Below are 55,601 nucleotides of genomic sequence, written 5' to 3'. Positions count from 1 at the left end.
CCCCACATCCCCACAGATTTGCAGAGGAAGTGGGGCATAAAACCCCCGCCGAATGCAGCCGCAGGGCTGGGCAAGCGCACAGTACTAACAAACTCCCCCACCTACCATTTCCCTACATCCCCACAGATTTACAGAAGAAGTGGAGCATAAAAACCCCGCCGAATGCAGCCGCAAGGCCGGGCAAGCGCACAGCATCTATAGAGATCCCCACCTGCACCTTCCTTACGTACCCGCAGGTTTGCAGAGGAAGTGGGGCATAAAAACCCCGCCGAATGCCGCCACAGGGCCGGGCAAGCGCACAGTACTAACAAACTCCCCCACCTACTATTTCCTTACATACCCGCAGGTTTGCAGAGGGGGTGGGGGCGTAAAAATCATTGCCGAGTGGAGACGCAGGGCCGGGTGAGCGGGCAGGACGCCCGCGAGAGGTACAGCCACGCTGGGAGCGTGTCTGTACCGGCCCGATCAGCCCGGAGGCGCAACGAGGGAAGCCGCGGGAGCGGCCAATGATTCAGCCAGATCACCCAAGGCGCGGGGATGCAAGGGGCGCGCGCCTACGCGCCCCTTGCGCGGTGGCGGCAGCGGGGCCGCGGAAAGATGCCGGGCGTATGCCAACGCAACCCCCGATCCCCATTAAAAAGCCCGCCTATACCAACGCCACACCCCCTCAATCTAAAAAAGCGGGGAAGCCCCGACGGGGCTGAAACCTCACCCCTCCATCACACTCACATGTGCCGCCACAATCCGCCACCCGCACGGCAACCTGACCCAGGTCTGCGTCTGGCGGCCGATCTTTGTGCTGCCCTCGCGGCGGAACTCGGTGCAGGCGATGCCCATATCCTCGCCGAAGGTGGTGAGGGTGGTGTTCTCCAGCGTCCGCATCAGCCCCTGTGACGGGCGGTGCAGGCGGAAATCCCGGATCGCCTCAATGCCATACAAATTTTCCCCGGCACCGTAGCGCACCGTGCGCGCGTCATGCCAGAACAGCTCATCCAGCACCGCGATGTCGTTGCCGATCAGCGCCTGCTCATAGCGATAGAAGGCGGCATTCAGCTCCGCCAGAATCGCCGGACGATCAATATGTTCACTCTTCATCACATCTCCCCGGTCAAAAAAATCACTCACCCAGCCGCTCCCCGGCGATGCCCGCCGTGGCCTGCACCACCCCTTGTTGCTCCAGCGCCCAGGCGGCACGCAGGCAGAGATCCTCACGCCACGGCGGGGCAATCAATTGCACGCCGATCGGCAACCCGTTTGCGGTGGTCAGCGGCACCGTCACCACCGGCAGGCCGAGGAAGGAGATCGGCTGCGTCAGCATCCCCATGCTGGCGCGGGTCGGCAGATCCCGCCCATTGATGCGGATGCTCTCCTGCCCGACCGGCGTGGCGCAGCAGGGCGTCGCCGGGGCGATCAGGATGTCCCACTGCGCAAACAGCGGCCGCACCTGCTGCTGGAGGTGTCGGCGGAAACGCTGCGCCTGCACATACCACGCCGCCGGGACCATCGCCCCGGCCAGCAACCGCTCGCGTGACAGCGGCTCAAACTGCTCCGGCATGGTGCGCAGCAGCGGCAAATACTGGTTGCCGCCCTCTGAGGCGGTGATGATAAAGGCGGCAGACCGCGCCAGTTCCGCGTGCGGCAGCGCAATCTCCGCCTGGGCTTCCAGCGCGTGCGCCACCCGGGCCACGGCGGCGCGGGCGTCGTCATCGCACTCGTCGGCGAAAAAGCCACCGAGCACCGCGGTGCGCAGGCCGTGCTGGCCGCGATCCAGCGTCGGTGCGGTCAGGCTCACCGGTTCATCCGCCTGAAACGCGTCCTGTGCATCCGGCCCCTGTAAGGCGTCATAGACCGCCGCCAGATCGGCGCTGCGGCGCGCCATCGGCCCGATGTGGTCGAGGCTGGCGACAAACGGCTGGCTGCCGTGGCGCGATAACCGGCCGAAGGTCGGTTTCAGGCCGAGGATGCCGCACAGCGAGGCGGGCACGCGGATCGAGCCGTTGGTGTCGCTGCCCAGGGCGAAATTCACCAGCCCGGCCGCCACCGCCGCACCGGAGCCGCCGGAGGAGCCGCCCGCAATGCGGCTCAGGTCGCGCGGATTACGGGTCGCGCCGTAGTGGCTGTTCTCGGTGGTAAAGCCGTAGGCGTAGGCGTCCATGTTCAGCATCCCGGCCAGCATGCCCCCGGCCTGCGCCAGCCGCTGCACGGCGGTGGCGTCCTGTTGCGCGGGCGGGCGCCGGCTGAAGAGCCGCCCGCCTGCCAGCGTCACCGCCCCGGCGACGTCAAACAGGTTTTTCACCGCATAAGGGATGGCAGCCAGCGGCGGCAGTTCAGCCCCCGTGGCGCGCCGGGCGTCGAGGGCGTCGGCCTCGCGCAGCAGCCGTTCCTCCGTGACCTGGGTAAAGGCGTTGATCGCCGGGTTCGCCCCGTCAATCTGCGCCAGCGTGGCGGCGGCAATCTCCCGCGCAGAGACCTCGCCCTGTTGCAGCGCGGTGCGTAACCCGGCGATCGGGCCAGTCAGCAGGGCATTCATGCGCGGTACACCCCCGCCATCTCCAGCCGCTGGTCGAGCGGCAGCGCCATCAGCGGTTCCGCCATCGCGGCGATGCGGGTGAACTGCACCCGCAATTCCTCACGGCGTGCGTCGTCCAGCGCCAGGCCCAGAATCGCTTCCATCTGTTGCAAATAAGCCGCCCAGTCGGGGGCGGCGGGGGGATCAGTACGCATTTTTTTCTCCTTGGTCAGAAACCGGCGGCGCTGCCGTTGCTGCGTGGGTCAAACGCCCCCTCAAACATGCCGTTGGTGTGGCGCACAATCGCGCCCGCGTGGCCCACGGCTTCGCTGTAGTCCGGCAACAGTTCCACCTCATGCCCGCGTTGGCGCAGGCTCTCCACGGTGGCGGCGTCAAACCGCCCTTCGAGTTTCAGCGAGTCGGAGCTGTCGCCCCAGGTGCGGCCGAGCAGCCAGCGCGGGGCGCTGATCGCCTGTTGCAGCGGCTTGCCCTGCACCACATGGCGCACAAACAGCGCCGCCTGCGTCTGCGGCTGGCCATCGCCGCCCATCGACCCATAGACCAGCGTGCGGCCATCAAAGAGCCGCGCCGCCGCCGGGTTAAGGGTGTGGAACGGCTGCTTGCCCGGCACCAGCGCCAGCAGGTGGCCGTGCTCCAGGCTGAACGACGCCCCGCGGTTCTGCCACAGGATGCCGCTGCCGGGCAGCAAAACGCCGCTGCCGAATTCATGGTAGATGCTCTGGATAAACGAGACCGCCAGCCCGCTGCTGTCCATCACGCCGAGCCACACGGTGTCGCCCGGCCCTTTGCCTTTGCCCCAGGCGGCCGCCTGCTGCGGGTCGATGCGGGCGGCCAGCGCATCCAGGCAGGCTGGGTCGAGCAGCGCCTGGGCGTCCTGCGTCATCTGGCGCGGGTCGGTAATAAACTGGTCACGCAGGCCAAACGCCAGCTTGGTGGCCTCGACGATGCCGTGGATCGTCTCCGCTTCCTCGCTGTGGGTGAGGTCCAGCCGGTCAGTCAGCCCAAGAATCGCCTGGGAAACCAGCCCCTGCGTCGGCGGCGTCAGGTTAAACACCTCGCCCTTGCTGTGTTGCAGCCGCAGCGGCACCCGGCGCACCGGGCGGTACGCCGCCAGATCCTCGCGCGTCACCGGCATCCCGCAGCTCGCCATCTCATCGGCCATTTGGTCAGCCAGCGTGCCGCGGTAGAAGCTCTCCAGCCCCTCTTCACACAGCATCGACAGGCTGCGCGCCAGCGCCGGTTGGGTGAAACGGCTGCCGCACAGCGGGATTTCACCGCCGGGCAGGAATACCTCCGCGAAGGGGGCGAAGTGCGCCAGCTCCGCGTATTTGCTGCGGGTGGCCGCCTCTTGTGAGGCCGTCACCGGGATGCCGTCCGCCGCGTAGCGGATCGCGTCCCGCAGCAGCCGGTCGAGCGGCTGCTGCTCGCCGCCGAGTTCGCGGCTCACCTGCAACGCCTCCTGCCAGCCGCCCACCGTCCCGGCCACCGTCAGCGCCGCGCCCGGCCCGCGGTGCGGGATGCGCGCCTGCCCGGCGTAGCGGTCCGGCGTGGCCAGGCTGCCGGCGGCACCGCTGGCGTCGATGGCGATCGGGTCGCCCTGCGGCGGCACAATCAGCCAGAAGCCGTCGCCGCCCAGCCCGTTCATATGCGGGTAGACCACCGCGATGCTGGCGGCGGCCGCGACCATCGCCTCAATGGCATTGCCGCCGTCGCGCAGCACCGCCAGCGCACTCTGGCTGGCGAGATGATGCGGGGTGACGGCCATACCGAGCGGGGCGCAGTTACTGTTTATCATGCCGGTTCCTCTGTTTGCCCCGGCAAGGGGCGGATTCATAACCCGAAATCAAGCAAGAGGCGTTCCACTTTGCCGGGTTGCCTGTTACCTTGCCTGCAACAGCGTGAAACAGAGGTTGCAGAGGTGCGATGAAACAGATTGATGAGCGGTTACGCAGCCACTATGCGGCACTGACCCCGCAGGAGCAGCGGGTGGCGGAGGTGATTTTCGCCCACCCTGACCACCTGATGAGCTACAACAGCGCCGAACTGGCGCGGCTCAGCGGCGTCTCCAAGGCCACCGTCAGCCGGTTGTTCAAACGGCTCGGCTACCCGAGTTACCGCGCAATGCGTGACGAAGTGCGGGCGCTGCGCCAGAGCGGCCTGCCGCTCACCGACACCCGCGACGCGGTGCAGGGCAACACGCTGCTGGCGCGCCACTATAAGCAGGAGATGGCCAACCTGACGCAGTGGGTTAACCAGATTGACGAGCGCCAATTCGGCGCGGTGATTGCGGCGCTGGGCGCGGCGCGGCGCGTCTGTTTGATCGGGTTCCGCAACAGCTACCCGGTGGCGCTGCACCTGCGCCAGCAGTTGTTGCAGATCCGCCCCGGCGTGCAGCTGGTGCCGCAGCCGGGGCAGACGCTCTCGGAGGAGCTGGTAGACCTCACGCCGGACGATGTGGTGATTTTTGTGGCGTTCCGCCGCCGCCCGCGGGCGGTGCGCACCCTGTTGGCGCAGCTCCAGGCGCAACAGGTGCCGGTGGTGCTGGTGTGCGAGCCGCAGGCGGCGTCGCTGTTGCCGCTGGCGCGCTGGCACCTGGCCGCGCCGCTGGACAGCGTCTCCGCCTTTGATGCCTACTCCGCCGCCATGAGCCTCGCCAACCTGCTGAGCAACGCGCTGCTGCACCACCTGCTGGCAGACGGCCGTCAGCGCATCCACCAGATCGCCGGCCTCTACGGCGACCTCGACGAACTGGAACAGCGCTGAGTTTTTGCACCCGCATGGTGCGGCTGCACCGCCACGCTGCACCTGATTAACGCGCCGCTGCCGTAGGGCAGCGCGCTGGCCCTCCCGCTTCTTTCCTGCTTTTTCCCTCCGCGGTTTGCTGCCAATCAGGGCGCTGCCGTGGGATCACGCCACCGCGTTACGCCGGGTGATTTCTGGCACATTCGTTGCAGGATAGGTTTCATAAGAATCTATTGTTTCATCTTTCGCACCCCGGAGATATGCTCATGACATTCAGAAAATCGTTTCTTGCCCTGGCAGGGGCCGCCCTGTTGGTGATGCAGGCGTCGGCCGCGCTGGCTGACCAGTTGCAGCAGATCCAGCAGCGCGGCGTATTGCGGGTTGCGGTGCCGCAGGACTTCCCGCCGTTCGGCTCAGTCGGCACCGACCTCCAGCCGCAGGGGTATGACATCGACATGGCGCACTATCTGGCCGACAAGATGAAACTGAAGTTGCAACTGGTGCCGGTGACCAGCGCCAACCGCGTGCCTTACCTGCAAACAGACAAAGTGGATCTGGTGATCTCCAGCCTGGGTAAAAATGCGGAGCGTGAAAAGGCGATCGATTTCAGCCGCGCTTACGCGCCGTTCTTCCTCGGCGTGTTCGGCCCGAAAGACGAAACCCTGAGTGATGCCAGGCAGCTCGCCGGGCAGAGCATCGGCGTGACGCGCGGTGCCGTAGAGGACATGGTGCTGAGCGGGGTGGCACCAAAAGAGGCGCAGCTCAAGCGGTATGAGGATAACAACACCACGCTCTCCGCCTACCTCTCCGGCCAGGTGAAATATGTGGCGACCGGCAACCTGGTGGTGGCAGCCATTGCCCGCCAGAACCCGGCGAAAGCGCCGGTGGCGAAATTCATGCTGAAAGACTCCCCGTGCTACATCGGGCTGCGCAAGGATGAACCGGCGCTGAAGGCGAAAGTGGATGCCTTGATCGGCGAGGCGCTGAAAGACCAGACGCTGAACACGCTGTCGGAAAAATGGCTGAAGGCACCGTTGCCGGCCGATCTGGGCGCGTAAGGAGCAGACATGACCTATCAGCTCCATTTCCCGGCCCTGCTGCCCTATCTGCCGGATCTGCTGGCGGGGCTGCTGACCACCCTTGAGCTGACAGTGCTGGCGACGGCTGGCGGGATCGCCCTCGGCATCTGCGGCGCGGCGATCCGCTGCGGCAACCGGCCGCTGCTGCGCGCCCTCTGGGGCGGGTATGTGGAGGTCATCCGCAATACGCCGTTCGTGGTGCAGCTGTTTTTTATTGTGTTCGGCCTGCCGGGCCTTGGCCTGAAACTCACCGCCGGGGAAGCGGCGCTGCTGGCGATGCTGATTAACCTGGGGGCCTACAGCACCGAGATTATCCGCGCCGGCATTCAGGCCACGCCGAAAGGGCAGTGGGAGGCCGGGCGGGTGCTGGGGCTGACGCGTGCGCAGACCTTCCTGCGGGTGGTGCTGCCGCCGTCGCTGAAGCGGATTTACCCGGCGCTGGTGAGCCAGTGCATTATCGTGATGCTCGGCAGTTCGGTGGTGTCGCAGGTCTCGTATGAAGAGCTGACCTTTGCCGCCAACCTGATTCAGTCGCGCACCTTCTTAAGTTTCGAGGTCTATCTGGTGACCACGCTCTGCTACCTGCTGCTGTCATTACTGATGCGGTATCTGCTGCTGGCGCTGGGCCGCCGCGTATTTGGGGGGCTGCCGGCATGATGACATTTACCGACTGGGACATCCTGCGCAACCTGCTGCTGGCCGCCCGCTGGACGCTGCTGCTGTCGCTGGTGGCGTTCCTCGGCGGCACGCTGGTGACGCTGCCGTTACTGCTGCTGCGCCTGAGCCGCCGGCGCTGGGCGGTGCGGCTGGTGCGCGGTTATACGGCGCTGTTTCAGGGCACACCGCTGCTGATGCAGCTCTTCCTGGCCTTCTTCGGCCTCGGCCTGTTCGGCATTGATGTCAGCCCGTGGACGGCGGCAACCCTGGCGCTGACGCTGTTCACCAGCGCCTTCCTGGTGGATATCTGGTTCGGCAGCATTGATGCGTTGCCGAAAGGGCAGTGGGAGGCGTCGCGCTGCCTCGGCCTGACCTTCGGCCAGACGCTGTGGCGGGTGGTTGCGCCGCAGGCCGTGCGCATTGCCATTGCGCCGACGGTGGGGTTTTCGGTGCAGGTGGTCAAGGGGACGGCGCTGGCATCCATTATCGGTTTCATCGAGCTGACCAAGGCGGGCACCATGCTGAACAACGTGACCTATCAGCCGTTTAAAGTCTTTGCGCTGGTGGCCCTGGGCTACTTCCTGATCTGTTACCCGCTTTCGCGTTACAGCCACTATCTGGAGAGAAAATTCCATGCCGCTGATCACCATTAATCAGGTTCAAAAATATTACGGCAAAAACCATGTGCTGAAGGGCGTGGATCTGGATATCGGCGCGGGCGAGGTGATTTCCATCATCGGCCGCAGCGGCTCCGGCAAAAGTACCCTGTTGCGCTGCATCAATGGGCTGGAGGGGTATCAGGAGGGCAGCATCAAGCTGGGCGGCATGACCATCACTGACAAGGCGTCGCAGGCGCGGGAAATCAGCCGCGCCATCGGCATGGTGTTCCAGAATTTCAACCTCTTCCCGCACATGACCGCGCTGGAGAATGTGATGCTGGCCCCGCGCCGGGTGCTGGGCAAAAGCGCCGCAGAGTGCCGGGCGCTGGGCGAGGAGATGCTGAACAAAGTCGGGCTGGGCGACCGGCTGCACTATGCGCCGGCCAGCCTCTCCGGCGGCCAGCAGCAGCGCGTGGCGATTGCGCGGGCGCTGGCGATGAACCCGAAAGTGCTGCTGTGTGATGAGATCACCTCCGCCCTTGACCCGGAACTGGTGGGCGAGGTGCTGAAGGTGCTGGAGCAGCTGGCAAAAGAGGGCATGACGCTGGTGCTGGTCACCCATGAGATGAACTTTGCCCGCGAGGTCGGTGACCGCGTGATCTTCATGCATCAGGGGAAAGTGTGGGAGCAGGGCGAAAGCCGGGCGCTGTTTGCCCACCCGCAAACGCCTGAACTGCAACAATTTATCGCATCGGTGCGCGGGCTGAAAGAGGCCTGAGGCGCGGCGGTGTGCCTGTTTGGTGATAACGCTTGTTTGGTGATAACGCTTGTTTGGTGATAACGACAGAAGGGAGCGAACCATGACCCACTACGGACAACTCAACCCGCCCGCCCGCCTGCTGATGGGGCCGGGGCCGATCAATGCCGACCCGCGCGTCCTGCGGGCGATGGCAAGCCAGCTGGTCGGGCAGTATGACCCGGCGATGACCGGCATGATGAACGAGGTGATGGCGCTCTACCGCGGCATCTACCGTACTGAAAACCGCTGGACGCTGCTGGTGGACGGCACCTCCCGCGCCGGGATCGAGGCGGTGCTGCTCTCCGGCATCCGCCCCGGTGACAAGGTGCTGGTGCCGGTGTTCGGCCGCTTCGGCCACCTGCTGTGTGAAATCGCCCGCCGCTGCCGCGCCGAAGTGCACACCATTGAGGTGCCGTGGGGCGAGGTGTTTGACCCGCAGCAGATCGAGGATGCGATCACGCGCGTGAAGCCGCGCTGGCTGCTGACGGTGCAGGGCGACACCTCCACCACCATGCTCCAGCCGCTGGATCAGCTGGGTGAGATCTGCCGCCGCCACGGCGTGCTGTTCTACACCGATGCCACCGCCTCGGTGGCCGGTAACGCCCTGGAGAGTGACGCCTGGGGGCTGGACGCCGTCTCCGCCGGGTTGCAGAAGTGCCTGGGCGGCCCCTCCGGCAGCTCGCCGGTGACCATCAGCCCGCGCTTTGAGGAGGCGATCCGCCGCCGTAAATGCGTGGAGGAGGGCATCCGCACCGCCGAGCACAGCGACGGCAGCGAAGAGATGATCTACTCCAACTATTTCGACCTCGGCATGATCATGGATTACTGGGGGCCGGAGCGGCTCAACCACCACACCGAAGCCACCAGCATGCTGTTCGCCGCGCGCGAATGCGCCCGGGTGATTCTGGAAGAGGGGCTGGACCAGACCATCGAACGCCACCGGCTGCACGGCGGCGCGCTGCTGGCCGGGATCCAGGGCATGGGGCTGGAGGTGTTCGGCGACCAGGCGCACCGCATGAACAACGTGCTCGGCGTGATGATCCCGGACGGCCTCCCCGGCGAGCAGGTGCGCCAGCTGCTGCTGAACGATTTCTCCATTGAGATCGGCACTTCGTTCGGCCCGCTGGCAGGCAAAATCTGGCGCATCGGCACCATGGGCTACAACGCCCGCAAAGACTGCGTGATGCAGACCCTGACGGCGCTGGAGGCGGTGCTGCACCGCCTCGGCTTCCGCGCCCCGCAGGGCGAGGCGCTCCAGTGTGCCTGGAACCATTACGATCGCCACGCTTCACACGCCGCCCCGGCAGGAGGCCGCTGATGCCTGACTATTCCGCTGCCGCCTTGCCGCTGGCCGCAGAACAGCGCCGCGCCGCCGCCCAGCGCATTATGGCGCGCTGTGCGGCGCTGGCGGAGATCAGTGAAACCCCCGGCGCGCTGACCCGCGTCTACCTCTCGCCGGAGCACCTGCGCGCCAACCAGTGCGTCGCAGCCTGGATGGCGGCGGCGGGGATGCGCGTCCGGCAGGACAGCGTCGGCAATGTCTGCGGGCGCTATGAGGCGCAGACGCCGGACGCCCCGGCGCTGCTGCTGGGGTCGCACCTCGACACGGTGCGCAACGCCGGGCACTACGACGGGATGCTGGGCGTGCTGGCGGCGATTGAGGTGGTGGCCGAGCTGCACCGTACCGGCCGCCGGTTGCCGGTGGCGCTGGAGGTGATCGGCTTTGCGGATGAGGAGGGGACGCGCTTCGGCATCACGCTGCTCGGCAGCCGCGGCCTCACCGGCACCTGGCCGCCGGAGTGGCTGGCGCGTACCGATGCCGACGGCATCAGCGTGGCGCGGGCGCTGGAAACCGCGGGGCTGGACCCGGCACGCATCGGCGAGGCGGCGCGGCCACCAGGCGCCTTCTGCGGCTATCTCGAACTCCATATCGAACAGGGGCCGTGCCTGGAGGCTGCTGACCTGCCGCTGGGCGTGGTCACGGCGATCAACGGCGCGCGGCGGCTTAACTGCGTATTCACCGGCGAGGCGAACCACGCCGGCACGGTGCCGATGGGGCAGCGCAAAGATGCGCTGGCGGCCGCCGCGGAATGGACGCTGGCCGTGGAGCAGATCACCACCGCCCGCGGGCAGCACCGGGTCGCCACCGTCGGCAGCCTCCACTGCCTGCCCGGCGCGGTCAACGTCATTCCCGGCGAAGTGCAATTGACGCTGGACATCCGCGGCCCGGAAGAGGCCCCGCTGGCGGCGCTGCTCGCGGAGCTGCTTTCGGAGGCGGAGCAGATTGCCGCCCGGCGCGGGCTGCGCTTCTCCGCTGAACAGTTCTACGCCATCCACGCCACCGCCTGTGACGCCGCCCTGCAAACCCACCTGCGGGAGAGCGTGGCGGCTGTGCAGGGGCGCAGCCTCAGCCTGCCGAGCGGCGCGGGGCATGACGCCATCGCCATCGCGGAGCGCTGGCCGGTGGGGATGCTGTTTGTGCGCTGCGACCGCGGCATCAGCCACCACCCGGATGAGTCCGTGGACGAGGCGGATGTGGCGCTGGCGGTGTCCGCCTATTTCGCTGCCGTGCTGGCAGTGGCTGACGCGCCGCCGGGCTGACCTTTCTACATTCCGGCACGCCTCTTGCAGCTTTTCACTGCGGAGGCATCAGGAGTCACCATGACCTTAAACGATTTTAATGCGCTTTCCCCGGAACGCGCCGAAGCCCTGCTGCGCCCCTGTGTGGCGATCCCGGCCTGGGCAGAACAGCTGGCCGCGGGGCGGCCTTACGCCTCCCCAGCCATGCTGCTGGCGGCCGCCCGGCAGGCTGCCGAAGGCTGGAACGGGGCGGATCTGGCGGCGGCGCTCAGCGCCCACCCGCGCATCGGCGAGCGGGCCGCCGGGCAGAATGCGGAAGCCGCGTTCTCCCGCCGCGAACAGGCGGGCGTCGCCCCGGACGATCAGACCGCCGACGCACTGCGGGCGGGCAACCTGGCCTATGAGCAGCGGTTTGGCCGGGTCTTTCTGGTGCGCGCCAAAGGGCGCAGCGCCGACGAGATGTTAGCTATCCTGCACCGCCGCCTGGCGAACAGCCCAGCGCAGGAGCAGCAGGAGAGCCTGGAACAGTTGCGGCAGATCACCCTGCTGCGCCTTGAGGAGCTGATTACGCCATGAGCACCATCACCACCCACATTCTGGATACTGCGCTCGGCCAACCGGCGGCGGGCGTCGCCGTCTGGCTGTCACAGGTGACCGGCGGGCAGGAGCAGGTTATCGCCCGCAGTGAGACAAACAGCGACGGCCGCGTCACCGGCCTGACGCCGGAGCCTCTGCCCGGCGGCCATTATCGCCTCTGTGCGGACATCGGCGGTTACTTTGCCCGGAGCGGGCGGGCCTCGCTCTACCTCACCGCCATCCTCGACGTGCAGATCGACGCGGCGCAGGCGCACTACCACCTGCCGCTGCTGATCGCCCCTTACGCCTATTCCACCTACCGCGGGAGCTGACCATGAACGACAACATCATTTTAGGGGTAAACCAGTACGGCAAAGCCGAGGTGCGGGTGGTGAAAGTGACCCGCGACAGCGCGCGCCATGAGATTGATGACCTGAACGTCACCTCCCAGCTGCGCGGCGATTTCCGCGCGGTGCATGAGGAGGGCGACAATGCCCACTGCCTGCCCACCGACACCCAGAAAAACACCGTCTACGCCTTTGCGCGGGACGGCATCCGCTCGCCGGAAGAGTTCCTGCTGCGCCTGGGCCGCCACTTCACCGGCAACTATGAGGTGGTGAGCGGCGGCCACTGGTCGGCCGAGCAGTATCAGTGGCAGCGCATCGCGGTCAACGGCACCGGGCATGACCACGCCTTTGTGCGCAGCGGCCAGGAGACGCGCACCGCCTGCGTCACCCTCGACGGCGACCAGACCTGGGTCGTGGCGGGGCTGACGGATCTGGTGGTGATGAAATCCACCGGCTCGGAGTTCCACGGCTTTATGGAGGATCGCTACACCACGCTGAAAGGCGCGACCGACCGCATCCTCGCCACGGCGGTCACCGCCCGCTGGCGCTATAACCGCCTCGACATCGACTTCAACGAGGTCTACGGCGAGGTAAAACGGCTGCTGCTGGAGACCTTCGCCAATACCCATTCGCTGGCGCTGCAACAGACGCTCTACGCGATGGGCAAGCGTGTGCTGGAAGCGCACCCGGAGATCGACGAGCTGAAGTTCTCGATGCCGAACAAGCACCACTTCACGGTGGATCTCTCGCCGTTCGGCCTCGACAACCCGAATGAAGTGTTCTTCGCGGCCGACCGCCCCTATGGGCTGATTGAGGCCAGCGTGCTGCGTGAGCAGAGCGCCCCGGCCGGAAAAGCCTGGGAGAACGTCACCGGCTTCTGTTAATCCGCTTTCTGAGGGTACGACCATGACACCAACCGCGCCACAGGCCTCACCATGCCCGGAAGACCAGCGGCTGCCGCTGGGCAGAACCTTTGCCTACGGTTTGCAGCATATTCTGACCATGTACGGCGGGATTATCGCCCCGCCGCTGATTATCGGCACCGCCGCCGGGCTGGGCACCGCAGAGATCGGGATGCTGATCTCCGCGGCGCTGTTCGTCAGCGGGCTGGCGACCCTGTTGCAGACGCTGGGGCTGCCGTTCTTCGGTTCGCGCCTGCCGCTGGTGCAGGGGGTGTCGTTTGCCGGGGTGGCGACCATGGTCACCATCGTCAACGGCGGCGGCGGGTTGCCGGCGGTGTTTGGCGCGGTGATGGTCTCGGCGGCGCTGGGGCTGCTGATTACGCCGTTTTTTGCGCAGATCATCCGCTTCTTCCCGCCGGTGGTGACCGGCACGGTGATCACGGTGATCGGCCTGTCGCTGATGCCGGTGGCGGTGCGCTGGGCGATGGGCGGCCGCGCCAACGCACCGGACTGGGGCTCGACCGGCAATATCGGGCTGGCGGCCTTTACGCTGGCGGTGGTGCTGCTGCTTAACAAAGTGGGCAGCCGGGCAGTGGCGCGGATGTCAGTGCTGCTGGCGATGGCAATCGGCACGCTGGCGGCGGTGCTGGCCGGGAAAGCCCATTTCAGCGCCCTGCCTGCGGGCGCACTGCTGGCGCTGCCGCAGCCCTTCGCCTTTGGCTGGCCGGTGTTCGAGCTGCCGGCGATCTTATCGATGCTGCTGATTGTGCTGGTGCTGCTGACGGAGACCACCGCCGGGCTGATGGCGGTAGGGGAGATAGTCGGCTCGCCGGTGGACAGCCGCCGCATCGCCAACGGCCTGCGCGCCGACATGCTGGCGAGCGCGCTGTCGCCGGTGTTCAACTCCTTCCCGCAGAGCAGCTTTGCCCAGAACATCGGGCTGGTGGCGCTGACCGGCATCAAGAGCCGCTTTGTGGTGAGCGCGGGCGGGCTGTTGCTGGTGCTGCTGGGGGTGATCCCGGCGCTGGGGGTGATTGTCGCCGCCATCCCGCTGCCGGTGCTGGGCGGGGCGGGCGTGGTACTGTTTGGGTCGGTGGCGGCCAGCGGCATCCGCACGCTGTCGAAAGTGGACTACAAAGACAACATGAATCTGGTGGTGGTCGCCACGGCCATCGCCTTCGGCATGATCCCGATTGTGATGCCGACCTTCTACGACCGCTTCCCCGGCTGGGTGAATACGTTGCTGCACTCCGGCATCAGCGCGTCCTGCCTGGCCGCGCTGTTGCTGAACCTGCTGTTCAACCCGGTAAGAAGTGCGGATGTGCCGGTTGCGCGGCCCTCTTCACTGCCGCGTGGCTGACCGCCTGCTGTTGCGCGTTCCGGCGCACCTGTTGCAGGAACGCCATCAGCAGCGGTTGCGGGCGCTCGCGGCGGGAAGCCAGCTCCGGCCGCCCGGCCAGGCCGGTAAAGAACGGATGATCGGCCAGCGTCACTGCCGCGCAGTCATGGTCGTCGAACGCGGCGGCCACCTGTAACCCGGCCGCCGACAGATCCTCAAGCAGTGCCGGGTTAAGCCGGTGGTGCTGGTGGTAACGCAGGGTGAGGGTACTGCCTGCCGCTGCCGCCAGTGCACTGCGGTGCAGCACCGTCATGCGGTGGTTGCCGAGGCGCGGTGCGGCCAGCGGCAGCGTGCAGGGCAGTGGGGCGGCGAGGCACTGCTGCGCCAGCGCCGCCACCATCCTGTTCATCCCGCTGCCGAGGCCGAGGATCGGCAGGTTTTGCTCCAGCGCCCAGTCGGCCGCCTCGCTGCCCGGCATCTCCCACACACCGGCGGGATCGTCCGGCAGCAGGATGCCGTCCGCACTGCGTAACAGCCGCACGCGCTGGCTGTGGCTGACGCCGGGCGGCAGGAACAGCAGTTCGATGGGCATCGCCAGGGCATCGGCGGCGTCACCGAGCGCCGCCATCACCGCCGGGTTGGCGTCATGGTGGTGCTGCGCGGAGCCTGCCAGCGCCACCCGCAGGGTCTGGCCGCTGCGCATCACCGGCTGCGCCACGCTGCCCACCGTCCAGCGGCCGACGCTGTCCTGCATCCAGCCGTTGCTGCGCACTTTGCCGCTCTCCCACTCCTCCAGCTGATAGCGCTGGTTCTGTTTCACCACCCGCAAACAGACCACCGCCACGCCGTGGGCCTGCGCATCGGCGATAAACCCCGGGAGGTGCGGCATCAGCGCCGGGTTCACCGGCACCACCAGATCCTCCCGCTGCGCCCGTTCCCGCACGCTTTCCCAGGGTGTTTCTGCCCCGGCATCGCGGCCGGTCAGCCGCTCGACCCACAGCAGCCCGCTGCTGACCCGCTGCCCCTGGGCGGTAATATGCTGCCGCCCGCCAGGGAACCGCGCCTCATCATGGCTCACCGGCAGGTGCAGCAACGGCAGCGCCCGCAGCTCCGCCAGCATTGCCGCCAGCGCGCCATACAGCGCCGGTTCCGGCGTCAGGTGTGCAACAAAGGTAATGGTCATCCGGCTCTCCCCCGTGAAAGTAAAAAAGAGAAGGGATGCAAGTTTTGTACCGGGATGGGGGGCGTGATGACGCTCCCCGGAACCCGCCCGCTTCTGCGGGTAGGGAATCCTCAGTCGTGGCGCAGGAAGCTGTCCTGATCCATCCAGGCGGGGAAGGCCTGGCGGTAGGCCTGGAGGGACTCCAGGGAGAGGGTGGCGTTAATGATTGCCGGAACCTCCGGTTCGGCGGCGGCGAGCACCGCGCCTTGCGGGTCGTGGATCACGCTGTCACCGCGGTAGTGCAGGCCGTTGCCGTCACTGCCGACACGGTTGCAGCCCGCGACGTAGCACTGGTTCTCAATCGCCCGGGCGGCCAGCAGGGTTTGCCAGTGGGCGGCGCGGGCGGCGGGCCAGTTGGCGACGTAGAGCGCCAGATCGTAATCCTGGTGGCAGCGTGACCAGACCGGGAAACGCAGGTCGTAACAGATCTGCGGCAGGATGCGCCAGCCGCGCCACTCGATGATCTCGCGCAGTTTGCCCGCCTGATAATGCATATGCTCGTTGGCCATGCGGAACAGGTGACGCTTGTCGTAGCGGTGCACCCGGCCGCCCGGCTCCACCAGCAGGAAGCGGTTCACTGCGCCTTCCGCTGTTTTCAGTGCCACGCTGCCGCCCACCAGCGCGTGGGTCTGCTGCGCCCAGTGGTGCAGCCAGGCGATCACCTCCGCCTCCGGCAGTGCGCTGGCGGGGGCCTGCATCGCAAAACCGGTGGTGAACATCTCCGGCAGGATGATCAGATCGCGCCCGTGCAGCGTGCCGAGCAGGGTGTCGAAATGGCGCAGGTTGGCCGCGCCGTCCAGCCACGTCAGCGGCTGTTGCAGTAAGGTCAGGTTCAGAGTTGACACAGGCGCTCCGCGGCGGCGTCCAGCGTGGCGTCCTGCTTGGCAAAGCAGAGCCGCACCAGTTTGTGGGGGAAGGCGTCGGCGCAGAATACCGACAGCGGGATCGTCGCCACGCCGACATGCTCAGTCAGCCAGCGGCTGAAGGCGACGTCATCCAGTTCCGAGACCGCGCTGTAGTCCACCAGCAGGAAGTAGGTGCCCTCGCACGGCAGCACCTCAAACCGGCTGGCCGCCAGCGCCTGCACCAGCCGGTCGCGCTTCGCCTGGTAAAACGCCGGCAGCGTCTGCCAGTGGGCCGGTTCGTGGCGCAGCATGTCCGCCAGCGCCAGCTGCACCGGCGTGGTGATGGAGAAGGTGAGGTACTGGTGGACTTTGCGCAATTCGGCGGTGATCGCCGCCGGGGCGATGCAGTACCCGACGCGCCAGCCGGTCATATGGTAGGTTTTGCCGAAGGAGAAGACCGCCACCGCCCGCTGGCGCAGTTGCGGGTGCGCCAGCACGCTGGCGTGGCCCTGTGCGGTGAAGCAGATATGCTCATAGACCTCATCGCTCAGCACGTAGATTTCACGCCCGCCGATCGCCTGCCACAGCGCCTCGAAATCCGCGGCCTGCCAGCTGGTGGCAGAGGGGTTGTGCGGCGTGTTGACGATCACCAGCCGGGTGTTGTCGGTAATCAGGTCAGCAAACTGTGACCAGTCCACGCGGAAGGCGGGCGGTTGCAGCGTAATGCGCTTCATCACGCCGCCCGCCAGCTCCACCGCCGGGCCGTAGCTGTCGTAGCTTGGGTCGAAGCAAATCACCTCATCGCCCCGGCGCACCAGCGCGGTAATGGCGGCGTAGAGCGCTTCTGTCGCCCCGGCGGTGATGGTCACTTCCGCATCAGCCTGCGGCTGCCAGCCGTAGCGCAGGGCGGTTTTCTCAGCAATCGCCTCGCGCAGCGCCGCGCAGCCGGTCATCGGCGCGTACTGGTTCGCCCCTTGCGCCACATGGAAGGCCAGCCGCTCCTTCAGGTAAGCGGGGCCGTCGTAATCCGGGAAGCCCTGCGACAGGTTAATGGCGTTGTGCTGCTGCGCCAGGGCGCTCATCTGGGTGAAAATGGTGGTGCCGAGGGCCGGTAATTTACTTTGCGGAATCAGGGCTGCGCTCATGATGTTTGCCGATACTCAGAAAGGGATGTAACGACAATATAACATCTGCCCGGTGTCTGGCAATCAAGACGCTTAGACGGCCAAACAAAGGCGGGCGGGCAAATAAAGAGGTGTTTCACGGCGCGATCCTTTTATAATGCGCACCGGCGCCTTAAACGCCGCCCTCTCTTAAAAACAGGAATGACCGATATGATGAACAACGATGTTTTGCGCAGCATCCGCTACATGCTTGACCTGAGCGATGCCCACCTCATCGAGATCCTGGCTTCGGCCGGTGAAAGCGCGAGCGTGGAGCAGGTGCAAAGCTATCTGAAGAAAGAGGAGGAGGCGGGCCACCAGCCTTGCCCGGACACCGTGATGGCGCACTTCCTGAATGGCCTGATCTTCTTCCGCCGCGGCCGTGATGAGTCGCACCCGGTGCCGGAGATCGAGCTGCCGGTAACCAACAACATTATCCTGAAGAAGCTGCGTGTGGCGTTCGAGCTGAAAACCACCGACATTCAGGAGATCCTGGCGTCAGTGGATTTCCGGATCTCGCAGCCGGAGATCGGCGCGATCTTCCGCAAGCCGGGCCACAAAAACTACCGCCCGTGCGGCGACCAGGTGATGCGCTACTTCCTGAAAGGGCTGACGCAGCGCGTGCGCCCGGCCAAAGCGTAACCGCAGCCCCGGCGAAAAAAAAACGGCACTCTAAGGAGTGCCGTTTTGCTTACTGCGGGTAAAGTTGCTGTGTAATGTCTTTGCCCTAAGCCGCCTCAGGGTGGCGCGGCGTTGTTGTCAATGAGGCCGGCTTTTTGGCTGCCAGTTCCTCAGGGTCGAAATCGTCCACGTTGATGGAACGCAGACGGCTCTCTTCCGCCTGGATTAATATACGCGCCTCGTCGTCATTAATCTTCCCTTCTTTACGTGCCTGCTGCGCCAGCTGATCCAGCCGGGTGAACGGCAGGGTTTTGCCGGTTTCACGGCAGAGCCGTTTATGGATAACCTCCGCCGCAATGATGTGCTGTAACGCCTCTTCCAGCTGGCCGAACGGGTTGTTTTCGCCCGGCGTCAGGTACTGGCCGCGCCCCAGGCGCGAACGGGTGGCAGAGGGCTGTTGCAGCAGCTGCGCCAGCTGGTGGTCAAGGCGATCTGACGGCCCGCGCTGCGCCCGGCCGAGCGGGAACACCACCAGCCGTACCAGCCCGGCCACTAGCCGGTTCGGGAAGTTGTGCAGCAGCTCATCCAGTGCCTGCTCCGCCTGGCGCAGGCAGTCCTGCACGCCCCAGTGCACCAGCGGCAGGTCAGCCTGCTGGCGGCCCTCATCCTGATAACGTTTCAGGGTGGCGGTGGCGAGGAACAGCTGGCTGAGGATGTCACCGAGCCGCGCCGAGATGCGCTCACGGCGCTTCAGGCTGCCGCCCAGCACGCCCATTGAGATATCCGCCAGCAGCGCGAGGTTGGCGCTCAGCCGGTTGATCTGCTGGTAGTAGCGGGCGGTGGCGTCACGCACCGGTGCACGGCTGGTGCGGCCGTTGGTCAGGCCGAGCCACAGGCTGCGCATCTCATTGCTGCCGATGTGGCCGAGGTGGCCGAACAGCGCATGGTCGAAGCGCTCCACGTTGCGGTCAGCGGCGGCGGCCATCTCCGCCAGCACATAAGGGTGGCAGCGGATCGCCCCCTGGCCGAAGATGATCATGCTGCGGGTCAGGATGTTCGCCCCTTCCACGGTGATGGCGATCGGCGCGCCCTGATAAGTACGGGCAAGGAAGTTGCTGCGGCCGAGCATAATGCCCTTGCCGCCGGTGATGTCCATCGCGTCCATCACGGCGCGCTGGCCGCGGTGGGTGCAGTGGTATTTGATGATGGCGGAGAGCACCGCCGGTTTCTCCCCGGCCATGATGCCGGTGGTGATCAGCGTGGCGGCGGCGTCCATCACGTAGGCGTTCCCGGCGATGCGCGCCAGCGGCTCCTCGATCCCCTCCATTTTGCCGATCGCCACTTTGAACTGGCGGCGGATGTGGGCATACGCGCCGGTGGCCAGCGCCACCGATTTCAGGCTGCCGGTGGAGTTGGAGGGCAGGGTGATGCCGCGCCCGACCGACAGGCATTCCACCAGCATGCGCCAGCCCTGGCCGGCCATCGCCGGGCCGCCGATGATGGTGTCAATCGGCACAAAGATGTTGTTGCCGCGTGTCGGGCCGTTCTGGAACGGCACGTTCAGCGGGAAGTGGCGGCGGCCAATCTCCACGCCCGGCGTGCTGGTCGGGATCAGCGCGCAGGTGATGCCCAGCTCTTCGGTTTCGCCCAGCAGGTGTTCCGGGTCGGAGAGTTTGAACGCCAGCCCCAGCACCGTGGCCACCGGGGCCAGCGTGATGTAACGTTTGTTCCAGGTCAGGCGCATCCCCAGCACCTGCCGCCCCTGCCACTCGCCCATGCAGACCACGCCGGTGTCCGGGATCGCCCCGGCGTCAGAGCCCGCTTCCGGGCTGGTCAGGGCGAAGCAGGGGATCTCCTGCCCGCGTGCCAGCCGCGGCAGATAGTAATCTTTCTGCGCATCGGTGCCGTAGTGTTGCAGCAGTTCGCCGGGGCCGAGGGAGTTCGGCACGCCGACGGTGATCGCCAGAATGCCGGAGACGCCTGCCAGTTTCTGTAACACCCGCGCCTGCGCATAGGCGGAGAATTCCAGCCCGCCATACTCTTTTTTGATGATCATCGCGAAGAAGCGGTGCTCTTTCAGGTAGGCCCACAGCTCCGGCGGCAGGTCGGCCAGCTCGTGGGTGATGGCGAAGTCGTTCGCCATGCGGCACGCCTCTTCAACCGGGCCGTCAATAAACGCCTGCTCTTCCGGCGTCAGTTGCGGTTGCGGATAGTTGTGCAGTTTTTTCCAGTCCGGCGCGCCCTGGAAAATGTCGCCTTCCCACCAGGTGGTGCCGGCGTCAATGGCCTCTTTCTCCGTGCGGGACATCGCCGGCATCACCTTGCTGAAGGTGCGCATCGCCGGGGCGGAGAAGAGGGCGCGGCGCAGCGGCAGCACATTGAGCGGCAGCAGCAGCAGCGCCAGCGGCAGCAGCACCCACCACGACCAGACCCCGGCCGCGCTGAGTACGGCGGCATAGGCCAGCAGCAGAAGGCTGCTGAGCGTCAGGTTCACCTTGTGGTAGAACAGCACGCCCAGCAACACCAGAAAACCGATAATCGTAAGCACCAGCATTTGAATGCTCCCTAAGTTGTAGGAGGTCTGACCTGTTGATGATGTATAGGTTGTAGATGATGGCTATTTTTTTAGCAATACGTTTACATGCTAATTACAATCTGGCTCACATTCCCACCGCACCGGTTGCCAAAAGGGCAGGCCGGGCGTGACAACGCTTCTCGCTCATGGGGCAATCCGCTACACTGCACAGCGGAAGAATTTTCATGCCATCGGGCTATCAAGAGGCTGTCATGTACCAGGATTTAATCCGTAACGAACTGAACGAAGCTGCTGAAACTCTGAACAATTTCCTCAGCGATGAAGCTAACCTGGCGGCGATCCAGCAGGCGGCCGTGCTGCTGGCGGACGCTTTCAAGTCCGGCGGCAAGGTGCTCTCCTGCGGCAACGGCGGCTCACACTGTGACGCCATGCATTTCGCCGAGGAACTCACCGGCCGCTACCGCGAGAACCGCCCGGGCTACCCGGCGATCGCCATCTCCGACGTCAGCCACCTCTCTTGCGTCAGCAACGATTTCGGCTACGAGTTCGTCTTCTCCCGCTTTATTGAGGCGGTGGGCCAGCGCGGCGATGTGCTGCTCGGCATCTCCACCTCCGGCAACTCCGGCAATGTGATCAAAGCAATTGCGGCGGCACGCGCCAAAGGCATGAAAGTGATCACCCTGACCGGCAAAGATGGCGGCCAGATGGACGGCAGCGCGGACGTTGAGATCCGTGTGCCGCACTTCGGCTACGCTGACCGCATCCAGGAGATTCACATCAAAGTGATTCACATCCTGATCATGCTGATTGAGAAAGAGATGAGCAGCCGCTGAGGGGTGTTGCCGCGGTTGTCACAGAAGGAGAGAGGCGATGTGTGAACTGCTCGGGATGAGCGCCAACGTGCCCACCGATATCTGCTTCAGCTTTACCGGGCTGGTGCAGCGCGGCGGCGGCACCGGGCCGCATAAAGATGGCTGGGGCATTACCTTTTATGAGGGGCTGGGCTGCCGCACCTTTAAAGATCCGCAGCCCAGTTTCAACTCGCCGATCGCCCGGCTGGTGCAGGAGTACCCGATCAAATCCTGCGCCGTGGTCTCCCACATCCGGCAGGCGAACCGCGGCGAAGTGGCGCTGGAGAATACCCACCCCTTCACCCGCGAACTGTGGGGCCGTAACTGGACGTACGCCCACAACGGCCAGCTCACCGGCTACCGCCAGCTGGAGACCGGCGCGCTGCGCCCGATCGGGCAGACGGACAGTGAATATGCCTTCTGCTGGCTACTGAACCAGCTGACGCAGCGCTACCCACGCACGCCCGGCAACTGGCCGTCAGTGTTCCGCTTTATTGCGTCACTGGCCGATCAGCTGCGGGAGAAGGGGGTATTCAATATGCTGTTGTCAGATGGGCGGTTCGTGATGGCCTACTGCTCCACCAACCTGCACTTTATCACCCGCCGCGCTCCGTTCGGCAAAGCGACCTTGCTCGACAGGGATGTGGAGATCGATTTTCAGCAGCAGACCACACCCAATGATGTGGTCTCGGTGATTGCCACCCAGCCGCTGACCGGCAACGAAACCTGGCACAAGATTGCACCAGGCGAGTTCGCGCTATTTCGTTTCGGTGAACGCATACTCTGAGATGTTCTGCGTGCCGATAATCGCCGGGTTAAACACATACTGGCCGTTGGCGACGGTCACCGTCGGCGGCAGGTGTTTCTCACTGAAGTAGCGGTAGCCCGGTTGCAGGCCGCGCCAGAACGTATAGTAAGAGGACATGCGGTGGCGCTGGAGGTTGGTGTCCGTCATGCGGAACGGGTAGATGGCGATATCCACTTTCACCTGCCCGTTACGCAGCGCCGCGTCAACATAGGTGAAGATCTCATCCATGTAGGCATTGGTCATCGCGTAGCAGCCGATGGATTTGCACTCCCCGTGAATCATCAGGTAGTTACCGGAATAGCCCTGCGCCCGGTCATAGGCGTTCGGGTAGCCGATGTTGATGGCGCGGTAGAAGCGGCTGTTAGGTTTCAGGTGGCGGATGTCCACGCTGTAGAACCCTTCCGGGCTTTTGAAATCCCCTTCACGCCGTTTCGGGCCGAGGCCGCCGGAGAAGTTGCAGATACGGTACGCGCCCAGCAGGCGGAACTCGTTCCCCATCTTGCCGTATAACTCTAAAGTACGTTCTTCTTTGAAGATCTGAATATAGACCGGTGTACCCAATAATTGCTGTTTAATATTTTGCGTAACCGGTACCTGCTCGCTGGCGGAGCTGGGGGTGGCTACCCAAGGCAAACAGAGAAACATCGCAAGCATCAGCGCGATTTTGCCCATTATCATTCCTGCTTATTATAAAAAACCATCGTTGCCTGCGGGCGAGCGCCCCGGCGTATGCCTTTGCCGCCCCGGAGCGGGGCTGACTCATAGTAAAGCTGATTAGTTATTTAGCAATGGGGGGAAAATGATATTTTTTGGAACCTATATCGCTGAATAAGAAAAAAGCAGCGGCAAGATGCCGCTGCCCCCTGAAATAAACATGTAAACGCCGCGGGGTTATCCGCGGGCGGCGCGGAAGTGTGACGGCGCATCCACCAGCACCCCCTCCGCACCGAGGCTGGTGGCCTGCTGCAACGCCTGCGGGCTGTTGACGCCAAACAGAATGATGTGCGCCTTGCCGCGGCTGCGGAAGCACTCCACTGCTTCCTTGTCCCAGACCAGCGTGGCCGCAGAGCGCGCCTCGCCCAGGGTATATTTCTCCACCACCTCCACCTTGCGTTGCAGCTCCAGCCCGAACCAGCGTTCGGCGGCGGAAGGGGCGAGCGTACACTGGTGCGCCATCGTGATGTTCGCCAGTGTAGTGCGGGTCAGGTCGCGGCTTTCAAAGCGCGGCACCTCCGGCGGCAGGGCGTCGAGGTAGCGGCTGTCGGTGCTGTAGACGCGGATGCGCGCCAGGCTTTGGGTCTCGTGCAGCACCTTCGCCAGCGCGGCGGCCATCTTCTCCGGTGCGGCGTCCGGGGTTTTGATGTCGAGGTAGAAGGTCACCTGCGGGTGGCGCGTTAATACGTCGGCCAGGGTAGGGATGCCCACCTGTTTGCCGCGCCAGGGGTGCTGATCGCCCTGGCTGAAGGCCCAGCCGGCGTCGGTTTTTGCCAGATCGGCGGCGGTATAGGAGGAGATCGCGCCTTTCAGCGGCGTCAGGGCGCTCAGGTCAGAGGGGCGGTAGAGCACCGGCACACCGTCCTGACTGAGCTGGACGGTAACCCACACCGCCTGCGCGCCATTTTTCAGCGCCAGATCGATGGCCGGCAGGGTGTTTTCCGGCGCGTCGCCGGTGCCGCCGCGGTGGGCGATAATCTGTGGGGCGGCCCAGGCCGGGGCGCTGCCGAGCAGCAGGGAGGCGGCAATCAATAACGTTTTGCTGAGTGACATGGTTTTATCCTTAACAAGGCAGGGAAACGTGTACGGCGGTGGAGTAGCACAGCAGCTGCCGGCCGGAAAGTAATGATGGCTAAATAACATATTCATTTTCAGTGACATATCCATGACACCGCGCCGCAAGCCGCGCGGCTTGAGCCGCGGCGCTTTCCGCCTGTATACTTATACAGGTATACATCGGGCAGAGTGACGAAGGCAGGAGCCGGGGGGGAAGGTGCGTAAAATCATACATGTCGATATGGACTGCTTTTACGCAGCGGTTGAGATGCGTGACGACCCCCGCCTGCGCGACATCCCGATCGCCATCGGCGGCAGCTCCGACCGGCGCGGGGTGATCAGCACCGCCAACTACCCGGCGCGCAAATATGGCGTACGCAGCGCCATGTCCACGGCGATGGCGCTGAAGCTCTGCCCGCAACTGAAAGTGATCCCCGGCCGGATGGCGGCCTATAAAGAGGCGTCGCTCTATATCCGTGACATCTTTGCCCGCTACACGCCGCTGATTGAGCCGCTGTCGCTGGATGAAGCCTACCTTGATGTCTCCGACACGCCACAGTGCAGCGGCTCGGCCACCCTGATTGCCCGGGAGATCCGCCAGGCGATCTGGGACGAGCTGCAGCTCACCGCCTCGGCCGGGGTCGCGCCGGTGAAATTCCTGGCAAAAATCGCCTCTGACCTCAACAAGCCCAACGGCCAGTTTGTGATCCCGCCCAGCGGCGTGGCGGCGTTTTTGCAGGATCTGCCGCTGAGCAAAATCCCCGGCGTCGGCAAGGTCACGGCAGCCAGACTCGAAGAGCTGGGGCTGCTGACCTGCGCCGATGTGCAGCGGTACGATCTGGCTGACCTGCTCAAGCGTTTCGGCAAGTTCGGCCATGCGATCTGGGAGCGCAGCCACGGCATTGATGAGCGGGAGGTCTCCGCTGACCGGCTGCGTAAGTCGGTGGGTGTCGAGACCACGCTGGCCAATGACATCAGCGACTGGGATGACTGCGCGGCGCTGATCACTGACCGGCTCTACCCGGAGCTGGAGGCGCGGCTGCGGCGGGTGCGGCCCGATTTGCAGATTGCGCGGCAGGGGGTGAAGCTGAAGTTCCAGGATTTCCAGCAGACCACGCAGGAGCACGTCTGGCCGGAGCTGAACCTGCCGGACCTGCTGGCGGTGGCGCAGCAGGCGTGGGAGCAGCGGCGCGCCGGGCGCAGCGTGCGGCTGGTGGGGCTGCATGTGACGCTGCTCGACCCGCAACTGGAACGCCAGCTGTTATTGCCGTGGGATTAGAGGTGGACGCAGGCCGCGCGGCCAATAAAAAAGCGACGCCGGGGCGTCGCTTTTTGCTGGGGAAGGGGGAGGTTACGCCTTCTCAGGGATCGCCTTCAGCAGGGCGGTGAGCAGCTGCCAGTAGAGGCCGACGCTCTCAATGTGGACCTGCTCGTCCGGCGAGTGCGGGCCGGTGATGGTTGGCCCGATGGAGACCATGTCCATCTCCGGGTAAGGCTTTTTGAACAGGCCGCATTCCAGCCCGGCGTGGATCACCATAATGTTCGGGGTTTTGCCGAACAGCGACTGGTAAGTCTCGCGCACCAGGCCCATCACCGGGGAGTGCGGGTCCGGCTGCCAGCCCGGGTAGCCGCCTTTCGGCGTGGTGGTGGCGTTCGCCAGCTGGCCGAGGGCGGTCAGCATGCTCACCACGTAATCCTTGCCGCTGTCGATCAGGGAGCGGATCAGGCAGTTGATCTTCGCCTCGTCCGCCGTCATGGTCACCACGCCCACGTTCAGGGAGGTTTCCACCACGCCCGGCACCGCGTCGCTCATGCGGATCACGCCGTTCGGCACTGCATTCAGCAGCGCCAGCAGGCGATCCTGGCAGGCATTGGTCAGCGCCAGTGCGCCGGTTTCCGCCGGGGCGAGCAGCACCGCCAGTTTCTTCTCTTTTGCGGCCAGCTCGTGTTGCAGCGTGGCCTGGTAGTCGTTCACGCGGGCGGTCAGCGCTTCCACGTTCGCCGCCGGCACCGCCAGGGTGGCCGAGGCTTCACGCGGGATGGCGTTGCGCAGGGTGCCGCCGTTCAGGTCGAGCACGCGCAGGCCCAGCGGGGCGGCGTTGTCGAACAGGAAACGCGCCAGCAGCTTGTTGGCGTTGCCGAGGCCGTGGTGGATGTCCGCGCCGGAGTGGCCGCCTTTCAGCCCTTTGATCACCAGCGACAGGGTGGTGTAGCCGCCCGCCAGCGTTTCGCGCTGCAACGGCAGGGTGGTGGTGACGTCGATGCCACCCGCACAGCCCATGTAGATCTCACCCTCTTCCTCGGAATCGGTGTTGATCAGGATTTCGCCCTGCAACCAGCCTGGCTGGAGGCCGAAGGCGCCGTCCATGCCGGTCTCTTCGGTCATGGTCAGCAGCACTTCCAGCGGGCCGTGCGCCACGCTCTCATCAGCCAGCACCGCCAGCGCCGACGCCATGCCGATGCCGTTGTCCGCGCCCAGCGTGGTGCCGCGCGCTTTTACCCATTCGCCGTCAACGTAGGGCTGGATCGGGTCTTTGGTGAAGTCGTGCACGGTGTCGTTGTTTTTCTGCGGCACCATGTCGAGGTGTGCCTGAAGCACCACCGGTTTGCGGTTTTCCATGCCCGGTTTGGCGGGCTTGCGCAGCAGGATGTTGCCGACCTGATCGCGCTCAGCGTGGATGCCCTTCTCAGCGGCCCAGGCCAGAATGTGCTGGGCCAGCGCTTCTTCGTGGAAAGAGGGGTGGGGAATCGAACAGATCTTGGCGAAAATGTCCCACAACGGCTGTGGCGAGAGTTGCGACAGTTCAGACACAATGAGTCTCCTGTGGCAGCACCTCCGGCCCGGCATAACGTACAGGCAGGCACGGAAAAGGGTGAGTGCTGCGGATGTTAAGGTTGATAATGCGCCGCCAGAAACCCCTGGCGTGGATCCGGAAGAATATCACTTTCTCCCGCGTGGTGCGCGGGCCGGGCCGGGAAAAAAGGCACGGCTTTCGCCGATTGTTACTGGTTTTTATCCGGCTGCCTCTCTATAATCTCGCGCAACCTTTTCCCCCCTGAATACTTTTAAGCCAATTTATAGCTGGCTGGGACACGATTTTATGAGCGAAAAATACGTCGTTACTTGGGACATGTTGCAAATGCAGGCCCGTAAACTGGCACACCGTCTGCTTCCGGCCGACAAATGGCAGGGCATCATCGCGGTGAGCCGCGGCGGCCTGGTGCCGGCTGCCCTGCTGGCGCGTGAACTGGGTATCCGCCATGTTGATACCGTGTGCATCTCCAGCTACGACCACGACAACCAGCGCGACCTGAAAGTGCTCAAGCGCGCAGAAGGCGACGGCGAAGGCTTTATCGTCATCGACGACCTGGTAGACACCGGCGGCACCGCCCGCGCGATCCGTGAGATGTACCCGAAAGCGCATTTTGTTACCATTTTCGCCAAACCGGCCGGCCAGCCGCTGGTGGACGACTACGTGGTCGACATCCCGCAGGATACCTGGATCGAGCAGCCGTGGGACATGGCCGTGACCTTCGTTGAGCCGATCGGCGGCCGCTAAGCCCCGCCCGTGATACCCCCGCGCCCGGCTTCTGCCGGGCGTTCTGTTTCTGCACCTGCCCCAATATTGACCCAGCCCGCTCCCTGTCCCGCGTTATTTGGTACACTCACACGATAATGTCCGGCCGCATCCGCGCCGCCCACTGCATCATGGAGGCTGTACATGTCCCAAGCCAATCTGTCGGAAATCCTGTTCAAACCCCGTTTCAAGCACCCGGAAACCTCCACGCTGGTCAAGCGTGCGCACCACCACCCGGCGCTCACCACCGAGTCCGCCCTGGAGGGGCAGGCGACCCACCACTGGTACCGGATGATCAACCGCCTGATGTGGATCTGGCGCGGCGTGGATGCGCTGGAGATGCAGGAGGTGCTGGCGCGCATCGCCGCGTCGCCGGCCGAACGCACCGATGAGGCACTGCTGGACACGGTGGTCGGCTACCGCAACGGCAACTGGATTTATGAGTGGTCGCACCAGGCGATGCTCTGGCAGCAAAAAGCGCTGGAGAGCACCGACCCGGCGGCGCGCGGCGAATACTGGCTGATGGCCGCCAACCTCTACAGCATCGCGGCCTACCCGCACCTGAAAGGGGATGAGCTGGCCGACCAGGCGGAGGTGCTGTCGAACCGCGCCTATGAAGAGGCCTCCCAGCACCTGCCTTACCAGCTCAAGGAGCTGGAGTTCCCGATCCCCGGCGGCGCGCCGATCAGCGGCTTCCTGCATATGCCGCACGAGGGCAAAGCGCCGTACCCGACGGTGCTGATCTGCGGCGGGCTGGACATGATGCAGAGCGACCACTACCGCCTGTTCCGTGACTACTTCGCCCCGCGCGGCATGGCGATGCTCACCATCGACATGCCCTCGATCGGCTTCTCCTCCCGCTGGAAACTGACGCAGGACACCAGCTTCCTGCACCAGCAGGTGCTGGCGCAGCTTGGCAACGTGCCGTGGGTTGACCATACCCGCGTGTCGCTGCTCGGCTTCCGCTTCGGCGCGAATGTGGCGGTGCGCCTCGCCTACCTGGAGCCGCGGCGGTTGCGTGCCGTGGCCTGCCTCGGGCCGATTGTGCATAACCTGATGTGCAACAGCGCCGCGCAGGAGGCAGTGCCGGACATGTATATGGATGTGCTGGCGAGCCGCCTCGGCATGAGCACCGCCTCCGATGCCGCGCTGCGGGTGGAGCTGAACCGCTACTCCCTGAAAACCCAGGGGCTGCTCGGCCGCCGCTGCCCGACGCCGATGTTCTCCGGCTACTGGCCGAATGAGCCGTTCAGCCCGAAAGAGGAGTCGCGCCTGATCGTCTCCTCCTCCAGCGACGGCAAGCTGCTGGAGATCGGCAAAAAGCCGGTCTATCGCGGTTTCCATCAGGCGATGGAAGAGATGAGCAGCTGGCTGAAGGGTAAAATGCGTTAATAGAGTTGCTATTTTTTATCGGTTTGTTAAAAAGGATCGTCGCCATAAGGAGGTAGAAAATGACATTACCAAGCGGACATCCTAAGAGCCGGTTAATGAAGCGTTTTGCGGCGCTGGGGCCTTATCTGCGGGAAGGAAAGTGCCAGAACGAGCAATTCTTTTTTGATTGCCTGGCCGTGTGTGTCAACGTCAAACCCGCGCCTGAGAAACGTGAGTTCTGGGGCTGGTGGATTGAACTCCAGGCCGAGGCCACGCGTTTTACCTATGTTTACCAGTTTGGCTTGTTTGACAAAGAGGGCGTCTGGAAAGCCCAGAAGATTAAAGACCCCGAAGTGCAGGAGAAACTGGAAACCACGTTACGCGACTTCCACCACCGTCTGGCAGCGATGCTGAACGAGATGGAGCTGCCGCTGGTCCCTGCTGACCACTTTGCTGACGAGCCGGTAAAACTCAGCGCCTGATCTGCGCTTCCCCCTGATTTCCTTTAATTTCGCGCCGTGCCTGTTGGCATGGCGCGTCTCTCCTGTTACAAAGATCGCTGTGACGGTCTTCCCAGACTCCTCTATCCTTTCCCTTTTCAGACGCAACGGCAGACTAATTATGAGTGGCAGCCAGACTTTGGTTGTAAAACTGGGCACCAGCGTGCTCACCGGCGGATCGCGCCGCCTGAACCGTGCCCACATTGTGGAGCTGGTGCGCCAGTGCGCCCAGCAACACGCCGCAGGGCACCGCATCATCATCGTGACCTCCGGGGCGATCGCCGCCGGGCGTGAGCACCTGGGCTACCCTGAGCTGCCCGCCACCATCGCCTCCAAACAGCTGCTGGCGGCAGTGGGGCAGAGCCGCCTGATCCAGCTGTGGGAGCAGCTCTTCTCGATTTACGGCATCCACGTCGGGCAGATGCTGCTGACCCGCGCCGACCTGGAAGACCGCGAGCGCTTCCTCAACGCCCGTGACACCATGCGCGCGCTGCTGGATAACCACATCGTGCCGGTGATCAACGAGAATGACGCGGTGGCGACCGCCGAGATCAAAGTCGGCGATAACGACAACCTCTCCGCGCTGGCGGCGATCCTCGGCGGCGCGGACAAGCTGCTGCTGCTCACCGACCAGCCGGGGCTGTTCACCGCTGACCCGCGCAAAAACCCGGAAGCGGAGCTGATCCGCGAAGTCACCGGCATCGACGATGCGCTGCGCGGCATCGCCGGGGACAGCGTCTCCGGCCTCGGCACCGGCGGCATGGCCACCAAACTCCAGGCGGCGGACGTCGCCTGCCGCGCGGGCATCGACGTGATCATCGCCGCCGGCAGCCGCCCCGACGTGATCGGTGATGTGATCACCGGCACCTCCGTCGGCACCCGTTTCCACGCGCTGGAGACGCCGCTGGAGAGCCGCAAGCGCTGGATCTTCGGCGCACCCCCGGCCGGGGAGATCACCATCGACGACGGCGCGGTCGCCGCGATGCTGGAGCGCGGCAGCTCGCTGCTGCCGAAAGGCATCCGCGAGGTGAAGGGCGTCTTCTCGCGCGGCGAGGTGATCCGCATCCGCAACCTGGCGGGGCGCGACCTGGCGCACGGCGTCAGCCGCTATAATAGTGATGCGATGCGCATGATCGCCGGGTATCACTCGCAACAGATCAACGATATCCTCGGTTATGAGTACGGTCCGGTGGCCGTTCACCGTGACGATATGATTATCAGTTAAGGAGTAGCCATGCTGGAGCATATGGGTAAGGCCGCGAAACAGGCTTCTTACCAGTTGTCCGTGTTGAGCACGGCGAAAAAAAACCAGGCGCTGTTGGTGATTGCCGACATGCTGGAAGCCGAGAGCGAGATCATTCTCAGCGCCAACGAACAGGATGTGGCGGCCGCGCGCGCCGCCGGGATGAGCGAGGCGCTGCTCGACCGCCTGCTGCTGACCCCGGCGCGGCTGGCGGCGATCGCCAACGATGTGCGCCAGGTCAGCAAGCTGCATGACCCGGTGGGCCATGTGATTGACGGCAGCCTGCTGGACAACGGCCTGAAGCTGGAGCGCCGCCGGGTGCCGCTGGGCGTGATTGGGGTGATCTACGAGGCGCGCCCCAACGTCACCATCGACGTGGCGACCCTCTGCCTGAAGACCGGCAACGCGGTGATCCTGCGCGGTGGCAAAGAGACGCACCTCACCAACCAGGCGACCGTGAGCGTGATCCAGCGGGCGCTGGAGCGCTGCGGCCTGCCGGGCGCGGCGGTGCAGGCGATTGAGAACCCGGATCGCGCGCTGGTGAACGAGCTGCTGCGCCTCGACCGCTATGTCGACATGCTGATCCCGCGCGGCGGCGCGTCACTGCATAAGCTCTGCCGCGAGCACTCGACCATCCCGGTGATCACCGGCGGCATCGGCGTGTGCCATATGTTCGCCGATGAGAGCATCGATTTTGACAAAGCGCTGACGGTGATTGAGAGCGCCAAGGTGCAGCGCCCGAGCGCCTGCAACAGCCTGGAGACGCTGCTGGTGCACCGCGCGATTGCGGAGACCTTCCTGCCGGCGCTGAGCCGCAAGATGGCCGACGCGGGCGTGACGCTGCACGCTTCCGCTGACGCGCTGCCGCTGCTGCAAACCGGCCCGGCGCAGGTGGTGCCGGTAGAGCCGCAGGATTACCAAGATGAGTGGCTGTCGAATGACCTGAACGTCACGCTGGTGGATGACCTCGACGCGGCGGTGGAGCACATCCGCACCTACGGCACCGCGCACTCCGACGCCATCCTGACGCGCTCGCTGACCAACGCCGAACGCTTCGTGCGCGAGGTGGACTCCTCAGCGGTCTACGTGAACGCCAGCACCCGCTTCACCGACGGCGGCCAGTTCGGCCTTGGCGCGGAAGTGGCGGTCAGCACCCAGAAGCTGCACGCCCGCGGCCCGATGGGCCTGGAAGCGCTCACCACCTACAAATGGATCGGCTACGGCGACGATTTAGTCCGCGCCTGACCCTCGCCCCCGCACCTGCCGGTGCGGGGGATTTTCGCCTGAGAAAGAGACAGTTTCATTCAGCTTATCAATGGCAAAGCAGCAACCCAACAGCCCGAACGGGCAGGGCGCTGATAAAATCAGCAGACGACCAAACGCCTCTTGACTTGCCGTGCAGTTTTCAATAATTTGTCACCCCGTAGTTCCCCGGCAGTTCCCTCCCAAGCCGATATAGCTCAGTTGGTAGAGCAGCGCATTCGTAATGCGAAGGTCGTAGGTTCGACTCCTATTATCGGCACCAATTCTTGATTTCCTTAACTTTACTGAAGACATACCTAGCCCTTATATCGCCTGATTGCGGGTTTTTTTTGTGCCTGTAAGATTGCTTGGTTTTTGTTGTTACCTGCTGTAGGTGGGGGTACTTTTGGGGGTATCAGTTCTTAGGTTGGATGGAGATAGTTTTTAAAACAAAAATAATCTCACAAAACAATAAATCATTAACTTTTATATAAAAATACACGTCATAAGCCGCCTCAAAGAAAACTGCAAGTTAACAATCAGTAATTGATGAAAAAATAAAAATTTGGCATTATCATCAAAATAAAAGTTGGTTATGTAGAGGTGAGGGATGGGGATTGAAAAAGGGATATTAGATTATTCATTTCTGGGCGAAAATGCTGACTCATTGATTACACTTATATCCGCCTTAAGTGGTGCGATAGTTGGTGGGCTTTTTACACTTTTGGTGGGTAATAGGCAGGCTAAAATTGCAGAAAAAAATAAAGAGAAAGAATTGTTAGAAATCCAACGCTCTGTTCTAAAGGGTATAAGAGGAGAAATGTCGATCCTTTTAGAATTATACGATAAGAGAATGAAAAAACATGTTGAAGCGATAGTTCCTGGAGAGATGTTGCTTGTAACCTTTCCCATTGGGGACGATAATTTTACTTTTTATGAAGAGAACGCCAAAGAAATCGCTAAATTATCTGACGATTCTCGTGATTCAATCATTGAGATCTACACATATGCGCGCTCGCTAATTCAGTCATATAAAGGAAATAATAAATTAATTTCTGAGTATGAACATATTTTTCTGTTGATGGCGGAGAAAACTGAAAATGAAATTTATCAGAAGCTTTATGAAGCTAAGCGTGCTTCTCTAATCGATTGCGCACAAGGAATAAAATTAATTGATAGCGAAGTTAGGGAAGTTAAAGATAAAGGATTTAAAGTTATAGATCAAGAGGTAAGTAGAATTGAAAGTCTGATTAAATAATGGATTAAGAGTAATTTAACGTTCTTTAGGTTAGGGGGGGTTATATGATAAAGTTTGGGAAATATGGGGCGGCCGCAGAAGAAACAGCAAAAGTTATTCTCCGACACTCATCAAAAGATATCCGCTCTGAATGGGATAAAACAATGAACAAAACTTTCCCTGAACAGCCCTCATCAAGAAGTAAGGCATGCCCACGCATTGCTTTCTTAGGCCTTTGTGAAGATGGCCTGGTTAAAGGAATTGCTAAGGGTAGCTACGGTGTCAAAGATAAAAGCATAAATAAAAAGTATGCCATCGACGCTGCATTCCTCATACTTAATGGTGGCGAGGCGAATAGATCTTATCTTTGGAAAAAGGTTGCACCAGAGGGTAAAAGTCATAATAGCCAAATGGATGTCGTTATCGCGTTGAGTGAGGCAGGGTTATTAACTTTTCCCGATAATAATTAGCAGGTTAATAAAATTAGAAGTGTCGATTGATTTCAAAAGAATTGACACTGAAACTCTTAATCTTCTCAATACAACTTCTTATATCTAAGTAATATTTAGCTTCCTTTCCCTATTGTCCCTCTAAACTCCCACCTGTTATCATTCCCGCCGCTGCGGCACATCCGCAGCCGGGCGTAGGAACCCGAGTTACTTCAGGGCGACCCCTTTATTTGGGGGTTGCAGCCTTGGCATATCTATTACACGGCTTTCGCAGTGTTTCAATGGTGGCTCAGGCGGGGCAGCCTTCGGGCTGGCCGGTGTCCTTGAAGGCCGGTATTCCTACCCCCGTCTGGGCTACCACCCAAGAGCGTAGGAACTCCGGTGGTGGCTTTAACCCTCACTTCAAGGAGCTTTTTTTATATGGATAGCCAATTCCCGCACGTGGTTTCTGCATTCTCTCCCGTCAATGCCTATACTCCCCACGCCCTGACCGAACACTGCCGCCTGTTAGCCTTCACCCTGGTAAATCTTGATGCGTCACCCGCAGGGGAAGATCTCTGCGCGATGTTGCTGGCCGAGCTGAATGCGCTGGATGTCGCGCTCGATCTGCCATACGACCTGCCAGCCACGCCTTATCCTTTCGATGAACATCTCTATGACGATCGCCCGCTGAGTGCGTCGGAACTGGCGGAGCAGTGCCGGGCGCTGGCGTTGGCGATGTTGCAGGTGGGTGAGCCGTGGGTGAGGGCATCGCTGGGGTTTGTGCTGTGGGAGCGGGTTAATGCCCTGCGGGCGGCGCTGTAACGGGGTAAAAACAGGGCGGCGGATGAAGCCGCCCTGTCAGTACGGCAGCAATATATCAAATTATTTATAAATCTCGGCCACGCCGTGCAGCCGGTTATTGCCGGAGGCTGAAAGTATTTTGTAAGAGGTGGCCCCTTTTTCATCTGCCTTGGCAGAAAGTGCTTGCGAGAGTTCATCGAGGTTATAGGCATCGCTTGCGGAGATGACGCCAATCTTCTCTTTCCCCTCAGCCTGATCAACGTGCTGTGCAGCAGAGGCGGCATTGACGGAAATAAGCCCCATGACCAGGGTAATAATAAGGGATGCTTTCATGCTGTTTCCTTTTTAAACAAATGGCGGTGTCAGAATTTTCACCATGAAGGTTCTCTATGGCGTTAAAGAGGAATATACGTAGCCAACCTGTCATGAGGCTGACGGGGATATGACAAAATTGTCAGTGTGGCGGCATCGGCTTAGTGGCTTTTGAAACGCGGCTCGGGTATGGGCTGTTGTAGTCGGTGAGCTGGGGGGAGGGCGTCGCTGGGGTTTGTGCTGTGGGAGCGGGTCAACGCCCTGTGGGCGGCGCTGGGCGCGGGGTAACACCGTAAAGCAGGCTAAGAGAAAAGCGCCGGTAAAAATTATTTACCGGCGCTCTATAAAGTAAAAATCCAGGATCAGCTTTCAGTCGAGATGTCTTTATGGCTGGTTTCTTTGCTGAGATAAGTACAGGTAGCAGATACCAGGGCTAAAAAGACCATATACCATGCTATCGCGTAAGGTGTTCCGAAATAGCTTAGTAAAAAAGCACCAATAATCGGGGCGGTTCCGCCACCCAGAATCCCGCCAACATTGGTTGCCATGGCAAAGCCGGTAAAACGGACGCTTGTCCCGAAAGCTTCTCCGGTGAAAGACGCGACAGCACCATAAACAAGCCCATAGCCGATCATTAACAAGCTTGCCCCTGCAAGCATCGGCAGAAACGCACCGCTGGAATAAAGATACCAGAACGGGAATGCTGATAAAGCTGTCACGGCAAATCCAATGAGCATCATTCTGCGACGTCCGATTTTGTCAGACAGTGCGCCAGCAAGGGGCACAGCAACGAGATGTGTGCAAATGGCCAACATCACGACGGCCAGAACAATGCTGTTAGACATGCCAAGATCTCTTTGCGCATAACTCATCGAAAACACAGTAAACAAATAGAAGGTTGAAAAGTGGCAAATATTTGCCCCGGCAACAAGCAGAAGCTGTTTAGGAAATTTTGTAAACAGAGTCATTGCAGGGGACATCTCCTGTTTATCAGCGCTAGCTCTTTTAGCTGCCGCTTCAACAAATACAGGCGATTCTTTAACTTTGGATCTAACAAAAACGCCAACAATTAAGAGTGCAAGGCTGGCAACAAACGGTATTCTCCATCCCCATGCGTAAAACTCTTCGGTTGGCAGAACCGAACTGACGATCAGCAGCAAACCTGCCGAACCAAAAAAGCCAAATACCGGGCCTATGTTGTTTATTGCCGTGTAGAAACCCCGTTTTCGCCGGGGTGCATGCTCCAGTAGCATCAGAACCGCGCCACTGTATTCGCCTGCAAAAGCAAACCCCTGAATAAACCGTAATACACACAGCATGACCGGCGCCCAGATACCGGCACTTGCGTATGTCGGCAATAAGCCTATCGCCACGGTGCTCAGCCCCATGACAATCAGCGTCATGTATAATAATTTTTTTCTGCCTATCCTGTCCCCAAAATGGCCGATAACCAGGGAACCTAATGGGCGGGCAATAAATGAAATAGCAAATGAGGCCAGTGACGCTAATCGCGACACAGTTTCATCAGCCTCAGGAAAAAACAGCGGTGCGAATATCAATGCTGCAGCAGTGCCGTACAGGTAAAGGTCATAAGTTTCCAGAGCCGTACCAAACAGGCTGCCTGCGACAACGTTTTTCATCGATTTATTATTATCAACTTCAGTATGTTCAATATAGGTAGGTGATTTTTCCGATGCAGAGATGTTCATAGTAATTATCCTTCAGTGCAGGTGCTTTATATCAGTCTGGATTTTTCAGCATTGCTTACCCGTCAGTGCCTGAACAAAATAGTTTTCTTCACCCATTTGCCCGCCTTTGAGCGCGATTTCCAGACCGGACAAAAATGGTTTTTCGGATAACGCTTTGCATAACGGTGCGCCGGGTGAAATATACGATTGAATGACGAGCGCGTCAGGTGAGAGTGTTTTCGTTACCTGGCTTGACGTATCGCCACCTGAAACAACAATTCGTTTAATCGGGTGCCCCTCAAGGATTTTTTGGGTGATGCGCCCAAGCGCCAGACTTAATGTTTTACCGCCCTGGATTTTAGCAAGTTCAGGGCTGGCTCCCTGAGCCACCATGAAATTAATCATGTCTGCGATACGTGAATCATCCGGGCCTTTTGCCGTATGGATGACAACATTTTTACCGCACCGAAGCAGGGCAATTGCTTTATCAACAATTGCCTGAGCAGCCTTTTCCTTTTCAGTATCAGAAATAAGTGCCCGTGCATCGACTTCAATGTCAGCAAAGCCATTTTCTATAGCCTTTCCAATCTGTAAATAACTAAGCGGTGAGGCACTGCCGGAAATAACCAGCAATTGTTCCACTGCACTTAAAAAGGTATCCGGCTCTGAACTATGGTCAATCTGCCCAGACTGCTGCCAGTGCTGAATGAGGCCATATTCAACACCCGACGATCCCACAACAAACAGCGGCGATGAATGTTCAGCAGAGGTAGCCAGAATTTTACCTACCGTTGTAAGGTGGGTGGGGGTCGCGCCATCAAACAAAACGGCATCATCATTTTCAGAGATGTTTTCCAGCGCTTGTTTTAACCCGGTTTCATCATCCAGCTGATTGATAGTCACCCGGGCAAAATTGAGTGATTTCTGTTTTCCTATATGTAATGCCAGGTCGGCTTCATGCATTGGCGTAATAGGGTGGGATTTCATAACCGGATGACGATCAATACGGTGAACGGCATGATCCGTTTTTGAAAGCGCGAATAAATTGCCAAAAACACAGTACCGGCCAAGGGCAGGGTTACCGGCCACTACCGGCACAGCATTTCTTTCAAAAATTTTTGCTGCCATACCGATAACGTGCCCGATATTTCCGGTTTCGGGTGAACTGTCGAACGTTGAACACACTTTGTAATGAACAAGCTGTGGAGAGAGCGCCTTTAACGCTGAAAATATGTCAGGCAGGGTGTTATCCATCTCTTCAGGAGACATTGAACGACTGTCTCCTGCTATGCCGATGGCGTCAAAATCCCCTAACGTGCTTAATAGCCCGGCGGAAGGCGGAGTCAAGAACATTGCACATTTCAATCCGGCAGATGCCAGCACTTCCAGTGCATCTGATGAACCCGTGAAATCATCACCATAAAATGCAAGCCTGAGTTTAGGCTGAATGTTTGCAGGCATTTTATGCCCCTCCAAATTTTTCCAGGGCGGCAGCCAGCGCTGGCCTGGTCTGGGCGTACTGATGAACGGAAACCTGATTAATCGCCGCTTCCCAGCCTTCCCGCATACTTTGTACACCGGCACTGATACCGCCCGGATGACCAATAATGCCTGCCCCCGCTAAATGCATAAGATCGACGGATTTGAGCTTGTTGTATAAATCAGGTGCCTGTCCTGCCCATTGGCCGGACGAAAAAACAGGAACAATAGGCTGCACACCTGAAAAGGGAGTCAGGCAACTTAATGCTGAATCGATCACTGATTCGTCGGGTTCCCAGAATTTGCTTTTAATACCGTTAACATGCAGATGGTCTATGCCGCATAAACGCCAGATTTTTTGATAGGCAGGAAAGGAGAAGCCAAGAGAGGGGTTGCGTGTCAAAGCGCCCCATCCATTACGATGACCATGAATCGGAAGCTGTGAGTGCTTGCGGATATGTTCAACAGCAGAATGCCCTACCCAGTTAAGATTCAGCATAATACAGGTACCACCCGCTTCTGCTACCGCATCATGCCTGCGCAACATCTCATCGACACTGCCGGATATATTTATCGCATACATAGGCATACGGCCCAAATGGTCGGCATGTTTTTTTATCACGGGCATGACGGCATTCAGGCGGGCATCGAAGGTGGCATAGTCAGGGCTTACGGTTAATTCATCATCTTTGATGAAGTCGATGCCGCCTGCGCAAAGCTCATCCACTACCTGCGCTGTCTGCTCAGGCATCAGACCTATACTGGGCTTGATAATGGTTCCGATAATAGGCCGGTCATGGATATTGCAAAGTGACCGTGTTCCCTCAATGCCAAACTGCGGCCCGGAAAACTTCTTCGCGAACTGCTCGGGTAACGTAATATCCAGCAGACGCAGGCCGGTAACTTCACCGATCTCAAAAAGATTTCCCGCTACGGTCGTCAGTAAAGCCGGGATATTGACGCCAACGTTTTCGACCGGAAAGGCAATTTCTATCTGCCCACGAAAGTATTTATCTGAGGCGTGTTTTCTTTTCAGAAATTCGCTGTGTAGCGAGGCGACATTGACCGGCGGTTGTTCCGTAATTGAAACGACCCGGGCACGGGATCTTTCTTTAAGCTCAGCCGATTCCCCGGGGAGAGATATAAACGTACCGCTGGACTGTTCTCCGGCGATAATTTCGCTGACTTTTTCGAGAGGGTAACTGCTTTCAACAAAAAACAGCGCGGTAAACTCTTCTCTTGCAGGCGGATGTGAAAGCATATTAATTCCTTATTTATTAATAATGTGCACGGGGTCTTAATACTGAAAAACTAATTTCAATATACATTGACGGCCTTTTTTGCCTATCGATATGATTTCAATTGAAGAGGAGAAAAAGTCACAGCCAACAGCACAGGCGGTCATCATCATTTGCTGAAATATGGAGGGAAATCAGTATGTCCAGACCACTAAGGCCATCTCTTAATGCACTTCGGGCATTTGAAATGACCGCGCGAAAAGGGGGATTCACTGAAGCAGCAAATGCGCTTTCTGTGACGCATGGCGCAATTAGCAGGCACATAAGGGCGCTGGAAGAATTACTGGGCGTGACGCTCCTTATCCGGACGCCTCAAGGCACAAAACTGACGGCTGAAGGGGCCAAACTTGCTGCGGGCTTAAGCAGGGCATTCGGCATGATTCAGGAAAGCATTGATGATGTCAGGCCCCGGCCGCTTGAGTTGTCCTGTTCCGCGTCAATAATGATGTACTGGCTGCTGCCGAGGATGGGGCGGCTTCATAGCAGCTTTCCGACAATGGAAGTAGGCTTACGCACGGGACATGGCCCCATTGATTTCGCGCTCGACGGTGTCAGCGTGGCCATACGTCTGGCGAGCATTCCTCCGCCATTCGGTATCACACCTGTTCCATTAATAGAGGAATGGGTCGGGGTCGTATGTGCGCCTGATTATCTGGCGTCTTCAGGGATTAAAGAAATAGCAGATCTTGAACGTGGCCGATTGCTGGCGACCCGGACACGTCCGGATGCCTGGGAAAACTGGTACCGCGCGAACAACGCTGATTTTCCTTCCGACAGTGAGCTGGAGTTTTATGAACATTTTTATCTGTTGATAAAAGCAGCTAAAGTCGGTCTGGGATTTGCGAATACCCCAAGAATGCTTGTGCGTGAAGAGCTTGAAAAAGGCACACTGATTGCTCCTTTCGGCTTCGTCAAAGGCCCTCAGAAGTTAGTGCTCTGGATCTCACCTAATGCTGAATCGCGGGAAGATACAACACATCTGGTTGAATGGATTCGCGCAGAGATGGAGGGGAACTAAGGGAAGGGTTGCCGAGTCCTGGTGGGGTAATGAAGCGCCTGCCCTGACAGGCGCGGTATGTTTTGACAGGCGCGATATGTTTTAAATATCGCCGGCTCCCCAGGCAAGAAAGCCTCCGTCAACCGGCAGGACAATACCATTTACATAGGCGGCTGAGTCTGAAGCCAGATAGCTTACTGCCCCGGCAATTTCAGATGTAAGGCCATAGCGCCCGAGCGGAATTGCTCTGCTGTATGCCTGACGAAATGTTTCGCTATGGAGTTCTTTCGTCATAGGGGTGTCAACCGGGCCGGGCGCAACCGCATTAGCCGTAATTCCATATTCACAGAGTTCTACCGCCATCTGACGGGTAAGTGCTATCACCGCACCTTTTGAGGTGCCGTATGCAGTCCGGCCTTTTCCGACCGCTCTCAGACCGGCAACAGAAGCGATATTAATTATCCGGCCCGAGTTATTTTTTTTCATAAGCCTGGCCGCAGATTGGCAGCACAGGAACGTGCCTGTGACGTTGATATTCATTGTCTTAATGAACACGTCAGCATCAAAATCCAGGAACGGCATTGTTTTGGCGATACCGGCTGAGTTAACCAGCACATCACAACGGCCAAATTCTTTATCTATCTGCTTAAATGCGTCATTAATACTTTGTGATGAGCTGACATCCATATAACAGGTTGTGGCTGCCAAACCCTTGGCGATGAGTTCTTTGCAAAAAGCGTTGGCTGCGTCGACGTTGATATCACAGATGATGACGTGGAAATTTTCTGCAGCAAGTTTTGTTGCGACTTCTGCACCAATACCCATCGCCCCCCCTGTTACAACGGCAACTTTCTTATTTGTAGTAGTCATAGTGTCCTTGAGCGTAGTTGAGGTAAAAATGATCTTCTTCAGCACTCTATGAAGAGCAACATCAGAGCGCAATGGATAAAAAATCACTGGCCGCTCACAAAAAATCACCTGGACATCGGCAAGGCCACCTCGGGTACCTTTAAAAAATCTCTGCGATATAGAAGGTCTTCGGAAAGATTGGCACCTTTGTTTTAAACTGTTTTATTTGTTCTTCGCCTATAGGAATCGGTGCCCCGTCCATGCCGCCATGTACCACAAGCAGCACTGACGCCCTGACGCTCGCCTGGGCTAAACATGTTCACTCCGGCTCCGCCGAGAGCGCCACCTTCACATGAAACAGATGGCTCCCCACGCGATACCCACCGGAATTGGTAAATTTATCCACCGTGCCGGTGGTCGATAAAAACAGCCCGCCTTCTCTGACTTCAACGCGGGCCTTTTCCCGGGTCTGGAGGAAATAGTCGTCGCTCTCCTGAATGCTTGCCAGAAAATCGGCCTGGCTGGTGCGCCTGTCCGCCAGGTAATAGCGATATGAGGGCTGGGTGGTGGCATTCACATCGGCTTCCACCACGTAGAGCTGGGCGCTGTTGTTGATGGGGACTTTCTCGATCAGGGTCAGGGTCACCGGGAAGAGCACGCTGCCGATAAATTCTTTGCCGGAAAAGAGAAAAAACAGCAGGAAAAGTGTGATAACCGCCGCCTTGCGCATGAATACCCCGTTCTGTTAACCCGTTCCGGATGAACCGAAAGACCAAACAGACGTTGTACGCTGAAACGCGGCCGGGCTGGTTAACCGCGATCACAAAAAAACCATTCGGGCAGGGGCTTCCCGGCGGCACCCCGCTGCGCGCAGGTTCGCCCAGTGCAAAATCTGCGCGCCACCCTACAAAATCCCGCCGGCCTGCCGATAACCTCCCAGAGTAATTCAAGCGCGCTGATCCAGGAAAGCCGGGCTTTCCCCGTTAGCTCACCACGCATATCGGCTTGTAAATTACGGTATTCACCCTTCTCAGAGGCAAAGATGGATAATTTTCAAAAAGATATCGACGAACGGGCTAACCTGGCGCTCTCCAATAAATTTGAGCTGCTGCTGTTCCGGCTGGGGACGGATGCCAAAGGCGAAAAGTCCGAACTCTATGGCATCAACGTGTTTAAGCTGCGGGAAATCGTCACCATGCCGACCATCACCAAAGCGGCGGGCATGAAATCGCCGCTGCTGGGCGTGGCGAGCATCCGCGGGCAGATTATCCCGGTGATCGACCTGCCGGCCGTGGCCGGGTGCACGCCCGCGACCGGGCTGAACCTGCTGCTGGTCACTGAGTATGCGCGCAGCACCCAGGCGTTCGCCGTGGAGTCGGTGGACAACATCGTCCGCCTCGACTGGAGCCAGGTTCACGCCGCGGAAGCGGGCGTCAGCAACCGCAACATCACCAGCATCGCCTGCCTCGATAACGACAAGCAGAGCACCAACCTGGCGCTGGTGCTGGATGTCGAGCAGATCCTGCATGACATCATCCCGACCGTGCGCATGGTAGACGCCGCCGACGAGATCAAAGCCAAAGGCTTTAAGCTGAAGCCGGGGGCGATCGCCATCGTGGCGGAGGACTCCAAAGTCGCCCGTACCATGCTGGAGCACGGCCTGAAGGGGCTGGGTATCCCGGCGCTGATGCACAACACCGGGCTGGAAGCCTGGGAGAAAATCAAGCTGATCGCCCAGCAGGCGAGGGCAGAGGGCGTGCCGATCACCGACAAGATCGGCCTGGTGCTGACGGATCTGGAGATGCCGGAGATGGACGGCTTCACGCTGACCCGTAACATCAAACGTGACGAGCAGCTGAAAAACATCCCGGTGGTGATCCACTCGTCACTCTCCGGCAGCGCCAACGAAGAGCACGTGCGCAAGGTTGGGGCCAACGGCTATGTGGCGAAGTTCGAAATTAACGAGCTCTCCACCACCATCCATCAGGTACTGGAAGCCGCCGCCCGTTAATCCCGCTGATACGCGCCGGTGCCGCCCGGCGCGTTACCCCTTTTTCCGGTCACCCTTAGCACGAATAGTGATTTCCCCTTTCTGGAATATCCCGGTACAACAAAGGATTACCCCGATCGAGGAACGCACTATGTCATCACCCCGCCCGCCGTTACCGCCGTTTACCTTAGAGACCGCCATCCAGAAAGTCCGCGCCGCAGAGGATGCCTGGAACAGCACCGACGCCCAGCGGGTGTCGCTGGCCTATACCGAAAACTCCCAGTGGCGTAACCGTGACCGCTTTATCACCGGCCGCGCGGAGATCGTGGCCTTTTTGGAGGAGAAATGGACGCGCGAGCAGCATTACCGCTTAATCAAGGAGATCTGGGCGTTCAGCGAAAACCGCATCGCGGTGCGCTTTGCCTACGAATGGCAGGACGCCGCCGGGCAGTGGTTCCGCGCCTACGGCAATGAGAACTGGCAATTTGACGCCGACGGCCTGATGGCGGTGCGCCACGCCTCCATCAACGACGTGCCGATCGCCGAATCAGAGCGAAAATTCCACTGGGACCGCCACGCCCCCCGGCCTGTGGATCACCCCGGCCTGACGGCGTTGGGGCTGTAGGCGGCAGGGTAAATAGTTTCCGGGGGGAATAGGCCTCTGTTCCCCCTTCAATTCACTGTCAGCGTGGCGGGGATCACATCACCGCCAGCCGCCATCCCAGGCAGCTTCCGCCCGCGCCCCAGAAAGGCATTCATTAAATCGCGTCAGAGTATGGCCATATCCCGATTCAGGGAGAGGCTGACTCTGCCCTGATACATTCTGGTTTTCACCAAAAAGGAAAATTAACTGTGCCAGATGGCACATTGTAAAGCCTGTTTTTCTGGTTTACTTATATGCGTTTGCATGAGTGTGGGAAATCAATAAAAGGCAGACACAACATCATGAAAAACGCCATACAAAAGGGGGTCACTGTTCCCCCTTTGCGCCCCGGCAGGAGCGCTGGGAAAAATAGTATACGGAACCGCAGGCCGCCGGCGATTGACGATTTATTTAAAGCCCTTGAGGCAAAGTCATTCTCCTTCTCCCTTGAAAAAGGCATGATCCTGGATTTCCGGCAGGATATTGATTATATCTTCCTGCTGAAAAAGGGGCAGATGTCGATGGTCAGGGGGGATAATGACCTCTATGTTAAAGTCAATATTGAAAACATCATCCTTGGCCTCGCCAATGCGATTTATTCCAATCAGGGGCACTACTTTATTGCTGAAACCCATTGCGAGCTCGGTTATGTGCCGGTAGTGGTAGCCAAAGCGATTTTCACTGAAAAGAAACTCTGGCAGGCAGTGTGTGAAACGGTCACCTATACGATGATCGCCTTATGGAAAGAGAGCTATAAATTAGTCGGCAAATGCGCCTATGAACAGATCAAAGAGATTATCACCGACATCTGTGCCCAGCCCGAAGACGTCAGAAATAATATTAAAATCGCCGCTTATATCCAGAAGCGCACCTCTATTTCCAGAACCAATGTGATGCGTATTCTCCGGGAATTAAAGTTCGGGGAATATATTGAAATTGGAAAAAGCGGAAAAGGAATTGTGGTGCATAAAGAGTTGCCTGATAAGTTTTAATCCGCCTGCGCAAGAAGGCCTGCGGTAAGGTAAACAGCTGAATTGGCATTCCCGCGGGGCGCAGGCCCGGCCGGAATGCCAATTCAGACTGCCTGGTTGTCGTAAAAGGTCATCCGGCGGACGCTGTTACTGATGAAAAGATGGCGCTGTTATCTGTTCTTTGCCCTGCCTGGGGCAGGATGAGCGCCAGCGTTTTGAAAAAGGGAATGGGGTGACGGGAAAGAACCGCGCCCATCAGGTTGCCGCCCGTGTCAGAATGCCATAGTGACCCCTTTACCGCCCCCGCACCTCTCCCTGCCCCAGTGACGTTACGCTGTTGCCCAGCGCGTCAGTGGCTTGCATATCAGCCCCTTTGGCGGCCAATGCTTTCAATAATTCCGTGCGCTGGAACAATGACGCATACATGGCGGCGGTCTGGCCCGCGTTGTTGCGTTGATCCGGGTTACAGGGCGCGGCAATCAGGGTGCGGGCGATCGCGATCTCCCCTTTGAAAATGGCACCCATCAGTGCGCTGTTGCCGCGTTTGTCCCGCAGGCAGGGGTCTGCGCCATGTTTCAGCAGCAGGGCCAGCGTGTCACCGTGGCCGTGGTAGGCGGCGAGGATCACCGGCGTATAGCCGTTGGCGTCCTGCGCGTTCAGGTCATAGTTTGCCGCGACAAACTCCCGGATTACCGGGTTATCGCCGTTGCGCGCCGCGTCCCAGAGGTGGCGGTTCAGAGAGGCGTGTATGTCTGCCGGTGAGGTGGGCTGGGCGAGGCCCGGCAGGGAGAACAGCAGGCTAACTACCAGCAAAAAACGCATCATCATAGGCTCCTTCAGGCCGCCCGGGCAGCGGGCGGCCGGGATTATCAGTCAGAGAGTCTGGCGGCCATCTGCTGCACGTTGCTGAGATCCGCTTTCGCGACCTTGGTCAGCCGGGTGCCGTACTCCGCGTCCGCTTTATAGAAGTAGGAGAGCATCACGTCACGGCTGGCGCTGTCGGTGGTCGCCAGCGCTGACCCAAGGCTGTTGATCAGGTCATCCTGATCTTTTTTGCTGTAGGAGCGGTAGAGTTCGCCCGCCTGTTTGAAGTTCTGCTCCTTCTGGATTTTGCTCTGCTGGGTGGTGCCTTCCAGCGGCGTCAGGCTGTAGCGCGCCGAGGCCAGCTCCTCACGCGGGTAGAGGCGGCTTGGCTGGTAGTTCACGCCCTTGTCCTGGGTGTGGCCGGTGTTCTGGCTGCCGTCCTGGTTGATGTTGTTAACCGGCGCACGCGGGGCGTTGATCGGCAGGCTCAGGCCGTTAGCGCCCAGGCGGTAGATCTGGGTATCGGCATAGGCAAACAGGCGGCCCTGCAACAGCTTGTCTTCCGACGGCTCAATGCCCGGCACCAGATTCGCCGGGGCCATGGCGACCTGCTCGGTTTCCTGGAAGATGTTATCCGGGTTCTTGTTCAGCACCATCTGGCCGATCTTGCGCTCCGGCACACCCGGCCAGATTTTGGTCGGGTCGAGCGGGTCGAAATCGAAATTCTTCAGATCTTCCGGCTTCAGCACCTGCACATAGAGATCCCATTTCGGGAAGTCACCGCGGTTAATGGCGTCCACCAGGTCATGGCTCAGGTGGCTGTAATCTTTGCCCTGTACCTGCTCAACCTGCTGCGGGTCGAGGTTTTTCACCCCTTGCAGCGTCTTCCAGTGGAACTTCACATAGTGCACTTCGCCTTTGGCATTCACGAACTTGTAGGCGTGGACGCTGTTGCCGTCCATGTTGCGGTAGGAGGCCGGGGTGCCCTCGTTGGAGTACAGCTCGGTCAGGGTGCGGGTGGACTCCGGCAGGTGGGAGAAGAAGTCAAAGCGGCGCGCGTCATCATCCAGGTTGGTACGCGGGTCGGGCTTGAAGGCGTGCACCATGTCCGGGAACTTGATCGCATCACGGATGAAGAAGGTCGGGAAGTTATTGCCGACCAGATCCCAGTTGCCCTGGGTGGTGTAGAACTTGGTGGCGAAGCCGCGCGGGTCACGCAGCGTCTCCGGGGAGTGGTTGCCGTGCACCACCAGCGAGAAGCGCACGAACACCGGCGTTTTGCTGCCTTTCTGGAACAGCTGCGCGGTGGTCAGGTCAGAGATGTCCGCGGTGGCGGTGAACTCACCGTGCGCCCCGGTGCCGCGGGCATGCACCACGCGCTCCGGGATGCGCTCGCGGTCAAAGCGCTGCAACTTCTGCAACAGCTGCACATCCTGCAACAGCACCGGGCCGTGGGCGCCGGCGGTCTGGGAATTCTGGTTATCGCCCACCGGCGCGCCATTATCGCGCGTCAGGGTGGCCGCGCCGGCCGAGGTGGTGATAATTAATGACGAGACAATCAACAGGCTTTTTTTGAGCCGGGTGTTAAGTCCCGCAGCACGGATATTGCGCATGGTATTTCCTTATTTTAAAGAATTATTGTTTTTAGCCAGAGGCTATTTATTGCAGGTGAGTCAGGGTGGGCCACCTGAATGCGCAGGCAACCAAAATAAATAACCGGCAGCGCGCCCATCATAAAAAGGGCGATGCACCAGTGTGATCGTTGTGATTAATCAGGTGACAGGATAAACGGTCATTTTTCTCCTCTGTGAGAACAGACAGCAACCGGCGCAGCAGAAACGCACCCTGCGCGCCGATGTTTTTGCCCGCACTGACGCAAAAACAATCGGTTACGCGGGCATGGCAGGGCGCTACTTTACCGGGATTCAGGCGTTTTATAAGGCCGTTATCACTATCAGATTAATAGGCGGGGCTTAACATCGGCAGGCGTTAAATAAAAAATTGAGATAAATGAAGTAATTGGAAAAGGAGAGGCTAAAAAGAAAACGGCCACATTTTGCGAAGTGGTTCATAAAACCAGCAATATTCAGACACATCTTAAAATAAACTGCTTCCCCAAAAAGTGGGACAGCATTCATACTTCTCCGGCCTGAATACGGCGTTATTTTGCCGGGCACATAACGGGGGCGGGTAAAAACTAAGAATACCTGAGTTTATACGGGAGGAAAATAACCATGCTGGTAAAACGATTAAAAGAGGCGCGGGTACGGGCCGGGTTAACGCAATATAAACTTGGGCTGCTGGCCGGCATGGAGGAAACCACCGCCAGTTCGCGGATGAACCAGTATGAGAAAGGCCGCCACCAACCTGACCAGGCCACCGCAAGCCGCATCGCCCAGGTGCTGGGGCTGCCGCTGGCCTGGTTTTATGCCGAAGAGGACGATCTGGCGGATGCCATTTTGCAGTACTGGCAGTGCTGCGCGGCAGGCACGCCGGGCTGACCGGCATGCCTGGGGCAGAAAAGGGGAATCAGCCGGCGCAGCGCTGGGCGATGGCGGCGATGTCTTTCGGGGTGGTGCGGCAGCAGCCGCCGATCAGGCGGGCGCCGAGCGCCGTCCAGGCAGGCAGGTGGTCGGCAAGCGTCTGGTGGCCGGTGCCGCAGCTGTGCCAGCGTTTGTCGGTGGCGTCATACTGCTCGCCGGAATTGGGGTAGACCAGCAGCGGCTTGTCCGTGAGCGGGCTTAGGGATTGCAGCGCCGCCGTGACCTGATCCAGCGCAATGCAGTTAATGCCCAGCGCCACGGCCTGCGGGGTGGTGTTCAGCAGCGCCGCCACCTGCGCCAGCGGCGTGCCGTCGCTCAGGTGGTCACTGTCCCGCAGCGTAAAGGAGAACCAGGCGGTGAGCGCCGGGAACTCCGCCAACAGCGCAATCAGCGCCTCCAGCTCCGCAAACGAGGGCAGCGTCTCACAGGCCAGCAGGTCAACGCCCGCTTCCGCCAGCGCCCGGATGCGCGGCCGGTGGAACGCCATCATCTCCGCCTGCGGCAGGTGGTAATCCCCACGGTACTCTGAACCGTCCGCCAGATAGGCACCATAAGGGCCGACCGACCCGGCCACCAGCAGGCCGGTTTTCTCCGGGTGCTGCGCCAGATAGTCGCTGCGCGCCTGCTGCGCCAGCGCCACGCTTTTGCCAATCAGCGCCAGCGAGGCCGCCTCATCCAGCCCGCGCGGCGCGAAGCCCTGCGGCGTCGCCTGGTAGCTGGCGGTAATGGCGCACTGCGCCCCGGCGCGGAAGTAGTCCAGGTGCACCTGGTAAATCAGTTCCGGGTTTTCGATCAGCACTTTGGCTGACCAGAGCGGGTCAGCGAGGTTACAGCCGCGCGCTTCCAGTTCGGTGGCCAGCGCCCCGTCCAGAATCAGAGTGGGGTGCTGCGCCAGATGGCGGGCAATCGGGTTTTCAGCCGGCATGGTGTTCTCCTGATACAGCGGCAGTTAAGGTTTTTGCCCGTCGTTGGGTCATGTAATAGGCCAGATAGCAGAGCGCAACGAACGGCAGGCCACAGTATAGGGCAATCCGCTGCGACGGATCGAACGCCAGCCCGACGCAGGCCAGCACACAGAGCACGAAACCGAGGATCGGCGTCACCGGGTACCAGGGCGCGCGGTAGGGCAGAGCTGCCGCCGCGTGGCCGTCCGCCAGCCAGCGGCGGCGGAACACATAGTGCGACGCGCAGATGCTCAGCCACACCGCCACCACCGCAAAGCCGGAGATGGCAGAGAGCGCCACAAACACCGTGTCCGGCGCAATCACGCTGGAGAGCAGCGCCAGCAGCCCGCCCAGCATACTGATCAGCAACGCATTCATCGGGATGCCGCGGCGGTTCACTTTGGCGAAGGCGCGCGGCAGGGTGCGCTCATTGGCCAGCGACCAGAGCATCCGCCCTGAGGCGTAGAGGCCGGAGTTGGCTGCCGACAGGATGGCCGTCAGGATCACGAAGTTCATGATGTCGGCCGCATAAGGGATGCCGATCTTCTCAAACACCGTCACGAACGGGCTTTTCACAATCCCGGCCTGGTCCATCGGGATCAGCGCTGCCAGCACCAGCACCGAGCCGATGAAGAAGATCACCAGCCGCGCCACCGTGGTACGGATCGCCATCGGCACCACTTTCTCCGGCTGCGCCGTCTCACCGGCCGCAATGCCGATCAGCTCCGTGCCGGAGAAGGCGAAGTTCACCGCCACCATAGTCATCAGGATCGGCAGGCCGCCATGCGGGAACCAGCCCCCGGCAGTCAGGTTATGGAAGAAAGGTGCGGGCGTGCCGTCGCTCATCGGCACCAGCCCGAACATCGCCCCGGCCCCCAGGATGATGAACGCCAGAATCGTCACCACTTTGATCAGCGAAAACCAGAACTCCCCCTCGGCAAACACCCGGGTGGTGATGACGTTCAGCAGGAAAATCACCAGGCAGAACAGCAGGCACCAGATCCAGACCGGCACCGCCGGGAACCAGTACTGCATACAGAAGCCGGCGGCCGTGAGGCTGGAGCCGAGCGCCACCGTCCAGGTCAGCCAGTAGAGCCAGGCCACGGTGTAGCCGGTGGCCGGGCTGAGGTAGCGGGCGGCATAGAGGTGAAACGCGCCGGTCTCCGGCATCGCCACGGACAGCTCGCCCAGGCTGAGCATCACCAGGTAGACCACCAGTGCGCCGATCAGGTAAGCCAGCAGCGTGCCGAGCGCGCCGGTTGTCGAGATAATGTAGCCGGTGTTAAAGAACAATCCGGTGCCGATAACGCCGCCAAGGGAGAGCATCACCAGGTGGCGGGCTTTCATGGTGCGCTGGAACTGGCCCTCTTGGCCGGAACGGGGGGAAGGTTGGTTGCTCATTTTTATCCGTATAGACGTCTAAACTTCTAAAGTCTGTGTGTTATACCTTTTACGCCTGCTGAAATCAATCTTCAGCCCGGTTGAGTGATCACCGCTTCCGGCCAGAGGTCACCCCTTCTTACTAATCCCCCTCCGGAACCATCCAGCCACCGGCGCGGTTGTTTACCTTTTAATAAAACCTCCACCCCATTATTTACCGGCAGAAAAAGAAAATATCAGCGGAAAAATAAAATCCCCTTCGCACGATAATAAAAAACCGGCCGGATAAAAATGAAACCCATGCCAGGGAAATAAAGGTAAAAAAATGCGCGGTTATTTTATATGCCCCTGGTGTTGAACATATTGCCTGAGATTCTCACTTACATTCCTAAAATCTACATGTTGATTATTAAGGGTTTTCACGCGGGTTTCATGATCATTTCACCTTGTGATGCCGCGCGGGAAAACTGAAAAAATTCATTTTATTTTAAGGCTATTCTTAAAGTCTTTAATAAGGCTGATGTTATTTGTTTTTTAAAAGGCAAACCTCTAGCGTTTTAATTCGCAGGGCTTGATGAATTGGCAAGGAATCACCCGGCAATTCCGGGGCGTTTCAGGCTGCTTTGGCGCAATGATGCAGAGAACGCGCACTAAAAAAGAGGGCACCACCCTCAGGAAAGCAGCCCGGCGGCCCCCCGACATCCCATGACTCTCACAGCAATGTCATCAGGAGAATAAGAAAATGAACGCAACTATGATGAAAGTCGCCGGTGTAATGCTCGCGCTGGCCGTGTCCGGCGGGGCCGCAGCGGCACAAACGGCCGGCAGCAGCGCCACCACCCTGAGCAAAGGCCAGTCAGACGCCATCGGCGTCGGCAGCATCGCCGCGATCACGGCGGTCGCGCTGTTGCTGGAAAATGGCGGCTCCGACGGTAACGGCTCCACCGCCAGCACCTCGACCACCACCCAGACCACCCGCTGAGTTTTGTTTTACCTGTAGTCCCCCCCTTGCTTGTTTTATGGGCCGCCGGTGTGCGGCCCTTTTTTGCCTGCCCCGTGCCGTAACAGGTCTGCTTTGTACAGAGATTCCGCCTTTTCCATTGCCGTGGTGGCCGCAGGTTGCTATAGCTAACCGCCTGGGCAGCCGCATCCGGCCAGCCCCTCACAGGACACCTCACATGACGGCAAAAGGCATCTTGGCGGTACTGGCGGTTGCAGTGGTATTAAGCATCGGTATGCAGATGGTATCCGGCCGGGTCATCAATGCTATCGACCATAAGATCGACAGGGTGATCGACTCCTACGCCGTGCGCTATTGATCGCACGGCCATCCTCCTACTGGAGAAACCATGATGAACAGTGAAAACCAGAAAGTCGCTATCGTTACCGGGGCATCACGCGGCATCGGCGCAGCGGTGGCGGAACGGCTGAGCAAAGAGGGGTTTGCGGTGGTGGTCAACTACGCCAGCCAGGCGTTGCCGGCCAATGCGCTGGTGGAGAAGATCACCCTGCGCGGCGGCCGGGCGATCGCGGTAAAAGCGGACGTCAGTGACGCCGCCGCCGTAGCGGCGCTGTTTGCTGAGGCGGACGCGGCCTTCGGCGGGGTGGATGTGCTGGTAAACAATGCCGGGGTCATGGCCATCGCGCCGCTGGCGGAGATTGACGACGCCACCTTTGACCGGCTGATCGCCATCAACCTGAAAGGCACCTTCAACACCCTGCGTGAAGCGGCGCGCCGCCTGCGTAACGGCGGGCGCATCATTAACCTCTCCTCCAGCCTGGTGGGGCTGCTGCACCCGGGTTACAGCGTTTATACCGCCACCAAAGCGGGGGCAGAAGCGCTGACGGCGGTGCTGGCGCGTGAGCTGCGCGGCCGCGCCATCACCGTGAACGCCGTGGCCCCCGGCCCGACCGCCACCGATCTGTTCCTCGACGGCAAAACCCCGGAGCAGGTGGAGCGGCTGGCGAAGATGCCCCCGCTGGAGCGCCTCGGGGAACCGCAGGACATCGCCGCCGCGGTGGCGTTCCTGGCCGGGCCGGACGGCGGCTGGATCAACGGCCAGACGCTGCGCGCCAATGGCGGCATCATCTGACCGGCGCGGGCGGTCAGCGGCCGCCCTGAACCGCCCGGCGCCAGCGCCATGCGTCCGCCAGCAGGAACAGCAGCAGGCTGACGCCCATCACCGGCAGCGCCAGCGCCAGCGCTGCGGCCACCAGCAGCAGTAAAATGCCCGGGAGCCGCGGCAGCGCCGCCCAGGCGGCACAGAGCGTCTGCCCCGGGTGCTGGGCGGGCGCGGCCGGTCGCCGCAGCCACCACATCCGGTAACCCCAGGCGATCATCAGGCACAGCCCCAGCCCGAACGCCGCCAGCAGCAGCTGGTTCGGCAGCCCGAACAGCACGCCCATATGCGCGTCGATGCCCCAGCGCGTGAGTTTCGCCACCAGCGGGAAGTCGGCAAAGCGCACCACGTCCACCACCCGGAAACCGTGCGGGTCAACGGCCGCAGAGTCGACGCGCGTTGGCCAGCGCGGGTTGATCTCATTCACCGTCCACGCCCGCCCGCTGACTTTTGCCGGGCGGATCTCCAGCCGGTCAGCGTCAATGCCCGCCTGCTGTGCCGCGTTCAGCACCCCCTCAAACATCGCGGGGGTCTGGGCAGGCGCGGCGGGCATCGCCATGCCGGGCATCATCATCATGCCGTGGTGTTCCGCGTGCGGGTCGGCGGCCTCTGCCGGTGCGCCGTGCAGCGTGGTGCTCACGGCCGGGGTCATCCAGTCCAGCGCGTTGCGCATCCGGTCGATGTTGCTGCCCGCCCAGCCTGACCAGGTCAGGCCGGTGGCGGAGAAGAACAGCAGCCCCAGCAGCAGCGCCAGCCCGGTGAAGGCGTGGCGGCGGCGGGTACGCTGCTGCTGCCGGGCGTTGTCAGTGGCGTGGCGCGTCAGCCGGGGCGGGCGCTGGGCCAGCCAGAGCACCAGCCCGCCCAGCGCCGCCACCCAGAGCCAGGAGGCGGCCAGCTCGCTGTAGATCCGGCCCGGCTCACCCAGCAGCAAATTGCGGTGCAGGTAGTCCAGCGTGGTGCGCAGCGGCAGGATGCCGCTGGTGCCGTAGGCGGTCAGCTCGCCGCGCAGCGCCAGCGTGTGCGGGTCAATAAACAGCGCGCGGCTCTCTGACGGCCCCAGCCCGGCGGCCGCGAACATCACGCGGGTGGTCTGGGCAGGCGAAGGGGCGGGGCGCACGGCGATAATCCGCGCATCGGCACCTGCCGCCGCCTGGGCGGCCGCCACCTGGCGCGACAGCGGTTGCAGCGGGCCGGTGGCGTCGGTAAAGAGCTGTTGCGCATAGAGCGCGCTTTCGAGCTGCGGCGTCAGCACATAGAGGGTGCCGGTCAGCGCCGCGACAAAGATAAAGGGGCCGACAAACAGGCCGATGGCGAAATGCAGGCGTTTCAGCAGCGCCAGCAGCGCCGCGCGGGTGGAGAGGGCAGGCGCAGCGGGGCGCGCCTGCGGCAATGATTCAACCGACATGGTATGAACTCCGTGATCAGGCAAAGGTCACGCTGCCGCTGCCCGGTGGGGCAACAGCAACGGCAAAAGACGCCGGGGGCGTCAGAGACTGAACAGCGGAGCAGGGGGCGCGCGTGAACGCGGGCGGCAGAGCGGAGGCGGGGGCGGCAGGCGTAACCGGCGGCGCAGCGGTGGCGCGCGGGCAGCCAGCAGGGTGAACCAGGCCAGCAGCGGCAGGGCGATCTCCATCAGCGGCAGATGGGCCAGCAGCACACAGTAACCACAGGCGGCCTGGTCAGGCATGATGCCCGCCGTATGTGACATCGGCATCTCTTCCGCCGGCATCATGTCGTGATCCATCGCCATGTGGTCCATCGGCATCATCATGCCGGGCATCGCCGTCTCTGCGCGGGCGTGCATCTGCGCCAGTGATGTGGAGATCACCGGGGCGATAAACAGCAGCAGCAGAGACATTATCCCCAGCCAGGCCGCTGTGCAGCGGTGCCGGGCAGAGGGGCGAAGCGTCAGAAACACAGCACATCCCATCATAATGTCACCGCGCAGTGCGGTAACAGACGCGCTGATTGTACGTGATTTGCCTGATAAATGTTAAACATCTGCTGCCGGGAATGGATAAGACAGTAAAGAAAAGATCACCGATCGGGCAGGTCACCCGGCGCAATCAGCGCCGTCAGCACATGATCCTGCCGGCGCACACCGCGCCGGTGTGGCCAGGCGCGGCGCTGACCAGATCCACCGGGAAGCCCGGCAGCGGCAGGGTGATCATGCCAGCGGGATAGCCAGCACATCCATCAGGCTGCGCTGGCTGGCGCTGGAGAACGGCAGGGTCTGGATGCTCTCCATGCCGCGCCGCAGGTAGAAGGTGCGCGCCCGCGGGTTGTTTTGCAGCACGGTAAGCCACAGGCTGCGCTGGCCGCGCCGGCGAGCTTCGGCGAGCACGGCGTCCCACAGTTGGTTGCCGTAGCCCTGCCCGGTCTGTTCCGGCATCAGGTAGAGTTTTTGCAGCAGGGCACCTGTTTCGCTGTTATCCGGGCGCGGGCGGTCCCAGCAGACCTTGGCAAAGCCGATCGGCTGGCCTTCGGATTCCGCCAGCAGCCACAGAATATCCGGGTTAGCGAGCTCCGCTTCCAGCGTGTCGCGGTTATATTCCTCGGCCAGAAACTCCTCCATCTCCGCCGCCACCTGCCACAGGTGGGCAAAATGGTGCAGATAAGACTCACGCGCCACCTGTTGCAGGGTAGCCGCATCCGCGACACCGGCCGTTCTGATTGTCAGCATTCTCATTCCTTCGATGAATAAAAGAACCCATCCTGCTGAATTTACGCGCACAAATCAATGCGCTTGCTGAATCGGTTTAACTATTCATTCGCGGGATGAATGATTACGTGGCCCCAATACTTTCTTTTCAGGTCAGAAAGCGACTGCCCGGCAAAACGGTAAAAAGCCCTGTTGCGTGGAGACGCAGAGCCTATAGAGACGCCTAGAGACGCAGGACGAATCACCTCTACATGCAGCGAAAAGGGAACCGCCCCTACTCTTTCCTTACATACCCGCAGTTTTGCAGAAGTGGTGGGGGCGTAAAAATCATTGCCGAATGGAGACGCAGGGCCGGGCGAGCGGGCAGGACGCCCGCGAGAGGTACAGCCACGCTGGGAGCGTGTCTGTACCGGCCCGAAAAGCCCGGAGGCGCAATGAGGGTCACCCGCGGTAGCGGGCAATGATTCAGCCGGGGCACCCAGGGCGCGGGGATGCAAGGGGCGCGCGCCTACGCGCCCCTTGCGCGGTGGCGGCAGCGGGGCCGCAGAAAGA

At 60.9% G+C, this 55,601-nt stretch carries 55 protein-coding genes, 1 tRNA gene and 1 pseudogene; 33 read left to right on the top strand and 24 right to left on the bottom strand.

The features are described 5' to 3' along the window. Positions 1–708: 708 nt before the first annotated feature. Genes hpxZ through CYR32_RS15735 form a run of 4 tightly spaced genes read right to left on the bottom strand, consistent with a single transcriptional unit; the run spans position 709 to position 4,325 of the window. Positions 709–1,095, bottom strand: a complete 387-nt coding sequence (gene hpxZ, locus CYR32_RS15750) for an oxalurate catabolism protein HpxZ (RefSeq protein WP_101826122.1) — start codon at positions 1,093–1,095, stop codon at positions 709–711. A 22-nt stretch (positions 1,096–1,117) separates the two neighbouring features. After that, positions 1,118–2,530 carry an AtzE family amidohydrolase gene (locus tag CYR32_RS15745; protein WP_101826104.1) on the bottom strand — a complete coding sequence of 471 codons (1,413 nt, stop codon included), beginning with the start codon at positions 2,528–2,530 and terminating at the stop codon, positions 1,118–1,120. Further along, the gene (gene hpxX, locus CYR32_RS15740; RefSeq protein WP_101826102.1) at positions 2,527–2,724 is read right to left on the bottom strand and encodes an oxalurate catabolism protein HpxX; all 198 of its coding nucleotides are present in this window, start codon (positions 2,722–2,724) and stop codon (positions 2,527–2,529) included. Before hpxX ends, CYR32_RS15745 begins: the two co-directional genes overlap by 4 nt. Positions 2,725–2,738: 14 nt before the next feature. After that, on the bottom strand, positions 2,739–4,325 hold the full coding sequence (locus tag CYR32_RS15735) for a gamma-glutamyltransferase family protein (protein WP_101826098.1): 1,587 nt from the start codon (positions 4,323–4,325) through the stop codon (positions 2,739–2,741). Positions 4,326–4,453: 128 nt separating this feature from the next. On the opposite strand from CYR32_RS15735, the gene CYR32_RS15730 reads away from it, so the two are divergent. The 11 genes from CYR32_RS15730 (at position 4,454) to CYR32_RS15680 (ending at position 14,171) form a co-directional block, all read left to right on the top strand. Next, positions 4,454–5,293 (top strand): MurR/RpiR family transcriptional regulator, encoded by an 840-nt coding sequence (locus CYR32_RS15730; protein WP_101826096.1) that lies wholly within the window; start codon positions 4,454–4,456, stop codon positions 5,291–5,293. A 245-nt stretch (positions 5,294–5,538) separates the two neighbouring features. Further along, positions 5,539–6,330 carry a transporter substrate-binding domain-containing protein gene (locus CYR32_RS15725; protein ID WP_101826094.1) on the top strand — a complete coding sequence of 264 codons (792 nt, stop codon included), beginning with the start codon at positions 5,539–5,541 and terminating at the stop codon, positions 6,328–6,330. 9 nt (positions 6,331–6,339) lie between these two features. Beyond that, positions 6,340–7,008 (top strand): amino acid ABC transporter permease, encoded by a 669-nt coding sequence (locus tag CYR32_RS15720; protein WP_101826092.1) that lies wholly within the window; start codon positions 6,340–6,342, stop codon positions 7,006–7,008. Continuing rightward, positions 7,008–7,661 (top strand): amino acid ABC transporter permease, encoded by a 654-nt coding sequence (locus CYR32_RS15715; protein ID WP_101826090.1) that lies wholly within the window; start codon positions 7,008–7,010, stop codon positions 7,659–7,661. The genes CYR32_RS15720 and CYR32_RS15715 overlap by 1 nt, the downstream gene beginning before the upstream one ends. Continuing rightward, positions 7,642–8,385, top strand: coding sequence for an amino acid ABC transporter ATP-binding protein (locus CYR32_RS15710; protein WP_101826088.1), 744 nt, complete (start codon positions 7,642–7,644; stop codon positions 8,383–8,385). The genes CYR32_RS15715 and CYR32_RS15710 overlap by 20 nt, the downstream gene beginning before the upstream one ends. A gap of 82 nt (positions 8,386–8,467) precedes the next feature. Next, the gene (locus CYR32_RS15705; protein WP_101826086.1) at positions 8,468–9,724 is read left to right on the top strand and encodes a pyridoxal-phosphate-dependent aminotransferase family protein; all 1,257 of its coding nucleotides are present in this window, start codon (positions 8,468–8,470) and stop codon (positions 9,722–9,724) included. Continuing rightward, entirely contained in the window at positions 9,724–11,007 is a 1,284-nt protein-coding gene (gene hpxK, locus CYR32_RS15700) for an allantoate amidohydrolase (RefSeq protein ID WP_101826084.1), read from the top strand. Before CYR32_RS15705 ends, hpxK begins: the two co-directional genes overlap by 1 nt. Positions 11,008–11,067: 60 nt before the next feature. Next, the gene (gene uraD / locus CYR32_RS15695) at positions 11,068–11,562 is read left to right on the top strand and encodes a 2-oxo-4-hydroxy-4-carboxy-5-ureidoimidazoline decarboxylase (protein ID WP_101826082.1); all 495 of its coding nucleotides are present in this window, start codon (positions 11,068–11,070) and stop codon (positions 11,560–11,562) included. Further along, positions 11,559–11,894 (top strand): hydroxyisourate hydrolase, encoded by a 336-nt coding sequence (gene uraH, locus CYR32_RS15690; RefSeq protein WP_101826080.1) that lies wholly within the window; start codon positions 11,559–11,561, stop codon positions 11,892–11,894. The genes uraD and uraH overlap by 4 nt, the downstream gene beginning before the upstream one ends. 2 nt (positions 11,895–11,896) lie before the next feature. Next, on the top strand, positions 11,897–12,793 hold the full coding sequence (gene pucL / locus CYR32_RS15685) for a factor-independent urate hydroxylase (protein ID WP_101826078.1): 897 nt from the start codon (positions 11,897–11,899) through the stop codon (positions 12,791–12,793). A gap of 22 nt (positions 12,794–12,815) precedes the next feature. After that, positions 12,816–14,171, top strand: coding sequence for a nucleobase:cation symporter-2 family protein (locus tag CYR32_RS15680; protein WP_101826076.1), 1,356 nt, complete (start codon positions 12,816–12,818; stop codon positions 14,169–14,171). Here the strand turns inward: CYR32_RS15680 and CYR32_RS15675 are convergent. The 3 genes from CYR32_RS15675 to CYR32_RS15665 form a co-directional block, all read right to left on the bottom strand. After that, on the bottom strand, positions 14,110–15,333 hold the full coding sequence (locus tag CYR32_RS15675; protein ID WP_101826074.1) for a type 1 glutamine amidotransferase family protein: 1,224 nt from the start codon (positions 15,331–15,333) through the stop codon (positions 14,110–14,112). The genes CYR32_RS15680 and CYR32_RS15675 overlap by 62 nt on opposite strands. A gap of 110 nt (positions 15,334–15,443) precedes the next feature. After that, positions 15,444–16,217 (bottom strand): amidohydrolase, encoded by a 774-nt coding sequence (locus CYR32_RS15670; protein ID WP_101826072.1) that lies wholly within the window; start codon positions 16,215–16,217, stop codon positions 15,444–15,446. After that, positions 16,205–17,362, bottom strand: coding sequence for a pyridoxal phosphate-dependent aminotransferase (locus CYR32_RS15665; RefSeq protein WP_165698259.1), 1,158 nt, complete (start codon positions 17,360–17,362; stop codon positions 16,205–16,207). Before CYR32_RS15665 ends, CYR32_RS15670 begins: the two co-directional genes overlap by 13 nt. 189 nt (positions 17,363–17,551) lie before the next feature. On the opposite strand from CYR32_RS15665, the gene CYR32_RS15660 reads away from it, so the two are divergent. Beyond that, a complete protein-coding gene (locus tag CYR32_RS15660; protein ID WP_101826069.1) occupies positions 17,552–18,022 on the top strand; it encodes a YehS family protein in 471 nt (156 codons plus the stop codon). Between the two features lie 85 nt (positions 18,023–18,107). Here the strand turns inward: CYR32_RS15660 and fadE are convergent, their stop codons facing one another. After that, positions 18,108–20,555 carry an acyl-CoA dehydrogenase FadE gene (gene fadE / locus CYR32_RS15655; RefSeq protein WP_101826067.1) on the bottom strand — a complete coding sequence of 816 codons (2,448 nt, stop codon included), beginning with the start codon at positions 20,553–20,555 and terminating at the stop codon, positions 18,108–18,110. 233 nt (positions 20,556–20,788) lie between these two features. On the opposite strand from fadE, the gene lpcA reads away from it, so the two are divergent. Together lpcA and CYR32_RS15645 are read left to right on the top strand one after the other, a co-directional pair. Then, entirely contained in the window at positions 20,789–21,370 is a 582-nt protein-coding gene (gene lpcA, locus CYR32_RS15650; protein WP_101826065.1) for a D-sedoheptulose 7-phosphate isomerase, read from the top strand. Positions 21,371–21,407: 37 nt separating this feature from the next. Then, positions 21,408–22,175: a class II glutamine amidotransferase gene (locus tag CYR32_RS15645; protein WP_101826063.1), complete on the top strand. Its 768-nt coding sequence runs from the start codon at positions 21,408–21,410 to the stop codon at positions 22,173–22,175. Here the strand turns inward: CYR32_RS15645 and dpaA are convergent. Next, complete coding sequence (gene dpaA / locus CYR32_RS15640) at positions 22,146–22,868, bottom strand: peptidoglycan meso-diaminopimelic acid protein amidase (RefSeq protein WP_101826061.1); 723 nt, start codon at positions 22,866–22,868, stop codon at positions 22,146–22,148. The genes CYR32_RS15645 and dpaA overlap by 30 nt on opposite strands. Positions 22,869–23,087: 219 nt before the next feature. Further along, on the bottom strand, positions 23,088–23,963 hold the full coding sequence (locus tag CYR32_RS15635; protein ID WP_101826060.1) for a glycerophosphodiester phosphodiesterase family protein: 876 nt from the start codon (positions 23,961–23,963) through the stop codon (positions 23,088–23,090). 220 nt (positions 23,964–24,183) lie between these two features. Between CYR32_RS15635 and dinB the strand changes: the two genes are divergently transcribed. Continuing rightward, positions 24,184–25,245, top strand: a complete 1,062-nt coding sequence (dinB, locus tag CYR32_RS15630; protein ID WP_101826058.1) for a DNA polymerase IV — start codon at positions 24,184–24,186, stop codon at positions 25,243–25,245. A gap of 72 nt (positions 25,246–25,317) precedes the next feature. Here dinB and pepD read toward each other — a convergent pair whose 3' ends face one another. Next, positions 25,318–26,778, bottom strand: coding sequence for a beta-Ala-His dipeptidase (gene pepD / locus CYR32_RS15625; protein ID WP_101826056.1), 1,461 nt, complete (start codon positions 26,776–26,778; stop codon positions 25,318–25,320). 289 nt (positions 26,779–27,067) lie between these two features. Here pepD and gpt point away from each other — a divergent pair, with 289 nt between their 5' ends. The 10 genes and pseudogenes from gpt (at position 27,068) to CYR32_RS21470 (ending at position 34,390) form a co-directional block, all read left to right on the top strand. Then, on the top strand, positions 27,068–27,526 hold the full coding sequence (gene gpt, locus CYR32_RS15620) for a xanthine phosphoribosyltransferase (protein ID WP_101826054.1): 459 nt from the start codon (positions 27,068–27,070) through the stop codon (positions 27,524–27,526). 162 nt (positions 27,527–27,688) lie between these two features. Then, the gene (gene frsA / locus CYR32_RS15615) at positions 27,689–28,936 is read left to right on the top strand and encodes an esterase FrsA (RefSeq protein WP_101826052.1); all 1,248 of its coding nucleotides are present in this window, start codon (positions 27,689–27,691) and stop codon (positions 28,934–28,936) included. 59 nt (positions 28,937–28,995) lie between these two features. Then, a complete protein-coding gene (gene crl / locus CYR32_RS15610) occupies positions 28,996–29,397 on the top strand; it encodes a sigma factor-binding protein Crl (protein WP_101826050.1) in 402 nt (133 codons plus the stop codon). Positions 29,398–29,536: 139 nt separating this feature from the next. Continuing rightward, entirely contained in the window at positions 29,537–30,640 is a 1,104-nt protein-coding gene (proB, locus tag CYR32_RS15605) for a glutamate 5-kinase (RefSeq protein WP_101826049.1), read from the top strand. A gap of 9 nt (positions 30,641–30,649) precedes the next feature. Then, the gene (gene proA, locus CYR32_RS15600) at positions 30,650–31,903 is read left to right on the top strand and encodes a glutamate-5-semialdehyde dehydrogenase (protein WP_101826047.1); all 1,254 of its coding nucleotides are present in this window, start codon (positions 30,650–30,652) and stop codon (positions 31,901–31,903) included. Between the two features lie 204 nt (positions 31,904–32,107). After that, a tRNA-Thr gene (locus CYR32_RS15595) sits at positions 32,108–32,183 on the top strand. Positions 32,184–32,510: 327 nt separating this feature from the next. Further along, positions 32,511–33,158 carry a hypothetical protein gene (locus tag CYR32_RS21900; protein WP_241523836.1) on the top strand — a complete coding sequence of 216 codons (648 nt, stop codon included), beginning with the start codon at positions 32,511–32,513 and terminating at the stop codon, positions 33,156–33,158. Positions 33,159–33,202: 44 nt separating this feature from the next. Continuing rightward, positions 33,203–33,607 (top strand): DUF6979 family protein, encoded by a 405-nt coding sequence (locus CYR32_RS15585; protein ID WP_241523835.1) that lies wholly within the window; start codon positions 33,203–33,205, stop codon positions 33,605–33,607. Between the two features lie 160 nt (positions 33,608–33,767). Then, positions 33,768–33,999: pseudogene (locus tag CYR32_RS21895) on the top strand (ash family protein); the annotation flags it as partial. 7 nt (positions 34,000–34,006) lie between these two features. Continuing rightward, positions 34,007–34,390 (top strand): hypothetical protein, encoded by a 384-nt coding sequence (locus CYR32_RS21470; protein ID WP_146000710.1) that lies wholly within the window; start codon positions 34,007–34,009, stop codon positions 34,388–34,390. Between the two features lie 60 nt (positions 34,391–34,450). Here the strand turns inward: CYR32_RS21470 and CYR32_RS15570 are convergent, their stop codons facing one another. From CYR32_RS15570 to CYR32_RS15555, 4 genes are all read right to left on the bottom strand, one after another. Next, the gene (locus tag CYR32_RS15570; RefSeq protein WP_101826043.1) at positions 34,451–34,702 is read right to left on the bottom strand and encodes a YdgH/BhsA/McbA family protein; all 252 of its coding nucleotides are present in this window, start codon (positions 34,700–34,702) and stop codon (positions 34,451–34,453) included. Positions 34,703–35,043: 341 nt separating this feature from the next. Beyond that, entirely contained in the window at positions 35,044–36,390 is a 1,347-nt protein-coding gene (locus CYR32_RS15565) for an MFS transporter (protein ID WP_101826041.1), read from the bottom strand. Positions 36,391–36,435: 45 nt separating this feature from the next. Beyond that, positions 36,436–37,830, bottom strand: coding sequence for a four-carbon acid sugar kinase family protein (locus tag CYR32_RS15560; RefSeq protein WP_101826039.1), 1,395 nt, complete (start codon positions 37,828–37,830; stop codon positions 36,436–36,438). 1 nt (position 37,831) lies between these two features. After that, positions 37,832–39,109: a ribulose-bisphosphate carboxylase large subunit family protein gene (locus CYR32_RS15555; RefSeq protein ID WP_101826037.1), complete on the bottom strand. Its 1,278-nt coding sequence runs from the start codon at positions 39,107–39,109 to the stop codon at positions 37,832–37,834. A gap of 176 nt (positions 39,110–39,285) precedes the next feature. Between CYR32_RS15555 and CYR32_RS15550 the strand changes: the two genes are divergently transcribed. After that, positions 39,286–40,164 carry a LysR substrate-binding domain-containing protein gene (locus tag CYR32_RS15550; RefSeq protein ID WP_101826035.1) on the top strand — a complete coding sequence of 293 codons (879 nt, stop codon included), beginning with the start codon at positions 39,286–39,288 and terminating at the stop codon, positions 40,162–40,164. Positions 40,165–40,245: 81 nt separating this feature from the next. Here CYR32_RS15550 and CYR32_RS15545 read toward each other — a convergent pair whose 3' ends face one another. Both CYR32_RS15545 and CYR32_RS15540 read right to left on the bottom strand, forming a co-directional pair. Next, positions 40,246–41,013, bottom strand: a complete 768-nt coding sequence (locus CYR32_RS15545) for an SDR family NAD(P)-dependent oxidoreductase (protein WP_101826119.1) — start codon at positions 41,011–41,013, stop codon at positions 40,246–40,248. Positions 41,014–41,311: 298 nt separating this feature from the next. Next, on the bottom strand, positions 41,312–41,722 hold the full coding sequence (locus CYR32_RS15540; RefSeq protein WP_101826033.1) for a hypothetical protein: 411 nt from the start codon (positions 41,720–41,722) through the stop codon (positions 41,312–41,314). Between the two features lie 312 nt (positions 41,723–42,034). Between CYR32_RS15540 and CYR32_RS15535 the strand changes: the two genes are divergently transcribed. The 3 genes from CYR32_RS15535 to CYR32_RS15525 all read left to right on the top strand — a co-directional run bounded on the left by CYR32_RS15535 (position 42,035) and on the right by CYR32_RS15525 (position 44,617). Then, positions 42,035–43,003 carry a chemotaxis protein gene (locus CYR32_RS15535; protein ID WP_101826031.1) on the top strand — a complete coding sequence of 323 codons (969 nt, stop codon included), beginning with the start codon at positions 42,035–42,037 and terminating at the stop codon, positions 43,001–43,003. Positions 43,004–43,133: 130 nt separating this feature from the next. Next, complete coding sequence (locus CYR32_RS15530) at positions 43,134–43,607, top strand: nuclear transport factor 2 family protein (RefSeq protein WP_101826029.1); 474 nt, start codon at positions 43,134–43,136, stop codon at positions 43,605–43,607. Between the two features lie 320 nt (positions 43,608–43,927). Beyond that, the gene (locus CYR32_RS15525; protein WP_165698258.1) at positions 43,928–44,617 is read left to right on the top strand and encodes a helix-turn-helix domain-containing protein; all 690 of its coding nucleotides are present in this window, start codon (positions 43,928–43,930) and stop codon (positions 44,615–44,617) included. Positions 44,618–44,890: 273 nt separating this feature from the next. Here the strand turns inward: CYR32_RS15525 and CYR32_RS15520 are convergent, their stop codons facing one another. Together CYR32_RS15520 and CYR32_RS15515 are read right to left on the bottom strand one after the other, a co-directional pair. Further along, positions 44,891–45,421 carry an ankyrin repeat domain-containing protein gene (locus CYR32_RS15520; RefSeq protein WP_101826025.1) on the bottom strand — a complete coding sequence of 177 codons (531 nt, stop codon included), beginning with the start codon at positions 45,419–45,421 and terminating at the stop codon, positions 44,891–44,893. A 44-nt stretch (positions 45,422–45,465) separates the two neighbouring features. Further along, positions 45,466–47,013: a catalase gene (locus tag CYR32_RS15515; RefSeq protein WP_101826023.1), complete on the bottom strand. Its 1,548-nt coding sequence runs from the start codon at positions 47,011–47,013 to the stop codon at positions 45,466–45,468. A gap of 621 nt (positions 47,014–47,634) precedes the next feature. Here CYR32_RS15515 and CYR32_RS15510 point away from each other — a divergent pair. Continuing rightward, on the top strand, positions 47,635–47,901 hold the full coding sequence (locus tag CYR32_RS15510) for a helix-turn-helix transcriptional regulator (RefSeq protein ID WP_101826021.1): 267 nt from the start codon (positions 47,635–47,637) through the stop codon (positions 47,899–47,901). 28 nt (positions 47,902–47,929) lie between these two features. Here CYR32_RS15510 and mmuM read toward each other — a convergent pair whose 3' ends face one another. After that, entirely contained in the window at positions 47,930–48,868 is a 939-nt protein-coding gene (gene mmuM / locus CYR32_RS15505; RefSeq protein ID WP_101826019.1) for a homocysteine S-methyltransferase, read from the bottom strand. Next, positions 48,858–50,288, bottom strand: coding sequence for an S-methylmethionine permease (gene mmuP, locus CYR32_RS15500; RefSeq protein WP_101826017.1), 1,431 nt, complete (start codon positions 50,286–50,288; stop codon positions 48,858–48,860). The genes mmuM and mmuP overlap by 11 nt, the downstream gene beginning before the upstream one ends. Positions 50,289–51,009: 721 nt before the next feature. Between mmuP and yjbE the strand changes: the two genes are divergently transcribed. The 3 genes from yjbE to CYR32_RS15490 all read left to right on the top strand — a co-directional run bounded on the left by yjbE (position 51,010) and on the right by CYR32_RS15490 (position 52,360). Further along, entirely contained in the window at positions 51,010–51,249 is a 240-nt protein-coding gene (yjbE, locus tag CYR32_RS15495) for an exopolysaccharide production protein YjbE (protein WP_101826015.1), read from the top strand. 214 nt (positions 51,250–51,463) lie between these two features. Then, positions 51,464–51,586 (top strand): hypothetical protein, encoded by a 123-nt coding sequence (locus tag CYR32_RS22015; protein WP_277621948.1) that lies wholly within the window; start codon positions 51,464–51,466, stop codon positions 51,584–51,586. Between the two features lie 33 nt (positions 51,587–51,619). Next, positions 51,620–52,360 carry an SDR family oxidoreductase gene (locus CYR32_RS15490; protein WP_101826118.1) on the top strand — a complete coding sequence of 247 codons (741 nt, stop codon included), beginning with the start codon at positions 51,620–51,622 and terminating at the stop codon, positions 52,358–52,360. Between the two features lie 13 nt (positions 52,361–52,373). On the opposite strand, the gene CYR32_RS15485 is transcribed toward CYR32_RS15490, so the two are convergent. The 3 genes from CYR32_RS15485 to CYR32_RS15475 all read right to left on the bottom strand — a co-directional run bounded on the left by CYR32_RS15485 (position 52,374) and on the right by CYR32_RS15475 (position 55,070). Continuing rightward, positions 52,374–53,792, bottom strand: coding sequence for a PepSY-associated TM helix domain-containing protein (locus CYR32_RS15485; protein ID WP_101826013.1), 1,419 nt, complete (start codon positions 53,790–53,792; stop codon positions 52,374–52,376). Between the two features lie 81 nt (positions 53,793–53,873). Further along, positions 53,874–54,305: a DUF2946 domain-containing protein gene (locus tag CYR32_RS15480; RefSeq protein WP_241523834.1), complete on the bottom strand. Its 432-nt coding sequence runs from the start codon at positions 54,303–54,305 to the stop codon at positions 53,874–53,876. Positions 54,306–54,554: 249 nt separating this feature from the next. Further along, positions 54,555–55,070, bottom strand: a complete 516-nt coding sequence (locus CYR32_RS15475) for a GNAT family N-acetyltransferase (protein WP_165698257.1) — start codon at positions 55,068–55,070, stop codon at positions 54,555–54,557. Positions 55,071–55,601: the final 531 nt, after the last annotated feature.

Origin of the sequence: Chimaeribacter coloradensis (assembly GCF_002858715.1) — a bacterium.
Taxonomy (GTDB): domain Bacteria; phylum Pseudomonadota; class Gammaproteobacteria; order Enterobacterales; family Enterobacteriaceae; genus Chimaeribacter; species Chimaeribacter coloradensis.
The sequence above is the reverse complement of the archived record's forward strand: the minus strand, read 5'-3'. Positions and strand labels throughout refer to the sequence as shown.

Bases quoted from the DNA above. Each gene is read 5' to 3' on its own strand.
- CYR32_RS15475 (WP_165698257.1), bottom strand. From the start codon at position 55,070: ATGCTGACAATCAGAACGGCCGGTGTCGCGGATGCGGCTACCCTGCAA.
- CYR32_RS15550 (WP_101826035.1), top strand. From the start codon at position 39,286: ATGTCCAGACCACTAAGGCCATCTCTTAATGCACTTCGGGCATTTGAA.
- frsA (WP_101826052.1), top strand. From the start codon at position 27,689: ATGTCCCAAGCCAATCTGTCGGAAATCCTGTTCAAACCCCGTTTCAAG.
- pucL (WP_101826078.1), top strand. From the start codon at position 11,897: ATGAACGACAACATCATTTTAGGGGTAAACCAGTACGGCAAAGCCGAG.
- CYR32_RS15555 (WP_101826037.1), bottom strand. From the start codon at position 39,109: ATGCTTTCACATCCGCCTGCAAGAGAAGAGTTTACCGCGCTGTTTTTT.
- proA (WP_101826047.1), top strand. From the start codon at position 30,650: ATGCTGGAGCATATGGGTAAGGCCGCGAAACAGGCTTCTTACCAGTTG.
- CYR32_RS15705 (WP_101826086.1), top strand. From the start codon at position 8,468: ATGACCCACTACGGACAACTCAACCCGCCCGCCCGCCTGCTGATGGGG.
- crl (WP_101826050.1), top strand. From the start codon at position 28,996: ATGACATTACCAAGCGGACATCCTAAGAGCCGGTTAATGAAGCGTTTT.
- CYR32_RS15545 (WP_101826119.1), bottom strand. From the start codon at position 41,013: ATGACTACTACAAATAAGAAAGTTGCCGTTGTAACAGGGGGGGCGATG.
- CYR32_RS15715 (WP_101826090.1), top strand. From the start codon at position 7,008: ATGACATTTACCGACTGGGACATCCTGCGCAACCTGCTGCTGGCCGCC.
- CYR32_RS15520 (WP_101826025.1), bottom strand. From the start codon at position 45,421: ATGATGCGTTTTTTGCTGGTAGTTAGCCTGCTGTTCTCCCTGCCGGGC.
- CYR32_RS15635 (WP_101826060.1), bottom strand. From the start codon at position 23,963: ATGTCACTCAGCAAAACGTTATTGATTGCCGCCTCCCTGCTGCTCGGC.
- CYR32_RS15525 (WP_165698258.1), top strand. From the start codon at position 43,928: ATGAAAAACGCCATACAAAAGGGGGTCACTGTTCCCCCTTTGCGCCCC.
- CYR32_RS15660 (WP_101826069.1), top strand. From the start codon at position 17,552: ATGATGAACAACGATGTTTTGCGCAGCATCCGCTACATGCTTGACCTG.
- CYR32_RS15675 (WP_101826074.1), bottom strand. From the start codon at position 15,333: ATGACCATTACCTTTGTTGCACACCTGACGCCGGAACCGGCGCTGTAT.
- mmuP (WP_101826017.1), bottom strand. From the start codon at position 50,288: ATGAGCAACCAACCTTCCCCCCGTTCCGGCCAAGAGGGCCAGTTCCAG.
- lpcA (WP_101826065.1), top strand. From the start codon at position 20,789: ATGTACCAGGATTTAATCCGTAACGAACTGAACGAAGCTGCTGAAACT.
- fadE (WP_101826067.1), bottom strand. From the start codon at position 20,555: ATGCTGGTGCTTACGATTATCGGTTTTCTGGTGTTGCTGGGCGTGCTG.
- yjbE (WP_101826015.1), top strand. From the start codon at position 51,010: ATGAACGCAACTATGATGAAAGTCGCCGGTGTAATGCTCGCGCTGGCC.
- uraD (WP_101826082.1), top strand. From the start codon at position 11,068: ATGACCTTAAACGATTTTAATGCGCTTTCCCCGGAACGCGCCGAAGCC.
- CYR32_RS15665 (WP_165698259.1), bottom strand. From the start codon at position 17,362: ATGAGCGCAGCCCTGATTCCGCAAAGTAAATTACCGGCCCTCGGCACC.
- CYR32_RS15645 (WP_101826063.1), top strand. From the start codon at position 21,408: ATGTGTGAACTGCTCGGGATGAGCGCCAACGTGCCCACCGATATCTGC.
- CYR32_RS15485 (WP_101826013.1), bottom strand. From the start codon at position 53,792: ATGTCGGTTGAATCATTGCCGCAGGCGCGCCCCGCTGCGCCTGCCCTC.
- proB (WP_101826049.1), top strand. From the start codon at position 29,537: ATGAGTGGCAGCCAGACTTTGGTTGTAAAACTGGGCACCAGCGTGCTC.
- CYR32_RS15490 (WP_101826118.1), top strand. From the start codon at position 51,620: ATGAACAGTGAAAACCAGAAAGTCGCTATCGTTACCGGGGCATCACGC.
- CYR32_RS15570 (WP_101826043.1), bottom strand. From the start codon at position 34,702: ATGAAAGCATCCCTTATTATTACCCTGGTCATGGGGCTTATTTCCGTC.
- CYR32_RS15730 (WP_101826096.1), top strand. From the start codon at position 4,454: ATGAAACAGATTGATGAGCGGTTACGCAGCCACTATGCGGCACTGACC.
- CYR32_RS15565 (WP_101826041.1), bottom strand. From the start codon at position 36,390: ATGAACATCTCTGCATCGGAAAAATCACCTACCTATATTGAACATACT.
- CYR32_RS21900 (WP_241523836.1), top strand. From the start codon at position 32,511: ATGGGGATTGAAAAAGGGATATTAGATTATTCATTTCTGGGCGAAAAT.
- CYR32_RS15560 (WP_101826039.1), bottom strand. From the start codon at position 37,830: ATGCCTGCAAACATTCAGCCTAAACTCAGGCTTGCATTTTATGGTGAT.
- mmuM (WP_101826019.1), bottom strand. From the start codon at position 48,868: ATGCCGGCTGAAAACCCGATTGCCCGCCATCTGGCGCAGCACCCCACT.
- CYR32_RS15710 (WP_101826088.1), top strand. From the start codon at position 7,642: ATGCCGCTGATCACCATTAATCAGGTTCAAAAATATTACGGCAAAAAC.
- CYR32_RS15725 (WP_101826094.1), top strand. From the start codon at position 5,539: ATGACATTCAGAAAATCGTTTCTTGCCCTGGCAGGGGCCGCCCTGTTG.
- uraH (WP_101826080.1), top strand. From the start codon at position 11,559: ATGAGCACCATCACCACCCACATTCTGGATACTGCGCTCGGCCAACCG.
- CYR32_RS15680 (WP_101826076.1), top strand. From the start codon at position 12,816: ATGACACCAACCGCGCCACAGGCCTCACCATGCCCGGAAGACCAGCGG.
- CYR32_RS21470 (WP_146000710.1), top strand. From the start codon at position 34,007: ATGGATAGCCAATTCCCGCACGTGGTTTCTGCATTCTCTCCCGTCAAT.
- hpxX (WP_101826102.1), bottom strand. From the start codon at position 2,724: ATGCGTACTGATCCCCCCGCCGCCCCCGACTGGGCGGCTTATTTGCAA.
- CYR32_RS15720 (WP_101826092.1), top strand. From the start codon at position 6,340: ATGACCTATCAGCTCCATTTCCCGGCCCTGCTGCCCTATCTGCCGGAT.
- CYR32_RS15535 (WP_101826031.1), top strand. From the start codon at position 42,035: ATGGATAATTTTCAAAAAGATATCGACGAACGGGCTAACCTGGCGCTC.
- hpxZ (WP_101826122.1), bottom strand. From the start codon at position 1,095: ATGAAGAGTGAACATATTGATCGTCCGGCGATTCTGGCGGAGCTGAAT.
- CYR32_RS15540 (WP_101826033.1), bottom strand. From the start codon at position 41,722: ATGCGCAAGGCGGCGGTTATCACACTTTTCCTGCTGTTTTTTCTCTTT.
- dpaA (WP_101826061.1), bottom strand. From the start codon at position 22,868: ATGGGCAAAATCGCGCTGATGCTTGCGATGTTTCTCTGTTTGCCTTGG.
- CYR32_RS15735 (WP_101826098.1), bottom strand. From the start codon at position 4,325: ATGATAAACAGTAACTGCGCCCCGCTCGGTATGGCCGTCACCCCGCAT.
- CYR32_RS15515 (WP_101826023.1), bottom strand. From the start codon at position 47,013: ATGCGCAATATCCGTGCTGCGGGACTTAACACCCGGCTCAAAAAAAGC.
- CYR32_RS15745 (WP_101826104.1), bottom strand. From the start codon at position 2,530: ATGAATGCCCTGCTGACTGGCCCGATCGCCGGGTTACGCACCGCGCTG.
- gpt (WP_101826054.1), top strand. From the start codon at position 27,068: ATGAGCGAAAAATACGTCGTTACTTGGGACATGTTGCAAATGCAGGCC.
- CYR32_RS15530 (WP_101826029.1), top strand. From the start codon at position 43,134: ATGTCATCACCCCGCCCGCCGTTACCGCCGTTTACCTTAGAGACCGCC.
- hpxK (WP_101826084.1), top strand. From the start codon at position 9,724: ATGCCTGACTATTCCGCTGCCGCCTTGCCGCTGGCCGCAGAACAGCGC.
- CYR32_RS15585 (WP_241523835.1), top strand. From the start codon at position 33,203: ATGATAAAGTTTGGGAAATATGGGGCGGCCGCAGAAGAAACAGCAAAA.
- CYR32_RS15510 (WP_101826021.1), top strand. From the start codon at position 47,635: ATGCTGGTAAAACGATTAAAAGAGGCGCGGGTACGGGCCGGGTTAACG.